The sequence below is a fragment of the Micromonospora sp. NBRC 110038 genome, assembly GCF_020884815.1.
GTDB classification, from domain to species: domain Bacteria; phylum Actinomycetota; class Actinomycetes; order Mycobacteriales; family Micromonosporaceae; genus Micromonospora; species Micromonospora haikouensis.
This window is the reverse complement of record NZ_BBOL01000001.1, coordinates 170,771-228,441: the sequence shown is the minus strand read 5'-3', so window position 1 is coordinate 228,441 and position 57,671 is coordinate 170,771. Positions and strand designations below refer to the sequence as shown.

47 protein-coding genes and 1 tRNA gene (2 of these 48 running past the window's edge) are annotated in these 57,671 nt (G+C 74.1%); 26 read left to right on the top strand and 22 right to left on the bottom strand.

Features of this window, described 5'->3' with window-relative positions; genetic code table 11:
- Window positions 1–1,046, bottom strand: the 5' portion of a protein-coding gene (locus LPU61_RS01000) for an acyl-CoA dehydrogenase family protein (RefSeq protein ID WP_043961974.1). It extends 118 nt beyond the left edge of the window; 1,046 of the gene's 1,164 nt are visible here — the first part of the coding sequence; its start codon is at window positions 1,044–1,046; its stop codon lies beyond the left edge, outside the window.
- A gap of 269 nt (window positions 1,047–1,315) precedes the next feature.
- On the opposite strand from LPU61_RS01000, the gene LPU61_RS00995 reads away from it, so the two are divergent.
- Together LPU61_RS00995 and LPU61_RS00990 are read left to right on the top strand one after the other, a co-directional pair.
- Window positions 1,316–2,743, top strand: coding sequence for a UDP-glucose/GDP-mannose dehydrogenase family protein (locus LPU61_RS00995; RefSeq protein WP_043961973.1), 1,428 nt, complete (start codon window positions 1,316–1,318; stop codon window positions 2,741–2,743).
- A 261-nt stretch (window positions 2,744–3,004) separates the two neighbouring features.
- A complete protein-coding gene (locus LPU61_RS00990; RefSeq protein ID WP_229403785.1) occupies window positions 3,005–8,017 on the top strand; it encodes an SCO7613 C-terminal domain-containing membrane protein in 5,013 nt (1,670 codons plus the stop codon).
- An 8-nt stretch (window positions 8,018–8,025) separates the two neighbouring features.
- Here LPU61_RS00990 and purE read toward each other — a convergent pair whose 3' ends face one another.
- From purE to LPU61_RS00975, 3 genes are all read right to left on the bottom strand, one after another.
- The gene (gene purE / locus LPU61_RS00985) at window positions 8,026–8,517 is read right to left on the bottom strand and encodes a 5-(carboxyamino)imidazole ribonucleotide mutase (protein ID WP_043961971.1); all 492 of its coding nucleotides are present in this window, start codon (window positions 8,515–8,517) and stop codon (window positions 8,026–8,028) included.
- Window positions 8,514–9,677 (bottom strand): 5-(carboxyamino)imidazole ribonucleotide synthase, encoded by a 1,164-nt coding sequence (locus LPU61_RS00980; protein ID WP_229403784.1) that lies wholly within the window; start codon window positions 9,675–9,677, stop codon window positions 8,514–8,516. Before LPU61_RS00980 ends, purE begins: the two co-directional genes overlap by 4 nt.
- A gap of 104 nt (window positions 9,678–9,781) precedes the next feature.
- Window positions 9,782–11,830 (bottom strand): thioredoxin domain-containing protein, encoded by a 2,049-nt coding sequence (locus LPU61_RS00975; protein WP_229403783.1) that lies wholly within the window; start codon window positions 11,828–11,830, stop codon window positions 9,782–9,784.
- Between the two features lie 125 nt (window positions 11,831–11,955).
- On the opposite strand from LPU61_RS00975, the gene LPU61_RS00970 reads away from it, so the two are divergent.
- Together LPU61_RS00970 and LPU61_RS00965 are read left to right on the top strand one after the other, a co-directional pair.
- Window positions 11,956–12,987 carry a phosphatidylinositol-specific phospholipase C domain-containing protein gene (locus tag LPU61_RS00970; RefSeq protein ID WP_229403782.1) on the top strand — a complete coding sequence of 344 codons (1,032 nt, stop codon included), beginning with the start codon at window positions 11,956–11,958 and terminating at the stop codon, window positions 12,985–12,987.
- 118 nt (window positions 12,988–13,105) lie between these two features.
- Window positions 13,106–14,323: a helix-turn-helix domain-containing protein gene (locus LPU61_RS00965; protein ID WP_229403781.1), complete on the top strand. Its 1,218-nt coding sequence runs from the start codon at window positions 13,106–13,108 to the stop codon at window positions 14,321–14,323.
- On the opposite strand, the gene cutA is transcribed toward LPU61_RS00965, so the two are convergent.
- Entirely contained in the window at window positions 14,280–14,600 is a 321-nt protein-coding gene (gene cutA, locus LPU61_RS00960) for a divalent-cation tolerance protein CutA (protein ID WP_043963983.1), read from the bottom strand. The two genes, LPU61_RS00965 and cutA, sit on opposite strands and share 44 nt — an antisense overlap.
- Window positions 14,601–14,858: 258 nt before the next feature.
- On the opposite strand from cutA, the gene LPU61_RS00955 reads away from it, so the two are divergent.
- The gene (locus tag LPU61_RS00955; RefSeq protein ID WP_043961967.1) at window positions 14,859–15,377 is read left to right on the top strand and encodes a hypothetical protein; all 519 of its coding nucleotides are present in this window, start codon (window positions 14,859–14,861) and stop codon (window positions 15,375–15,377) included.
- Window positions 15,378–15,505: 128 nt separating this feature from the next.
- Here the strand turns inward: LPU61_RS00955 and LPU61_RS00950 are convergent, their stop codons facing one another.
- The 3 genes from LPU61_RS00950 to mca all read right to left on the bottom strand — a co-directional run bounded on the left by LPU61_RS00950 (window position 15,506) and on the right by mca (window position 19,766).
- Window positions 15,506–18,061, bottom strand: a complete 2,556-nt coding sequence (locus LPU61_RS00950; protein WP_374199611.1) for a putative bifunctional diguanylate cyclase/phosphodiesterase — start codon at window positions 18,059–18,061, stop codon at window positions 15,506–15,508.
- 346 nt (window positions 18,062–18,407) lie between these two features.
- Complete coding sequence (locus tag LPU61_RS00945; RefSeq protein WP_043961966.1) at window positions 18,408–18,749, bottom strand: hypothetical protein; 342 nt, start codon at window positions 18,747–18,749, stop codon at window positions 18,408–18,410.
- Window positions 18,750–18,884: 135 nt separating this feature from the next.
- Complete coding sequence (mca, locus tag LPU61_RS00940; RefSeq protein WP_043961965.1) at window positions 18,885–19,766, bottom strand: mycothiol conjugate amidase Mca; 882 nt, start codon at window positions 19,764–19,766, stop codon at window positions 18,885–18,887.
- A 179-nt stretch (window positions 19,767–19,945) separates the two neighbouring features.
- Here mca and LPU61_RS00935 point away from each other — a divergent pair, with 179 nt between their 5' ends.
- Both LPU61_RS00935 and greA read left to right on the top strand, forming a co-directional pair.
- Window positions 19,946–20,380, top strand: a complete 435-nt coding sequence (locus LPU61_RS00935) for a DUF4307 domain-containing protein (protein ID WP_043961964.1) — start codon at window positions 19,946–19,948, stop codon at window positions 20,378–20,380.
- Window positions 20,381–20,521: 141 nt separating this feature from the next.
- Window positions 20,522–21,022, top strand: coding sequence for a transcription elongation factor GreA (gene greA, locus LPU61_RS00930; RefSeq protein WP_043961963.1), 501 nt, complete (start codon window positions 20,522–20,524; stop codon window positions 21,020–21,022).
- Window positions 21,023–21,114: 92 nt separating this feature from the next.
- On the opposite strand, the gene ilvA is transcribed toward greA, so the two are convergent.
- From ilvA to LPU61_RS00915, 3 genes are all read right to left on the bottom strand, one after another.
- Window positions 21,115–22,335 (bottom strand): threonine ammonia-lyase, encoded by a 1,221-nt coding sequence (gene ilvA, locus LPU61_RS00925; protein WP_043961962.1) that lies wholly within the window; start codon window positions 22,333–22,335, stop codon window positions 21,115–21,117.
- A gap of 89 nt (window positions 22,336–22,424) precedes the next feature.
- A complete protein-coding gene (locus tag LPU61_RS00920; protein ID WP_043961960.1) occupies window positions 22,425–23,834 on the bottom strand; it encodes an amidase in 1,410 nt (469 codons plus the stop codon).
- A gap of 16 nt (window positions 23,835–23,850) precedes the next feature.
- Window positions 23,851–24,993, bottom strand: coding sequence for a cystathionine gamma-synthase (locus tag LPU61_RS00915; RefSeq protein ID WP_229403780.1), 1,143 nt, complete (start codon window positions 24,991–24,993; stop codon window positions 23,851–23,853).
- Between the two features lie 133 nt (window positions 24,994–25,126).
- Here LPU61_RS00915 and LPU61_RS00910 point away from each other — a divergent pair, with 133 nt between their 5' ends.
- The 4 genes from LPU61_RS00910 to msrA all read left to right on the top strand — a co-directional run bounded on the left by LPU61_RS00910 (window position 25,127) and on the right by msrA (window position 27,259).
- Complete coding sequence (locus LPU61_RS00910) at window positions 25,127–25,456, top strand: hypothetical protein (RefSeq protein WP_043961958.1); 330 nt, start codon at window positions 25,127–25,129, stop codon at window positions 25,454–25,456.
- 192 nt (window positions 25,457–25,648) lie between these two features.
- A complete protein-coding gene (locus LPU61_RS00905; RefSeq protein WP_063838553.1) occupies window positions 25,649–26,005 on the top strand; it encodes a hypothetical protein in 357 nt (118 codons plus the stop codon).
- A 77-nt stretch (window positions 26,006–26,082) separates the two neighbouring features.
- Window positions 26,083–26,541 (top strand): HIT family protein, encoded by a 459-nt coding sequence (locus LPU61_RS00900; protein WP_229403779.1) that lies wholly within the window; start codon window positions 26,083–26,085, stop codon window positions 26,539–26,541.
- A gap of 55 nt (window positions 26,542–26,596) precedes the next feature.
- Window positions 26,597–27,259, top strand: coding sequence for a peptide-methionine (S)-S-oxide reductase MsrA (msrA, locus tag LPU61_RS00895; protein ID WP_229403778.1), 663 nt, complete (start codon window positions 26,597–26,599; stop codon window positions 27,257–27,259).
- 61 nt (window positions 27,260–27,320) lie between these two features.
- On the opposite strand, the gene LPU61_RS31560 is transcribed toward msrA, so the two are convergent.
- A complete protein-coding gene (locus tag LPU61_RS31560) occupies window positions 27,321–28,964 on the bottom strand; it encodes a PKD domain-containing protein (RefSeq protein ID WP_305071831.1) in 1,644 nt (547 codons plus the stop codon).
- 365 nt (window positions 28,965–29,329) lie between these two features.
- Between LPU61_RS31560 and LPU61_RS00880 the strand changes: the two genes are divergently transcribed.
- The 5 genes from LPU61_RS00880 (at window position 29,330) to LPU61_RS00860 (ending at window position 35,978) form a co-directional block, all read left to right on the top strand.
- The gene (locus LPU61_RS00880) at window positions 29,330–31,114 is read left to right on the top strand and encodes an N-acetylglutaminylglutamine amidotransferase (protein WP_043961954.1); all 1,785 of its coding nucleotides are present in this window, start codon (window positions 29,330–29,332) and stop codon (window positions 31,112–31,114) included.
- A 2-nt stretch (window positions 31,115–31,116) separates the two neighbouring features.
- Complete coding sequence (ngg, locus tag LPU61_RS00875; protein ID WP_229403777.1) at window positions 31,117–32,994, top strand: N-acetylglutaminylglutamine synthetase; 1,878 nt, start codon at window positions 31,117–31,119, stop codon at window positions 32,992–32,994.
- Window positions 32,991–34,178, top strand: a complete 1,188-nt coding sequence (locus LPU61_RS00870; protein WP_043961952.1) for an osmoprotectant NAGGN system M42 family peptidase — start codon at window positions 32,991–32,993, stop codon at window positions 34,176–34,178. The genes ngg and LPU61_RS00870 overlap by 4 nt, the downstream gene beginning before the upstream one ends.
- A gap of 361 nt (window positions 34,179–34,539) precedes the next feature.
- Window positions 34,540–35,472 (top strand): ribonuclease Z, encoded by a 933-nt coding sequence (locus tag LPU61_RS00865; RefSeq protein WP_043961950.1) that lies wholly within the window; start codon window positions 34,540–34,542, stop codon window positions 35,470–35,472.
- Window positions 35,469–35,978: a GNAT family N-acetyltransferase gene (locus tag LPU61_RS00860; protein WP_043961949.1), complete on the top strand. Its 510-nt coding sequence runs from the start codon at window positions 35,469–35,471 to the stop codon at window positions 35,976–35,978. Before LPU61_RS00865 ends, LPU61_RS00860 begins: the two co-directional genes overlap by 4 nt.
- Before the next feature lie 32 nt (window positions 35,979–36,010).
- On the opposite strand, the gene LPU61_RS00855 is transcribed toward LPU61_RS00860, so the two are convergent.
- The gene (locus LPU61_RS00855) at window positions 36,011–36,943 is read right to left on the bottom strand and encodes an intradiol ring-cleavage dioxygenase (protein WP_043961948.1); all 933 of its coding nucleotides are present in this window, start codon (window positions 36,941–36,943) and stop codon (window positions 36,011–36,013) included.
- A 239-nt stretch (window positions 36,944–37,182) separates the two neighbouring features.
- Between LPU61_RS00855 and LPU61_RS00850 the strand changes: the two genes are divergently transcribed.
- The 3 genes from LPU61_RS00850 (at window position 37,183) to LPU61_RS00840 (ending at window position 43,910) form a co-directional block, all read left to right on the top strand.
- Window positions 37,183–39,285 (top strand): hypothetical protein, encoded by a 2,103-nt coding sequence (locus LPU61_RS00850; protein ID WP_229403776.1) that lies wholly within the window; start codon window positions 37,183–37,185, stop codon window positions 39,283–39,285.
- Window positions 39,286–39,409: 124 nt separating this feature from the next.
- Window positions 39,410–42,391: a BTAD domain-containing putative transcriptional regulator gene (locus LPU61_RS00845; RefSeq protein WP_229403775.1), complete on the top strand. Its 2,982-nt coding sequence runs from the start codon at window positions 39,410–39,412 to the stop codon at window positions 42,389–42,391.
- Between the two features lie 106 nt (window positions 42,392–42,497).
- Window positions 42,498–43,910, top strand: coding sequence for a hypothetical protein (locus tag LPU61_RS00840; RefSeq protein ID WP_229403774.1), 1,413 nt, complete (start codon window positions 42,498–42,500; stop codon window positions 43,908–43,910).
- Window positions 43,911–44,161: 251 nt separating this feature from the next.
- Here the strand turns inward: LPU61_RS00840 and LPU61_RS00835 are convergent, their stop codons facing one another.
- Both LPU61_RS00835 and LPU61_RS00830 read right to left on the bottom strand, forming a co-directional pair.
- Window positions 44,162–44,896, bottom strand: coding sequence for a response regulator (locus LPU61_RS00835; RefSeq protein WP_374199552.1), 735 nt, complete (start codon window positions 44,894–44,896; stop codon window positions 44,162–44,164).
- The gene (locus LPU61_RS00830; protein WP_229403773.1) at window positions 44,812–45,969 is read right to left on the bottom strand and encodes a sensor histidine kinase; all 1,158 of its coding nucleotides are present in this window, start codon (window positions 45,967–45,969) and stop codon (window positions 44,812–44,814) included. Before LPU61_RS00830 ends, LPU61_RS00835 begins: the two co-directional genes overlap by 85 nt.
- A 261-nt stretch (window positions 45,970–46,230) precedes the next feature.
- Here LPU61_RS00830 and LPU61_RS00825 point away from each other — a divergent pair, with 261 nt between their 5' ends.
- Entirely contained in the window at window positions 46,231–48,093 is a 1,863-nt protein-coding gene (locus LPU61_RS00825; protein ID WP_229403772.1) for a serine hydrolase, read from the top strand.
- 82 nt (window positions 48,094–48,175) lie between these two features.
- Here LPU61_RS00825 and LPU61_RS00820 read toward each other — a convergent pair whose 3' ends face one another.
- Both LPU61_RS00820 and LPU61_RS00815 read right to left on the bottom strand, forming a co-directional pair.
- On the bottom strand, window positions 48,176–48,370 hold the full coding sequence (locus LPU61_RS00820; protein WP_043963970.1) for a DUF397 domain-containing protein: 195 nt from the start codon (window positions 48,368–48,370) through the stop codon (window positions 48,176–48,178).
- Window positions 48,367–49,167, bottom strand: coding sequence for a helix-turn-helix transcriptional regulator (locus LPU61_RS00815; protein ID WP_043961944.1), 801 nt, complete (start codon window positions 49,165–49,167; stop codon window positions 48,367–48,369). The genes LPU61_RS00820 and LPU61_RS00815 overlap by 4 nt, the downstream gene beginning before the upstream one ends.
- A gap of 231 nt (window positions 49,168–49,398) precedes the next feature.
- Between LPU61_RS00815 and LPU61_RS00810 the strand changes: the two genes are divergently transcribed.
- Together LPU61_RS00810 and LPU61_RS00805 are read left to right on the top strand one after the other, a co-directional pair.
- A complete protein-coding gene (locus LPU61_RS00810; RefSeq protein WP_144420173.1) occupies window positions 49,399–49,686 on the top strand; it encodes a hypothetical protein in 288 nt (95 codons plus the stop codon).
- Window positions 49,686–49,955: a hypothetical protein gene (locus tag LPU61_RS00805; RefSeq protein WP_144420172.1), complete on the top strand. Its 270-nt coding sequence runs from the start codon at window positions 49,686–49,688 to the stop codon at window positions 49,953–49,955. The genes LPU61_RS00810 and LPU61_RS00805 overlap by 1 nt, the downstream gene beginning before the upstream one ends.
- Before the next feature lie 264 nt (window positions 49,956–50,219).
- Here the strand turns inward: LPU61_RS00805 and LPU61_RS00800 are convergent, their stop codons facing one another.
- The gene (locus tag LPU61_RS00800; RefSeq protein WP_229403771.1) at window positions 50,220–51,590 is read right to left on the bottom strand and encodes a cystathionine beta-synthase; all 1,371 of its coding nucleotides are present in this window, start codon (window positions 51,588–51,590) and stop codon (window positions 50,220–50,222) included.
- 75 nt (window positions 51,591–51,665) lie between these two features.
- Window positions 51,666–52,022, bottom strand: coding sequence for a YkvA family protein (locus LPU61_RS00795; protein ID WP_229403770.1), 357 nt, complete (start codon window positions 52,020–52,022; stop codon window positions 51,666–51,668).
- 129 nt (window positions 52,023–52,151) lie between these two features.
- On the opposite strand from LPU61_RS00795, the gene LPU61_RS00790 reads away from it, so the two are divergent.
- From LPU61_RS00790 to LPU61_RS00780, 3 genes are all read left to right on the top strand, one after another.
- Window positions 52,152–53,249, top strand: a complete 1,098-nt coding sequence (locus tag LPU61_RS00790) for an SGNH/GDSL hydrolase family protein (RefSeq protein ID WP_229403769.1) — start codon at window positions 52,152–52,154, stop codon at window positions 53,247–53,249.
- Complete coding sequence (locus LPU61_RS00785; RefSeq protein WP_043961940.1) at window positions 53,246–54,076, top strand: SGNH/GDSL hydrolase family protein; 831 nt, start codon at window positions 53,246–53,248, stop codon at window positions 54,074–54,076. Before LPU61_RS00790 ends, LPU61_RS00785 begins: the two co-directional genes overlap by 4 nt.
- Window positions 54,077–54,168: 92 nt before the next feature.
- Entirely contained in the window at window positions 54,169–55,431 is a 1,263-nt protein-coding gene (locus tag LPU61_RS00780; protein WP_043961939.1) for an acetyl-CoA C-acetyltransferase, read from the top strand.
- A 72-nt stretch (window positions 55,432–55,503) separates the two neighbouring features.
- Here LPU61_RS00780 and LPU61_RS00775 read toward each other — a convergent pair whose 3' ends face one another.
- The 3 genes from LPU61_RS00775 to LPU61_RS00765 form a co-directional block, all read right to left on the bottom strand.
- Window positions 55,504–55,824, bottom strand: a complete 321-nt coding sequence (locus tag LPU61_RS00775) for a hypothetical protein (protein WP_043961938.1) — start codon at window positions 55,822–55,824, stop codon at window positions 55,504–55,506.
- A gap of 150 nt (window positions 55,825–55,974) precedes the next feature.
- Complete coding sequence (locus LPU61_RS00770) at window positions 55,975–56,790, bottom strand: Bax inhibitor-1/YccA family protein (RefSeq protein WP_043961937.1); 816 nt, start codon at window positions 56,788–56,790, stop codon at window positions 55,975–55,977.
- A gap of 165 nt (window positions 56,791–56,955) precedes the next feature.
- Window positions 56,956–57,036, bottom strand: a tRNA-Leu gene (locus LPU61_RS00765).
- Window positions 57,037–57,138: 102 nt separating this feature from the next.
- On the opposite strand from LPU61_RS00765, the gene LPU61_RS00760 reads away from it, so the two are divergent.
- Window positions 57,139–57,671: the beginning of a hypothetical protein gene (locus tag LPU61_RS00760; protein WP_043961936.1), read on the top strand. It continues 1,291 nt past the right edge of the window; 533 of the gene's 1,824 nt are visible here — the first part of the coding sequence; its start codon is at window positions 57,139–57,141; the stop codon falls past the right edge of the window.

Below are 57,671 nucleotides of genomic sequence, written 5' to 3'. Positions count from 1 at the left end.
CCGTACCCACCGAGAAGTTGCACGGCGTCGGTGGTGATCTCCATGGCGGCGTCGGAGGCGAAGCACTTGGCCGCCGCGCCGAAGTAGGTCAGGTCGGCGTCGCCCCGCTCGGACCTGCCGGCGGCGGCGTACGTCAACTGGCGGGCCGCCTCCAGCTTCATGCCCATGTCGGCGAGCATGAACTGGACGCCCTGGAACTCGGCGACCGCCCTGCCGAACTGCTTGCGCTCCTGCACGTACCCCTTGGCGTAGTCGAGCGCGCCCTGCGCGATGCCGACGGCCTGCGCGGCGATGGTGACCCGGGTGTGGTCCAGGGTCTTCATGGCGGTGGCGAAGCCGGTGCCCTCCGCGCCGATCATGCGGTCGGCGGGGATGCGGACGTTGTCGAGGTAGACCTCGCGGGTCGGCGAGCCCTTGATGCCGAGCTTCTTCTCGGGGGCGCCGAAGCTGACGCCCTGGTCGGACTTCTCGACCACGAACGCCGAAATGCCCTTCGATCGGGCTGTGGGATCCGTCACGGCGAAGACGGTGTAGAAATCCGACACTCCGGCGTTGGTGATCCACCGCTTCACGCCGTTGAGCACCCAGTGGTCGCCGTCGCGGACCGCCCTGGTGGTCATCGACGCGGCGTCGCTGCCGGCCTCCGGCTCGGACAGGCAGTAGGAGAACATCGCCTCCCCGGCCGCCACCGGGGTCAGGTAGGCGCGCTTGAGCTCGTCGGAGCCGGCCAGGATCAGCGGCATGGTGCCCAGCTTGTTGACCGCCGGGATCAGCGAGGACGAGGCGCAGGCCCGGGCGACCTCCTCGATCACGATGGCCGTGGCCAGGGCGTCCGCACCGGCGCCGCCGTACTCGACGGGGATGTGCGGGGCGTGGAAGTCGGCCGAGCGCAGCGCGTCGTAGGACGCCTTCGGGAACTCGCCCGTCTCGTCCGCCTCGGCGGCGTGCGGCGCCACCTTCGCCGCACAGACCTCACGCACCGCCTCGCGGACCGCCTCGTGTTCCTCGGGCAACCGGTAGACGTCGAACGACTGCTCTGCGGCCATGTCGGCCCCTCCCCTTCACGGCTATCATGCCCAGTCTGTAGCGTCTCGGAACCGCCGACCGCGCAGACTGAAGGATAGCGACCAGCGCTCGGTTGATCCTTACCGCCGCGTAGGCTCGGGCCTGACCGAGGCGTCGACGCGACACGGCGCGCGGAGGTCGACGCGGCACGGCGAGCAGAAAACGACACAATTCCCCTTCGGTGCCGGCCAGGCGCCGCAGCCGAATGCGACGCGAGGAAGCGCCGCCAGCGCGAGCGGAGAAGACAGGCGTGACGATCCCGTACCCGAACACCCAACCGATGCCGGCCATCGCCGCGGTCACGCCGCCGTCGGGCGCGGCCCGGCCCCGGGTCACCTTCCTCGGCACCGGGTACCTCGGTGCGACGTACGCCATCTGTTACGCCGAGCTGGGCTACGAGGTGCTCGGCTTCGACGTCGACGCCGACAAGATCGCCAAGCTGAACGCGGGCGAGGTGCCGATCCACGAGCCCGGCCTCGACGAGCTGCTGCGGCGCAACCTGGCCGCCGGCCGGCTGCGGTTCAGCACCGACATCGCCGAGACGGCCGACTTCGGCGACGTGCACTTCATCTGCGTGGGCACCCCGCAGCGGGCCGACGGGATGGGCGCCGACCTGTCGTACGTCGAGGCGTCCGTCACCGGCCTCGCCCAGCACCTGACGCGCAAGGCGCTGATCGTCGGCAAGTCCACCGTGCCGGTGGGCACCGCCGAGTGGGTGGAGCAGCTCGTCGGCAAGCACACCCCGGCCGACCTCGGCGTCGAGGTGGCGTGGAGCCCCGAGTTCCTCCAGGAGGGCTTCGCCGTCGACGACGTGCTGCGCCCCAACCGGATCGTGGTCGGCGTCAAGAGCGACTGGGCCAACGGCATGCTCTACGCCGCCCACAAGGGTGTCTTCGACCTGGCCGCCACCGAGGACCGGGAGGTCCCGCTGGTGGTCACCGACTTCGCCACCGCCGAGCTGGTCAAGGTCGCCGCGAACGCCTTCCTGGCCACCAAGATCTCCTTCATCAACGCGATGGCCGAGGTGTGCGAGGTCGCCGGCGGCGACGTCACCCAGCTCGCCAAGGCCATCGGGTACGACCCCCGCATCGGCAACCGCTTCCTCCAGGCCGGCCTCGGGTTCGGCGGCGCCTGCCTGCCCAAGGACATCCGCGCGTTCCAGGCCCGCGCCCAGGAGCTGGGGGCCGGCGAGGCGCTGCGCTTCCTGCACGAGGTCGACCTGATCAACCTGCGCCGCCGGACCCGGGTGATCGCGCTGGCCGCCGAGCTGCTCGGCCGCCGCGCCGGGCCCGCCGGCCCGGACCTGTCCGGCACCCGGATCGCCGTGCTCGGCGCCACGTTCAAACCCAACACCGACGACGTACGCGACGCACCGGCGCTCGCCGTCGCCGGGCTGCTCGGCAAGGCCGGGGCGGACGTGCACGTGTTCGACCCGCAGGGCGCGGAGAACGCCCGCCGGGTGGCCCCCGAGCTGACGTACGAGTCCACGATGGCCGACGCGGTGACCGGGGCGGACCTGGTCTGCGTGCTCACCGAGTGGGCCGACTTCCGCAACGCCGACCCGGTGGCCCTCGGCGAGCTGGTCGCCGGCCGCCGCGTGGTCGACGGCCGCAACTGCCTCGACGCGACACTGTGGAGCCAGGCCGGCTGGGAGTACCGGGGCATGGGCCGCCCCTGACCCCCGACCGACACCGGTGACGGCCGGCCCCGGACCTCGTCCGGGGCCGGCCGTCGCACGTCGGGGCCCCGGGCCCGTCGCTCCGATCCCCCGGTCGGCCGCTCCGGTCAACCCGGCGGCGGCCCCGGTCGACCCCGGCGGGCTCCCCGGTCACCCATTCGTCACCGCCGAACCGCCGACAGGTGTCGAAATCCGCGCCGGCTCAGGGCATGCTGCGACAGTGGTAGTCCACAGTGCGGGCCGGCCGGGTGGAGGGGTGTCGTGCAGACCTTTCAGTGCTCCTCGTGCAGTCGGGAGATCAAGCCGGCCGCGCAGTGCCCGCACTGCGGCGCGCACCAGCCCCAGTGGGCCGGGCACCTCGCGGAGGTCGAGCGCTCGATCGCGGAGATGAAGGCCCGCGAGGCCGCCATCGCCGCCGAGCAGCGGCAGATCGCCGCGAAGATGCAGGCCGCCCTCTTCCAGCGGGACATCCTGACGCACGCCGGCGAGGAACGCCTCAAGCAGGCCGCCCGCCCCCGGCGGGTGCTGCGCCGCCGCCCCGGCCGCCGCCCGCCGACCGCGACGACGGGAGCCCCGCCCCGGGTGCCCCGCCAGGGCGCCGCCGCGCCCCCGCCGAAGGACCCGCCGCCCCCGCCGCCGTCGACCGCCCGCTGGCTGGACGCCGACGACCCCGAGAATCCGCCGGAGGCGTCGTCCCGCGAGGTGCAGAACATCCCCCTCGGGCTGGGCGCGCTGCTGCTCGCCGTGGCCGCGGTGGTCTTCGCCGTGGTGGCCACCAGCTCGATGGACGCCCTGTCCCGGCTGGGCGTCCTGCTCGTCGCCACGGTGCTGCTGCTGCTCGCCCCGCCGGTGCTGGCCCGGCGGGGGCTCACCTCGACCGCCGAGACGATCTCCGCCGTCGGCCTGCTGCTGGTGCCCCTCGCCGGGTACGCGCTGTGGGCGGTGGACCTCATCGGCGGCGGGGGCGCGTCCGGTGCCGTCTTCGCCGGGGTGATCTTCCTGGTCACCGCTGCCGTCGGGTTCGGCTACGCCCTCTTCACGGGGCTGCGCGCGCCCCGCTTCGCCACGGTGCTGGCCGCGCAGCCGGTGCTGCCGCTGCTGGCGTACGACCGGGTGTCCGGGCCGGCCGGCTGGGCCCTGGTGCTGACCGTGGTCGCCGTGGTCGACCTCTGGCTGGCCCGGTCCCCGGTGACGGTGGAGCGGCCGGTGCGTCAGGACCTGCCGGGCGGCCGGATGGCCCCGCCCGCCCCGCCGCCCCGGCGGCCCAGCGAGGACGACCGGCCCGCCGGAGCCGACCCGTCCGCCGAGGACGCCGTGCAGGACCGGCCCACCCGGGGCGGCCGGCCCGGCGGGGAGCGGCGGCCGGAGGGCGACCCGGAGGAGGCCGGCGAGGTGCTCGACGCCTCCGGCGGGGTGCCGGCCGGCGAGCCGCCCACCCGCCCGGTGCCGGCCCTGCGCGAGCTGACCTGGCTGCTGCACGGCGTCGCGGTGGTGCTGGCCCTGGCGTACGCGGTGACCGCGCTGCTGCGCGCCGCCTCGGTGCCGACGGCGGCCGGGGCGGGCGCGGTGCTGCTGCTGGCCGCCCTGGTGGGGTTGGGCGGCGCGCTGGTGCTGCGCCGGCCGCCCCTGCCGGACGTGGCCGCCGGCGTGCTCACCCTCGCGGTGGTCGGCGCGCTGGGCCGGGTCGCGGCGGTGGCCTTCCCCGGGCGGGCCCTGCTGCTCGTCGCCGCCGTCATCACGGTCACCGGCCTGGCGGTGCGGGCCCTGCCGGAGGCCGCCCGGCGCGGCCCGCAGCTCGCCTCGGCGGCGGCGCTCACGGTCAGCGGCCTGGTGGTGGCCGTCGGCGCGCTGCGCGCCGGGCTGGCCCCGGCCCTCGCGGCCGCCCCGGCCTGGGCGGCCGACCTCGACCGCTACTCCGCCGAGCTGGCCGCCTCCGTCGGCCCGGCGGCCTGGCAGCTCGCCGCCAGCGCCTTCCTGCTCACCGTCGCCGCCGTGCTGGCGCTGCCCCCGCAGATCCGCCGCGAGTTCGCGGTGGCCGGGGCGGCGCTGACCGCGCTGGCCGTCCCCGCGTCGTTCGGCCTGGGCTGGGCGGCGGCGCCGTGGCCGATGGTGGTCGCCGCGGTCGGCATCGGCGCGGTCGGGCTCACCGCCACGACGACCCGGTCCGCCACCGTGCACGCGGTCGCCGCCACCGTCGTCGGCCTGCTCGGCGCGGGCGCCGGGCTGGCCCGGCCGGCGCTGACCGCCGCCGTGCTGCTCGCCCTCTTCGTGGGCGGCGCGCTGGTCGCGGTGGTGCCCCGGGTCCGGATGACCGCCGCAGCCGCCGCGGACACCGTCGCCAACTGGGCCGCGGGCGGGGCGGCGTTCGCGCTGCCGGGGGCGGTGGCGGCGTTCGTCGCCGCGACCGTGCCGACCGACCCGACGCCGACCCCGGCGAGCCTGCGCGTGGTCACCGTGCCGGTGCTGGCGGCGAGCTTCCTCGCGGTCTGCGTCACCCTCGGCTACGCGGCCCTCGTGCAGGTCTCCGAGCGGCGCATCCCCATGCCGCTGGCGTTGGGCACCGGGCTCGGGGCGCTGGTGGTGACGGCCGCCGCGTTCACCGCGCCGGGGGCCACCGCCGCCGACGCCTGGGTGGGCGCGCTGCTGTTCGTGGCCGGACTGCTGGTCTTCCTCGCCCCGTCGATCGACGCGGGGCGGCGTGCCGACCTGACGCTCGACGGCTCCGACCTGGCCACGGCGGCGGTCACCGCGGCGCTGGTCGCGACGCTGGTCCGGGTCGCGGCGGTGCTCACCCCGGGCGGGCAGCTCGTGGTGGCCGCCGCGCTGGTGGCGGCGGTCGCGGCGGTGGCACGGGCGATGCCGGAGGAGTGGCGGCGCGGGCCGATCCTCGGCCTGGCCGTCGGCGGCGCCCTGATCGGGCTGCTCGCGGGCTGGAGCGCGCTGCGCGGCGGCTGGGGCGTGCTGGCCACCCCCGGCCCGATCTGGGCGGGCGACCTGTCCGGCTGGCCGGCCGCGCCGACCGGCGGGTCCACCTGGCAGGCGCCGGTCGCCCTGGCCCTGCTCGGCGTCGCCGCCGGGGTGCTGCTGCCGCATCCGTGGAGGCACGACGTCTCGGGTGCCGCCGCCGTCCTCGCCGCCGTCCTCGCCACCATCAGCCTCCCGGCCGCCTTCGACCTGCCCTGGTGGTCCCCGGTGGTGGTCGGACTGGCGGTCGCCACCGCCTTCGGGACGGCCGCCGCCGCGTCGCTCGATCCGCGCGCCGGGCTGTCCCGGGCGACCGTGGCCGGGGCGGTCGCCCTACACGCGGCCGGCGCCGGGCTGGTCCGGCCGTGGACGACCGCGCTGGCGCTGGGCGGGATCGTGCTCGTCGGCGTGGTCGTGGCGGCCCTGTCCCGGGTGTTCGCCGCCCCGCTGGTGGACGACGTGGAAGCGGACGGGATGCCGCCGCACCTGGTGCAGATCGGCGGGATCGCGGCCGGGGCCGCGCTGCTCGCGCTCCCCGGCGCGGTGGCCGCCCTGGCCGCCGACTTCGGCCGGTCGCCCGAGGTGGTGCTGACGGCCGCGTTGGCCGCGTCGAGCCTGGGCCTGGCCGCGGTCGCCGCGGTCCGCCGGCAGGTTCCGCAGTATCTTCCGTACGCCAGCGCGGCCGTCGTCGGCGGCGCGACCGTCAGTGCCGCCGCCGCCATCGTGGCCGGGCTGCCCTCCGGCGTGTACGCGGCGGCCGCCGCGCTGCTCGGGGTGCTCGCCGAGCTGGTCCGCGCGTCGACCGTGCCGCCGGCCGGCTCGGCGCAACGGGTCCGGCGCTGGACGGTGCTGCTCGACGGTGCGCTGCGCCGGGCCCCCGACGACGAACCGATGGCGGTGCGCTGGCGGGTCAGCCCGGCGGCGGGGGCGCTGGCCGCCGCGGCGCTGCCCGTCGCGCTGGCCGTGTTCTCGCTCGCGCCCGCGCTGGAGGTGGCGCTGGTCGAGCCGTACCGGGCGCTGAAGCGGGTGTGGCAGGGGCCGCCGCCGGAACTGCTCGCCCCGCCCGCCGACGCGGTCGACCCGACGCACGTGCTGACCGCGCTGCTGCTCACGCTGACCGCGGCGCTGGCCGCCGTCGGGCTCAGCGGCGGGCGACGGTCCCGGGCGGTGCCGGTGGTGCTGCCCGGGGCGGCGGTGACCCTGCTGATCACGCCGACCGCCCTGGGTCACGGCTGGCCGGTGAGCGTGCTGGCCGCCCTGTCGGTGTTCACGATCTCGATGCTGGGGCTGGCGCTCAGCCCGCCCCCGCCGATCGCGGAGCGGGCGCGGTCGCTGCGTACCGCCCGGGTGCTGGTCTTCGTGATCGGCCTGGCCGGGGGCGGGGCCGGGCTGCTGGGCAGCCTGGCCACCCGGGAGTTGACCCTGTTCACGCTGGGCGGGGCGGTCGGCGTGGGCGTCGTCGCCGCCCTGTACGGCACCACGCAGCGGGCCCGCATCCTCGGCTGGCTGTTCGCCTCGCTGACGGCGCAGTTGTTCGTGCTGGTCGTCGGCCTGGTGGCGGGCCTGGCCGCGGTCTGGTCCGCGTTCGGGGTGCTGGCCGTCGGGGCGGCCCTGCAGGTGTTCGCCGCGACCCTGCCCCGGCTGCGCCGGCCGGAGGCCCGGCGCGAGGCGGCCACGGTGGAGTGGAGCGGGTTCGCCGCCGCGCTGATCGCCCTGGCGCTGGCCTTCGACTCGCCCCGGCACATCGCCGCGCTGCTGGCCGCCTGGGGCGCCGTGCTCGGAGTGGCGGCGGCCCGGCCAGGGCGGCAGCCGGTGGAGCGACGGATCCTGTTCTGGGCGGTGGTCTTCTGCGAGATCGTCGCCTGGTGGATCCTGATGCGGGTCGCCGACGTGGCCCTGCCGGAGGCCTACACCCTGCCGTTCGCGGCGCTGGCCCTGCTGGTGGGGGTGCTGGAGCTGCGGCAGCGGCCGGACCTGTCGAGCTGGGTGGCGTACGGCCCGGCGCTGGTGGCCGCGTTCGTGCCGACCCTGGCGATCGTGCTGGCCACCGACTCCAGCATGCTGCGGCAGGTGCTGCTGCTGCTCGGCGCGGTGGCGGTGCTGATCTTCGGCACCACCAGCCAGCAGCAGGCCCCGGTGATCGTCGGCGCGACGGTCACCGCGATCGCGGCGGTGCACGCGCTGTTCAGCCTGGGCCCCTGGCTGGTGCTGATCCCGGTGGGGCTGGTGCTGCTGGTGCTCGGGGCGAGCAACGAGCGCCGCCGCCGCGCGCAGGACCGCCTCCAGACGGCCCTGCGCGGCATGAAATGACGATCAGGTCAGGTCAGGGTGGCGTGGAGGGCGGCTTCCTTGTCGGCGACGAGCTGCTCCAGGCTCGCCTGGTAGGCCACCATGCGCGCCCGCAGCTCCTCGTCGGCGGCGGCGAGGATGCGGACGGCGAGCAGCCCGGCGTTGCGGGCGTTGCCGATCGACACGGTGGCCACCGGCACGCCGGCCGGCATCTGCACGATGGACAGCAGCGAGTCCATCCCGTCGAGGTGCTTGAGCGGCACCGGCACGCCGATCACCGGCAGCGGGGTGACCGAGGCGACCATGCCGGGCAGGTGGGCGGCCCCGCCCGCCCCGGCGATGATCACCTTGAGGCCCCGGTCGGCGGCGGTGCGACCGTACTCGATCATCTTGCCCGGGGTGCGGTGGGCGGAGACGACGCCCACCTCGTAGCCGACCCCGAACTCGGCGAGGGCCTCCCCGGCGGCCCTCATGGTCGGCCAGTCCGAGTCGCTGCCCATGATCAAACCGACGGTGGTCATGCCGGCGTCCCTTCCGTCAGCCAGTGGGCGGCCCGGGCGGCCCGCGCCCGCACGTCCGCCAGGTCGTCGCCGAGCACCGTGACGTGCCCGATCTTGCGGCCGGGTCGCACCTGCTTGCCGTACAGGTGGACCTTCGCGCCCGGCTCGGCGGCGAAGAGGTGGTGCAGCCGCTCGTCGATGGAGATGCCGCCCGGCTGCCCGCCGAGCACGTTCGCCATCACCACGACGGGGGCGGCGAGCGAGGTGTCGCCCATCGGGTAGTCGAGCACGGCCCGCAGGTGCTGCTCGAACTGCGACGTGCGGGCCCCCTCGATCGTCCAGTGGCCCGAGTTGTGTGGACGCATGGCCAGCTCGTTGACCACCAGCCCGGCCGGGGTCTCGAACAACTCCACGGCGAGCAGGCCGACCACGCCGAGCGCGGTGGCCAGGTCGATGGCGAGCTGCTGGGCGGCCACGGCCAGCTCCTCGGGCAGGCCCGGCGCGGGGGCGAGCACCTCGACGCAGATGCCGCCCACCTGCACGGTCTCCACCACCGGGTACGCGGCGACCTGCCCGAACGGCGAGCGGGCCACCTGCACGGCCAACTCCCGGCGCAGCGCGACCCGCTCCTCGACGATCAGCCAGGTGCCGCCGGCGAGCAGGGTGGTCGCCAGCTCGGCGGCCTGCGCGGCGTCGTCGACCAGCCAGACGCCCCGGCCGTCGTAGCCACCCCGGGCCGCCTTCAGCACCACCGGCCAGCCCTGCGCGTCGCCGAAGGCGACCAGGTCGGCCGGCTCGGCGACGGGCCGCCACGCCGGGTTGGGCGCGCCCAGCTCGCCGAGCCGCTCCCGCATGACCTGCTTGTCCTGGGCGTGCAGCAGGGCGTCGGCGGGCGGAAAGAGCTTCACGCCCTCGGCGGCGAGGGCACGGATGTGCTCCGTCGGCACGTGCTCGTGGTCGAAGGTGACCACGTCGCAGCCCTTCGCGAAGGTGCGCAGGGCGGCGAGGTCGGTGTGGTCGCCGTACTGGACGTCGGCGGCGACGAGGGCCGCCCCGTCGTCCGGGGCCTGCGCGAGCACGCGCAGCGACTGACCGAGGGCGATCGCGGCCTGGTGGGTCATCCGGGCCAGCTGGCCGCCCCCCACCATGCCGACAACTGGCAGACCGGTTCGGGTATCCATCTCGCGGGCCAGCCTAGCGGCGGCTCCGCCACCGGCGAGGATCGGGGCGAGGGGTGTGAGCGGGGTACCCCGCTATACCGAATGCGTTAACAGGGGGCCCTTCCTTACAGCTGGGCGAGGAGGTCGTCGACGGTCGTGACCGGGCGTTGGCAGACGAACCCCCGGCAGACGTACGCGGTGGGCCGCCCGTCGCGCATCGGCCGGTCGGCGAGCAGCGGCACGCCCGGCTGGTCGGGGCGGCCCGCGACCAGCACCGCGCCCGGCGGGGCGTGCCGGTACGCGGCGGCGACGAGCGGGTCGCCCGCCGGGTCGTCGGTCACCACGGCGATCTCGAACGGGCCGGACAGCAGCGCCTCGCCGGCCGCCGCCGCGTACCCGGTGAACCGGGCGTGCCGGGCGACGATCGGCGCGACGGTGGCGAGGGCCGCCTCGGCGGCCTCCCGGTAGCGGGCCTCCCCGCTCAGGGCCGCGTACGTGACCAGGGCGGCGGCGAGCGCGGACCGGCCGGACGGGGTGGCGTTGTCGGTCGGGTCGGCCGGCCGGGCCACGAGTTGCTCGGCGTCGTCGGCGGTGTCGTAGAACCCGCCGCCGGGGGCGGCGAACCGGGCCAGGGCGGTGTCCAGCAGGTTGCCGGCCAGCTCCAGCCAGCGCCCCTCGCCGGTGAGCTGGTGCATGGCGCAGAACGCCTCGGCCACGCAGCCGTAGTCCTCCAGCACCCCGGCCGGCTCGCCGACCACGCCGTCGCGGGAGACCCGGCGCAGCCGGCCGTCGACGAGGTGCACGCGGGCCAGGTGTTCGGCGGCGTCCCGCAGCGCGCCGTCGGCGACGATCGTGACGCCCTCCAGCAGGTTGGCGTCGGCCTCGTCGCCGCCCGCGCCGGTGCCGGTGCCGAGGGTCTCGACGAGGCGGACGAACTCGGCGAGCGCGGTGATCGCCAGCCCGTTCCAGGCGGCCACCACCTTGTCGTCGCGGGCCGGCTGGGGGCGGGTGTCGCGGGCCGCGAGGAGCCGCCCGACGACGTCGCGCCAGCGGCCCCGGATCGCCGGGTCGGCGTCGTCGACGTCCCGGGCCAGCCGCAACACGCTCGTGCCGTGTTCGAAGGTGCCGGATTCGGTGACCGCGAAGAGGTCTGCGGCCCAGTGGCCGTCATCCTCGCCGAGGACCTCGACGAGCTGGGCCGGGGTCCAGGCGTACGTGAGCCCCTCGACGCCCTCGGTGTCGGCGTCCAGCGCGGACGCGAAGCCCTCGCCGGGCCGGTGCAGCTCGTCGGCGAGGAACCGGGCGGTGTCGCGGGCGACGCGCCGGGCGAGCGGGTCGCCCGTGAGCCGCCACAGGTGGGTGTAGACGCGCAGCAGCAGCGCGTTGTCGTAGAGCATCTTCTCGAAGTGCGGCACCGTCCAGTGCCCGTCCACGGAGTAGCGGGCGAAGCCGCCGGCCAGCTGGTCGTGGATGCCGCCCCGGGCCATGGCCTCGGCGGTGTGCCGGGCGATCTCCAGGCTCTCGGCGGAGCCGGTGCGCTGGTGGTGACGCAGCAGGAAGAGCAGGTTCAGGTGCGGCGGGAACTTCGGGGCCCCGCCGAAGCCGCCGTTCTCCCGGTCGTACTCCCGGGCGAGCTGGGCGACGGCGGCGTCGAGCAGGTCGGCGGTGAGCGGGGCGGTCGGGCCGCCGACGGCCTGCGCCCCGCCGATCGCCTCGACCACGGCGGAGCCCTGTTGCAGCACGGCCTCGCGCTGCTCCCGCCAGGCGGTGCCGACCGACTCCAGCAGCCGGACGAAGTTGGGCTTCGGGAAGTAGGTGCCGCAGAAGAAGGGGGTGCCGTCCGGGGTGGCGAAGACCGTCATCGGCCAGCCGCCCTGCCCGGTCATCGCCTGGGTGGCGGTCATGTAGACGGCGTCGACGTCGGGGCGCTCCTCGCGGTCCACCTTGATCGCCACGAAGCCGTCGTTGAGCAGCTTGCCGACGGCCTCGTCCTCGAACGACTCGTGCGCCATCACGTGGCACCAGTGGCAGGCCGCGTAGCCGACGGAGACGAGCACCGGCACGTCGCGCCGCTTCGCCTCGGCGAACGCCTCGTCGCACCACGGCCACCAGTCCACCGGGTTGTCGGCGTGCTGGAGGAGGTACGGGCTGGTGGCGCTCGCGAGTCGGTTCACCCGTCGACCATATCCACCGGGCGGCGGTACCGCGCCGGCCGCCCGCAGGTCTTCCCCCATTCACGTTCATGTATTTATATCGGTGCATGCCCGGCGACGGTCGCCGGCCCGCCGAGGAGGCACGCATGCGCCGATCCCGTTCCCTGCCCGCGCTCACGTCGATCGCGGTGCTCGCGGCGCTCGTCGCCGCCGGCCCCGCCGAGGCCGCCGTCGACCCCGGTGCCCGGGTCTCGGCGACCACCGCCGTCGGCACGCACAACGCGTACGACAAGGGGACGTACGACTACCTGGCCCAGGCCCTCGACGCCCGGCCCGGGATGATCGAGCTGGACGTCTGGCCCGACATCGTCGCCAACCAGTGGCGGGTCAGCCACTCCAACCCGCTCGGCAACAACAACAACTGCGTCGCCGCCACCAGCGCCACCCAGCTCTACACCGGCACCCGCAACAAGAACCTCGAACACTGCCTCGACGACATCCGGCTCTGGCTCGCCGCCCACCCCGACGCCGGCCCGCTGCACCTCAAGCTGGAGCTGAAGACCGGCTTCAGCGCCCGCACCGGGCAGGGGCCGGCGCAGCTCGACGCGCTGCTCGCCGCCCGGCTCGGGTCAGCCGTGTTCCGCCCCGCCGACCTCCTGGGCGGGCACGCGAGCCTGGACGCCGCCGCCCGCGCCGACAACTGGCCCACCCGGCAGCAGCTCGCCGGCCGGGTCGTCGTGCACCTCATCCCCGGCACCGTCGAGGAGAGCAACCCCACCGACAAGCTGTGGACCGACATCGAGTACGCCCAGCACCTCGCCGCGCTCGCCGCCGCCGGCACCCTCGGCTCGGCGCAGGCGTTCCCGGCCGTGCACCGCGCCCAGGCCGGCGACCCCCGCACCCGGTACGCCGACACCGCCCTGCGCCCCTGGTTCGTGGTCTTCGACGGCGACGCGTCGGCGTACGTCACCGGCGGCATCGACACCGCCTGGTACGACACCAACCACTACCTGCTGGTGATGACCGACGCGCAGAACGTCCCCCCGGCGGTGGGGAACACCGATCCCGGGGCGGCGGCGGCCCGGGTGGCGCAACTGGCGCGGGCCCACGCGAGCATCGCCTCGGCCGACTGGGCGGCCCTGCCCAGCGTGGTCGACGACGTCCTCCCCCGCGGCTGACCCATCCGCGCCACAACGCTACCGAGGGCAGCCATTCGATCGCTCTGCGCGTAACGTGCGACGTGGTGCCTGTCGACAGTGGCGACGGGCACCACCCAGCCCTCTACCTGGAGCGGTCATGACCGAACAGTCGTTCGCCGCCCGCCTGCGGCAGCTCCGACACGAGCGTGGACTGTCGCTGCGCGGCCTGGCAAAGCTCACGTACCACGGGAAGTCCTACCTGCACGAGCTGGAAACCGGTGCGAAGGCACCCAGCCCGCAGGTGGCTCGCCGGCTCGACGACGCCCTGCGCGCCATGGGAGAACTCGTCGCGCTGGCCGGCACCCGCCCAGGCCTGCGCCGCCGCGAACTCGTCGCCGCCGGCCTGGCCGCAGCGCTGCCCCACTCGTTACTCACCCACGGTCGACGCATCGGCGCGGCCACCCCCGCTCGGCTCCTCGAACGCACCGCACGCCTGCGCCGCCTGGACAACCATCTCGGCGGTGCCGACACCTACCACCTGTACGCGGCCGAGGTCGATGCGACCGCGCGCCTTGTCCGCGAAGGGTCCTACCGCGACGACACCGGCCGCCAACTCCTTGCCGTCCTTGCCGAGCAGGCCCAACTCGCTGGCTGGTCCGCCTTCGACGCCGGCCGCCACGATGACGCCGAGCGGCTCTACCGGCTGAGCCTCTCCGCCGCGCATGACGCGGACGACGCGGCACTTGCGGGCAATGGGCTGGCGTTCCTGGCTTATCAGCAGCTCGCCCTCACCGGCCAGGCCACCGACACCGCCACCGCAGCCTGTGAAAGGGCGGGCACGACCGCCACGCCACGGGTACGGGCGCTGCTGCACCTACGTGCCGCCTGGGCCCATGCTCTCACTGGTGACGATGGGGCCACCCACCGCCATCTCGATCTCGGAACCGCCTGTCTCGCCGAGCACGATGGTCGCGCCGAACCCGACTGGGTGTACTGGGTCGACGCCACAGAGGGCGAGATCATGACTGGCCGCTGCTGGGCGGTGTTGCACCGGCCAGTCCGAGCAGTCCCCGTCCTTGAGCGGGCGATACTGCGCTTCGATGACACGTACGCCAGAGACAAGGCCCTCTACCTGTCCTGGTTGGCGGACGCCTACCTCGACGCCAACGAGGTCGAGCAGGCCTGCGCAACCGCCGCCCTGGCGGCCCGGCTCTCGGCCGACGTCGGCTCGCCCCGGCCTGGGCAGCGGCTGGAAGCCGTCCTCAACCGGTTGTCGCCGCACGCAGCACTGCCCTGCGTCATCGAACTCCGCGCTCTCGTCGCCGAGGCCGCTAAACGGCCACCGAGCGTGCCACCCACGCCAGGTAATCGGTAGAGCCACGCACGATCGGCACAGCGGTCACCTGAGGGTTGCTCCACGAATGCTCGTCGAGCAGATACCGCTCCAACTCCGGGTAGCGGGCGGCGGTGGTGAAGAACAGGATTTGCCACTCCTCGCCGATGCCCCGCTCGCCGTGGTGCCAGAACACGCTGGTCACCGGCCCCACGACCTGAGCGCCGGCGGCGAGCCGGCCGGCCACCGCGCCCTCGGCGAGAAGCACGCCACTATCGCGGCTGTCCGTCGCCGTGGCCACCTGGAGATAGTCAGTCATCAAGCTCACCATATCGGGCTCATTCGTCTGCGGACGGGGCGGACAAGCTGCGGACGCAAACCTCCTGGGCGTGTCCGGGCACCGATCCCAGGCTGAACAGGAAGGCGAGGCACGGCCGACCGAAGGAGCCCAGGTCACATGATCGACAACGCGCCGTCCGGTACGCCGGCCACGTGCCGGAGCCGGGCTCCACCGCCCGTCGGTAGACTTACCCGGCCCGTGAGCTGCCCGATTCCCGATCACCAGGAGAGCGCAACCATGCAGGTATCCCAGGCCCTGGACATCATGGAAGCCCTCTTTCGTGCCGCCGAGCACCCGGACATCACCGCCGTCGAGCGGTACGGCCGGGACGACCAGCCGGGCGGCCAGTCCCCGCCGGGCGTGAAGGTCGTCCACCGGTCCGGATCGACCGGGATGCTCTGGGCCGCCGTGCCGCCGCGGGACGCCGCGGCGGTGCCGCCGCCCGACGAGATGCCGCCGCCGAGGCTGCGCGCGGCACGGGTGCTCGTGTTCGCCCACCGGCTTCTCGACGCCGCACGGCCAGAGCAGTTCGCCGGCTGGGAGCTGTGCCGTCAGCCCGGCGTCGAAGTGCCGGTTGCCGCAGCTCTCCGGATCACCGCCCACGACAAATCGGTGATCTACCTTCGTGGCACGTCCGCCAGCGGAGCGGGTGCCGAGCCGGCACAGGACCCTCACCCGGACTATCTGATCCCCGAAAGAGTCCAGTCATGGCACCTCAGAGTCAGTGCTCCGTCTGCGGAGCCCGCGTCGGCGTAGCCGTCGGCAAGTCCTGCCCGTCCCACCAGGCGCAGGGCAGCCGAGGCACCTGCCCCGGCAGCGGCCGCTCCACGGTGTGAACATGGCGGCCTCGTGCTCGACGAGCACATGGCCGCTTCATAACCGGGTCAGGAGGCGCCGTCGGCGCGCAGCGGCACGACGTTCGCCTGGGACGTGTCCACCAGTGACCCGAGCACCGCGCTGATCTTGTCGGCCGGCATCGGCTTGAAGAAGTGGTAGCCCTGGGCGGCCGTGCAGCCCAGCTCGGCCAGGGCGAGCCGCTGCTCGGCGGTCTCCACGCCCTCGGCGACCACCCGCAGGCCCAGCTCGTGGGCGAGGCCGACGGTCGCCCGGACGATGGCCGCCGCCTCCGGCGAGTCCGCCATCCGGATCACGAACGACCGGTCGACCTTCAGCTCGTCCACGGCGATGCGGGTCACGAACGCCAGCGACGAGAAGCCGGTGCCGAAGTCGTCCACGGCGAGCTGCACGCCCATCGACCGCAGGGTGGCCAGCACCTCGTCGATGACCTCCAGCTCGCTCATCACCACCGTCTCGGTGATCTCCAGCACCAGCCGGTGCGGCGGCACCTGGTGGCGGCGCAGCGCCTCGCCGATCTCGGCGGGCAGCCGGGGGTCGAGCAGGCTGCGGGCCGACAGGTTCACCGAGATCGGCACGTCGAGGCCGGCGCGGGCCCACTCGGCGGCCACGGTGAGCGCCTTGTCCAGCACGTACCGGGTGAACGTGCCGAGCTGCTCGCTGTTCTCCACCGGGCGGATGAAGTCGCCGGGGCCGAGCCAGCCCCGGCGCGGGTGCCGCCAGCGGATCAGCGCCTCCACCCCGGTCGGCGCGCCGGTGGCGAGGTCCACCGCCGGCTGGAGCGCCAGCACCAGCTGGTCGTCGGCGGCGAGGGCCTCCCGCAGCTCCGCGAGCAGCGCAAGCTGGTCGGTGCTCGCGGCGTCCTTCGAGCTGTCGTACGCGGCGACGCTGCCGCCGCCCTCCTTCGCCTGGTACATCGCGATGTCGGCCCGGCGCAGCAGCTCCGTCAGGTCGGCGGTGCCGGCGTCGGCCACCACCACCCCCACGGACACCTCGACGGACATCCGCACCCCGGCCACCTCGGTCGGGGCGGCGAGCCGCTCGGCGATCTCCCGGGCCTGGCGCAGCGCGTACGCCATGGGTGCGGTCCGGGCACCGACCACCGGGACCGACGTCAGCAGCAGGGCGAACTCGTCGCCGCCGAGGCGGCCGAGCAGGTCCCCGGAGCGGGTCAGCGCGCCGAGCCGGTTGGCGGTCAGCCGCAGCAGCTGGTCGCCGGCGGCGTGCCCGAGGGTGTCGTTGACCTCTTTGAACTGGTCGATGTCGAGCAGCAGCAGGGCCACGGGGTGGTCGTGCGCGCGCTGCCGCAGCGCCTGGTCGCCCTTGCCGAGCATGGCGGCCCGGTTGAGCAGGCCGGTCAGCGGGTCGTGCACCGCCTCGTACGACGAACGGGCGGTGACGAGGCGCAGCTCGCGGTGGGTGGCGGCGTCGTGCAGGGCGGCGGCGAGGGCGTCGGAGTATGCGGCGGCGGCGTCCTGCTCGCGGGCGTCGGGCGGCGCCGAGCCGGGGAACCGGACGCGCAGCTCGCCGACCCGGCTGCTGCCGACGGTCAGCGGGCGGACCAGCTCGTGCGGGCCGGCGGCGGAGCCGGTGGGCGGGTCGATCTCCCGGTCGGTCACCCGACCGCCGCTGTCGCCCCGGTAGCGTCGCCACCGGCCGTCGCCCCGCGCCACGTCCACGTCGACCAGCTCGGCGCCGAAGAGGGTCAGCGCGCCGGTGACGGCCGCGGTGGCGACGCCCCGCTCGTCGAGCTGGTTGAGCGCGGCGGTGGCCTCGGCGAAGGCCCGCCAGGTGCGCCGCTCCTGGTCGGCCCGCAGCCGGTGCCGGTAGGTCTGCTGGAGCAGCCAGAACACGGGCGGGAACGCGAGCAGCCAGCGGGCGTCGAGCTCCAGCAGCGCCACGGCGGCCAGGCCGACGGCCACGTTCCCGACGAACATGAGCAGCTTGCCGCGCAGCGCGGCGAGCAGCGGCGGGCCCATCGGCACGCCGTGCCGCAGGGCGACGGCGACCCCGCCGAGCCAGGCGGTCGCGAGCAGGTACGTCACCGCGCCGGCCGCCAGCGCCAGCGCCAGCTCCGGGGTGGGGGTGGCCAGCAGGGGCGCGCCGAGGGCGCTGGTTACCGCGACGGCGAGGGCGGTGGCGGCGCTCAGCGAGGCGGCGATGCGGACGGTTTCCAGCGGCGGCTGGCGGTCGGCGGCCAGGGAGAGCAGCGCCCAGGCCAGCCCGGCGCCGACGAGCGTGGTGGCCGGGAGCCAGCCGGCGGGGACCAGGTGGAACCCGACGACGAGGGCCGCCTCGCCCCAGGTGGTGCTGACCATTCCGGAGGCGGTGCGGAAGCGCAGCCGGGCGAGCTGGGCGACCACGACGACGGCGACGCCGATGCCGAACCGGGCGGGTGCCGGGATCGGGTCGTCGGGCGGCAGGTGGGTGGGGAGGGTGAGGCCGATCGCGGCGGCCACGAGGGCGGTGAGCGCCACGGCGACGGTCAGGACGAGGACCCGGTGCGGGGTGCTCCGTTCCGTCGACCGGTCGGGATCGCCGACGGCGCGCCCCGGCGGGCCGGATTCGGTGTTGGCCCGCGCCAGCGGGCCGGGATCGGCGCTGGCCGGCTCCGGCAGGCCGAGCGGATCGTCGGCCCTGGCGGAGGTCACCGACCTCCCCCGTCCGCCGGTCGCCGCACCGCGCCGCGGGCAGCCGGTCGCACCGCACCGCGGCGGGCGGTCCCGCGCACCGCACCGCGGGCAGCCGGGCAGCGCACCGCAAGACGGGCGGCCCGTCGCACCGCACAGCGGGCAGCCGTCGCTGACCCGGTCATCGGTGCCCCCTCCCGCGCGCGGCCCGGGGACTTTTGGTCCCCCGGCGGAAGGCTAAGCCAAAGCCGGGAAGCGCAACAGGGGGCGACGGCCGGCTTCGGCGTGAATCACGCCCCGATCACCCGTTTCCGTGCTGCTGGGGGCCCTTCGGGGCGGTCGAGCGTGAGTCGTGCCCCAAGGTCCCGTCTGTCGGATCGACGACTGTAGCGTCGACCCGCCCCGCGTCGGTGGCCGCTGGCCCGCCCCCGACGGCGGCGTCCACCCGGCCCGCGTCGGCGGGCTCGCCGGGCGCGGGGAAGTGGTCGGGCAGGCGGCGCAGCCGGGAGTTCATGTTGCGGATGAGCAGCACGGTGGCGGTGCCCAGCAGCACGATGAGGAACAGGCCCATCGGGCCGGCCAGGCCACCCGTACGCGTGTCACCGAAGTTGTTCTGCGCGAGCACCTGGGCGGCGGTCAGCATGGTGTTCCTCCGGGTCGTGGCAGGACCCCAGGGTAGCCCGGCCCCGGATCGGCGGTCACGGCCGGCTCAGTGAGCCGCACGGGCCGCACGGCCAGCGCGGCTCCGGCCAGCGCGGCTCCGGCCGGCACGCCCAGCTCAGCAGGCATGGGCCGTCTCGCGGACCCCGGCGAAGAGGTCGGACTCGGGCAGCGGGCTGTCCACCACCGAGCGGGCGAGCTGGAAGTCCTCCGTGGGCCAGGCCTGCCGCTGGAGCTCCATCGGCACGTGGAACCAGAAGCCGTCCGGATCGATCTGGGTGGCGTGGGCGCGCAGCGCGTCGTCGCGGACCGGGAAGTAGTCGGCGCACTCGACGCGGGTGGTGATCCGGGGGCCCTTGTCGGGCCGGTCCTCCCAGCGCTTGAGCCACTCCTCGTAGGGCGACGCGAGGCCGGCGGCGAGCATGCCCTCGTGCAGCGCCAGGATCTTGCCCTTGGAGAAGCCCACGTCGTAGTAGAGCTTCAGCGGCTGCCAGGGGTCGCCGAGGTCGGGGTGACGCTCCGGGTCACCGGCGGCGTCGAACGCGGCCATGGTGATCTTGTGGGTCATGATGTGGTCGGGGTGCGGGTAGCCGCCCTCCTCGTCGTACGTGGTGATCACGTGCGGACGGAACTGCCGGATCAGCCGCACCAGCGGGCCCGCGGCCACCTCGACGTCCTGGAGGGCGAAGCAGCCCTCGGGCAGGGGCGGCAACGGGTCGCCCTCGGGCAGCCCCGAGTCGACGAAACCCAGCCAGGCCTGCTCGACGCCGAGGATGGCGCGGGCGGCGTCCATCTCGGCGCGGCGGATCTCGGCGATGTTGGCCCACACGTCCGGCCGGTCCATCTTGGGGTTGAGCACGCTGCCGCGCTCGCCACCGGTGCACGTCACGACCAGCACGTCGACTCCCTCGGCGACGTACTTCGCCATGGTCGCGGCACCCTTGCTCGACTCGTCGTCGGGATGCGCGTGGACGGCCATGAGACGCAGCTGCTCTGCCACTTGCGGCGCTCCTCGTCTGTGCCCACCGGCGCTGCCTGCCGGCGTCGCCCGCCGACCTGTCATCCTTACCTCAGCGAAGGTGACTGAGGACTCGTCCACGAGCCGGCGCCGGGCTGGAAAGATTGGACTCTGCCATTCTTGCCGATGGGGCCGACAACAACGCCAGGAGACCGCCGCCGGTGACCGAGACGCACGCCACAATCACGCCGGGTGCGCCCGTGTTCCCGCCGGGCCGCTACGGCCGGCGCAGAGAGCCGGGCCGACGCCGGCCGGCGCTGGTCGCGCTGCTCGCGACAGCCCTGGTGGCGACACTCGGGCTGGCGGCGTTCAGCATGTACGGCAAGTACGGCGACCCGACCTACGACGCCCAGGTGATCACGTACACGGACATCACCGACTCCCAGGTGGTGGTCGACTTCCGGGTGACGGTCCCGGCGGGCGGCTCGGCGACCTGCGTGCTGCGGGCCCGCTCGCACGACGGGGCGGAGGTGGCCCGCGAGGAGGTCACCGTGGCCGCCCCGCCGGGCGAGTCCCAGGCCGCCGCCCGGCACCGGCTGGCCACCACGGCCCGCCCTTTCATCGGTGAGGTGGTGCGCTGCCGACCGGCCGACTGAGCTGCTGAGACGCCACCGCGCCACGCGCACCGCGGGCCCCGCCGCCGGCACCCGCGGTGATCGTCCGCACCCGGACGGGCACGGCACTGGTAACTTGGTAGTTCACCCGTCAGCCAGTCCGCACAACCGAGGAGATCGCCTGTGTCCAACAACGGGAACGAGGCGCCCGCCACCTGGCTGTCCCAGGACGCGCACGACCGCCTCCAGGCTGAGCTCGACGAGCTGATCGCCAACCGGCCCGTGATCGCGGCCGAGATCAACGCGCGGCGCGAGGAGGGCGACCTCCGGGAGAACGGCGGCTACCACGCCGCCCGCGAGGAGCAGGGCAAGCAGGAGGGGCGGATCCTCTACTTGAAGGAGCTGCTCCGCACCGCCAAGGTCGGCGAGGCGCCGAGCGCCGACACGGTCTCCCCCGGGATGGTCGTCACGATCTACTTCGACGACGACACCGACGACACCGAGACCTTCCTGCTCGGCTCGCGGGAGATCTCCTCCACCACGGAGCTGACCGTCTACAGCCCCGAGTCGGCGCTGGGCAAGTCGATCCTGGGCAGCCGGCCCGGCCAGACGGTGACCTACACCGCGCCGAGCGGCGCGGACATCAAGGTGACGGTGGTCAGCTTCGAGCCGTTCACCGGCTGACCCGGCGGTCGCGCCGGACAACCGTCAACAAGGGCCCCTTGTGCACCAGAATGCGTCAACAAGGGGCCCTTCCTTGCACCAGCGGCAGCAGCTCAGCGGTCGGCGGCGAAGACCACCTGGTAGCCGCTGGCCCGCAGGGCGCTGATCAGCGTGTCGGAGTGCTCGACGCCCCGGGTCTCCACCGACAGCGCCACCTCGACCTCGCCGAGCCGCAGGTGCGGGTTGGCCCGCTGGTGCTCCACGTCGACCACGTTCGCCCGGTGCTCGGCGATCTCGTGCAGCAGCGAGGCGAGCTGCCCGGGACGGTCCGAGCAGCGCACGGTCACCCGCAGGTAGCGTCCGGCCGCCGCGAGCCCGTGCTCGATGACGCGCAGCATCAGCAGCGGGTCGATGTTGCCGCCGGAGAGCACCGCCACCACCGGTGTCTCGACCTCCAGCACGCCGGCCAGCAGCGCCGCCACCCCGACCGCGCCGGCCGGCTCGACGACCTGCTTGCCCCGTTCCAGCAGCATCAGCAGCGCCCGGGAGATGTCCTCCTCGGAGACCGTGACGATCTCGTCGACGAGCTTGCGGACGTGGTTGAAGGTGATCTCCCCCGGGCGGCCCACCGCGATGCCGTCGGCGATGGTGCTGAACGCCGGGAGGCGTACCGGCTCGCCGGCCGCCAGCGAGGGCGGGTAGGCCGCCGCGCCCGCCGCCTGCACCCCGACCAGCCGCACGTCGGGCCGCAGCGCCTTCGCCGCCACCGCCATGCCGGAGATCAGGCCGCCGCCGCCGACCCCGGTGACGATCGTCCGCACGTCGGGGCACTGCTCCAGGATCTCCAGCGCCACGGTGCCCTGCCCGGCGATCACGTCCGGGTGGTCGAACGGGTGGATGAGGATCGCCCCGGTCCGCTCGGCGAAGGTCTGCGCCGCCACCAGCGACTCGTCGACGGTGTTGCCCATCAGCTCGACCTGCGCGCCGTACCCCTTGGTGGCGGCGACCTTCGGCAGCGGCGCGTTCACCGGCATGAAGACCGTGGCGTGCGTGCCGACCAGCCCGGCCGCCAGCGCCACCCCCTGGGCGTGGTTGCCGGCGCTCGCGGCCACCACCCCCCGGTCGCGCTCCGCCGCCGACAGCCGGGAGATCCGCACGTACGCCCCGCGCACCTTGTACGAGCCGGCGCGCTGCACGTTCTCGCACTTGAGCCACACCGGCCCGCCGAGCGCGGCGCTCAGCGGGCGGGAGGGCTCCAGCGGGGTGGTGCGGGTGACGCCGGCGAGCAGCTCCCGCGCGGCGCGTACCTCGGCGAGGCCGACCAGTTCCGTCATGCCCCGATCGTGCCACCACCGGCACCGCCCGACGGCGGCGACACCGGCCGCTACCTGCGGCTACGAGCCGGTCACGGCGGGCCGGGCGGTCACGCGACGGCTGGTGACCCCGTGCCGACGCGGGGGTAGCCGGGGGCGTGCCGGGCCCACGGGGCCTGCATCTCGAACTGGCCGGCGACGCCGAGCAGCAGCAGTTCCGAGCCGGGCGGGCCGACGAGCTGCACCGCCACCGGCAGCCCGTCGGGACGGCGGCCCACCGGCACCACGATCGCGGGCAGGCCGGCGATGTTCCACGGGGCGGCGAACGGGGCGTACCGGATGCTGGCCTTCATGTTCGCCGCCCAGGACCGGCCCGACCAGCCGGCGGCCTCCGGCGGCGGCCCCGCCAGCGCCGGGGTGAGCAGCAGGTCGACCGAGTGGTCGGCGAAGAAGCCGACGGACCGCTCGCGCCAGGCGACCCGGTCGGACTCGCGGACGTACCCCCGGCGTTGCGCCCACTCCCCCAGCGCGACGTGCCGGCGGCTGCGCCGCTGGAGGGCGCGCGGGTCGAGCCCGGCGGCCCGCACGTCGGCGGCGGCAGCGGCGAACCAGGTGGCGATGCCGGCCAGGCCGAGGCGGGTCGGGTAGACCGGGTCGGCGGGTACGGTGTCGTGGCCGGCGGCGGCGAGCAGCCGGCCGGCGGCGGCGACCGCGTCGCGGTTCGGCGCGTCCGGGGCGACGCCGCGCACCGGGGACCGCAGCGAGACACCCACCCGCAGCCGCTGCGGCGGGACCAGCTTCTCCTGCGGGCGGCCGGCGAGCACCTGGAAGCCGACCGCGGCGTCGGCGACCGTGGACGTCAGCATGCCGTGCTCGGTGAGGCCGAACCAGTCGTCGGCGCCGAGCTGGCAGGGCACCACGCCCCGGCCCGGCTTGAGCCCGACGAGGCCGCAGCAGGCCGCCGGGATGCGGATCGAGCCGAGGCCGTCGTTGCCGTGCGCCATCGGCACCAGCCCGGCGGCCACCGCCGCCGCCGCGCCGCCGGACGACCCGCCGGGGGTGCGCCGCGGGTCCCACGGGTTGCGGGTGACCGCGCTCGCGTCGTCGGTGAGCGCCCACAGGCCCAGCTCGGGCATCCGGGTCACCCCGAGGATCACCGCGCCCGCGCCGCGCAGCCGCCGGACCACCTCGTGGTCGGCCTCGGCGACGGCGCTGCGCACCGCCGCCGAGCCGTGCCAGGTGGGCAGGCCCGCGACGGCGGTGTTCTCCTTGACCGCGACCGGCACGCCGGCCAGGGGGAGGTTGGCCAGCTCCTCCTGCTCGTCGACCTTCTCCGCCTCGGTGATCGCCTCGCCGCCGCGCACCGTGCGGAACGCGGCGAGGTCGGCGTCGGCCCGGGCGATGTGGTCGAGGTGGTCGGCCACGACCTGCGTGGCGGAGACGTCACCCCGGCGTACGCCGCGGGCGATCTGCTTCGCGGTCGCGCCCACCCAGGTCGGCATGAGGTCCTGCACGGCCACCCTCCCTCACCAGCGGTCAGCCCAGTGCCTGCTCCAGATCGGCGAGCAGGTCGTCGACCGTCTCGATGCCGACAGACAGTCGCACGAGATCACCGGGAACTTCAAGCGGCGAGCCGGCGGCACTTGCGTGTGTCATCCGACCCGGGTGCTCGATCAGGGACTCCACCCCGCCGAGGGACTCGGCGAGCACGAACAGCTTGGCCCGGTTGCAGATCTCGACGGCGTGCTCCTCGCCGCCGGCCGCCCGGAACGAGATCATGCCGCCGAACCGGCGCATCTGCTTGGTGGCCACCTCGTGACCGGGGTGCGACGGCAGGCCCGGGTAGATCACCTGGGCGACCTTCGCGTGCCCGTCGAGGTACGCGGCGATCCGCTCGGCGTTGTCGCAGTGCCGGTCCATCCGTACGCCGAGGGTCTTGATGCCGCGTAGCGTCAGCCACGCGTCGAACGGGCCGTTGACCGCGCCCATCGCGTTCTGGTGGTAGCGCAGCTCCTCGCCGAGCGTCCGGTCGGCGGCGACCAGCGCGCCGCCGACGACGTCGGAGTGCCCGCCGACGTACTTGGTGGTGGAGTGCACCACGACGTCCGCGCCGAACGCGATCGGCTGCTGCAGGTACGGCGAGGCGAACGTGTTGTCGACCACCAGCAGCGCGCCCGCGTCGTGCGCGACGGCGGCCAGGGCGGCGATGTCGGCGATGCCGAGCAGCGGGTTGGTGGGCGTCTCCAGCCACACGATCCGGGTCGCGCCGGGCCGGATCGCGGCCCGCACGGCGTCGACGTCGGAGACCTTCGCCGGGGTGTACGCCAGCCCCCACCGCTCGGCCACCTTCGCGAACAGCCGGTACGTGCCGCCGTACGCGTCGTCGGGGATGACCACGTGGTCGCCCGGCTTGCAGACGGTACGCAGCAGGGCGTCCTCGGCGGCCAGGCCGCTGGCGAAGGCCAGCCCGATCGCGCCGCCCTCCAGCGCGGCGAGGCACTCCTGGAGGGCGTCGCGGGTCGGGTTGCCGGAGCGGCTGTACTCGTAACCCTGCCGGGGGGCGCCGACGGCGTCCTGGGCGTACGTGCTGGTCTGGTAGATCGGTGGGATCACCGCGCCGGTGCGGGCCTCCGGGTCCTGTCCGGCGTGGATCGCGAGCGTCTCGAAGCCGTGGTTCATGCCGCAGACGTTAGCCGGTGGGAAGGAGGGGCCCCTTGTCAACGCCTACGGTAGAGAAGGGTTCCCCGCTCACCGCATCCCGAGCCGGCCGCGCCTTCGTGAGGTTGTCCGACCGGTGTTCCATACTTGGCGGGTGACCTCGACCGTGCCGCTGCCCTCGCGCCTGGTCGGCGCAGCAGACCGGATCCCGCCCTCCCTGGGGCTGCTGGCCGGCCCGGAGCACGGGCGGGTCAGCCTTCCGGTGCGGCTGGCCTGGTCCGGTCCGGCCGACTTCGACGTCAGCGACCCTCGTGAGCGCCTGACGCTCTACTGCCTGTTGCTCGACTGCGGCCAGCGGGACGACCTGATCCGGTACGTCAACGCCACTCTGCTCCGACACGACTGGCCCCGCATCCGCCGGTTGACCTCTCGACGCCTGATCGCTCTCTGGGAACACCGGCTGCCCGGTCTCGCCGCCCTCTGATGGAGAAGCTGCACCGCCAGTTGCTGAGAATAGGTTTCGACGCTGGCGACGATCTCGGTCTGGTGTTGGCGGGTGGCTACGCCATGTGCGCGCATGAGCTGGTGAGCCGGCCGTCACAGGACATCGACTTCGCCACCGCCTCGGCGCTGCCGCTTTCGACCGTGGTGAGCCGGCTGGCCGATGCCTATCGGCATGCTGGCTTCTCTGCCCAGGCCATCGAGGTCAGCCCTGCACGATCGAGCCGCGCACCGGGACTTCATCGACATCCACGCCGCGAACGCACAACTCAGCTGGACCGAGCTCGAGGCTCTCGGCGCGCGTCACACCGCAGGATTCTCGCTGGATGAGTTGGCAGACCGGCTCGGTGCTGTCGACGAGCGTGACCCTCGCACATTCCTGACCTACGGCCTGACCGAGCCGGACCTTGATGAGCTGCGACGCTGGGCATTGCGGTGGGAGGCCGACATCAGGGCCCGCCTGGCGAACGGTGAGACCGGCCCGCCAGGCGTTGCCGACGACGAGTGGGACACCTATCTCGATCGGTGGTGACGTGTCTGGGGCAACGTACGGCGCGAAGCCGCAGTTCCGGTGCGGCGGGGGGCCGGGGGCGCGGCTAGCCTGGCCGGATGGGCGGGTGTGTGTTCTGCGGGATCGTGGCCGGTGACGTCCCGGCGTTCCGGGTCGCCGACACCCCGGAGGGGGTGGCGTTCCTCGACACCCGGCCCGTGTTCAAGGGCCACCTGCTGGTGGTGCCGCGCGCCCACCTGGTGACCCTGGCCGACCTGCCGGCGGGCGAGCTGCCCGGCTACTTCGGGCTGGTGCAGCGGCTCGCCGTGGCCGTCGAGGCGGGGCTCGGGGCCGGCGGCACGTTCGTGGCGATGAACAACAAGGTGTCCCAGTCGGTGCCGCACCTGCACACCCACGTCGTGCCGAGGACGAAGGGCGACGGCCTGCGCGGGTTCTTCTGGCCCCGCACGCGCTACGCCGACGACGCCGAGGCCGGGGCGTACGCCGAACGGGTCGCCGCCGCCCTGGCCCGAGGCCCCGCCCGACGGGCGTCGGTTACCCACCGCCGGGGCGGGTAAGGAACCGGGGCCCGGCGGTGTTGCACGCGGGGAGAGGTACGAGAGGAGTTCCACCGTGTTCCTTCGTCGCATGCCCGCCGAGCTGCCCACCCCCGACCGGGCCCTGCCCGGCCGCCCGATCGCGATGCCGATCGGCGACCGCCACGAGGTGCTCGGCTCCTCGCTGAAGGGGCCGTTCCCGGCGGGCGCGCAGGTCGCCGTGTTCGGAATGGGCTGTTTCTGGGGCGCCGAGCGGCTGTTCTGGACCCTGCCCGGCGTGCTCACCACCTCCGTCGGCTACGCGGGCGGGATCACCCCGAACCCGACGTACGAGGAGGTCTGCTCGGGCATGACCGGGCACACCGAGGTCGTCCAGGTCGTCTACGACCCCACCGTGATCAGCTACGAGGACCTGCTGAAGGTGTTCTGGGAGAACCACGACCCGACCCAGGGCATGCGCCAGGGCAACGACGTGGGCACCCAGTACCGGTCGGCGATCTACGCCAGCACCGACGAGCAGCTCGCCACCGCCACCGCGTCCCGCGACGCGTTCGCGCCGATCGTGGCGCGGGCCGGCAAGGGCGAGATCACCACGGAGATCGACCGGCTCGGCGACTACTTCTTCGCCGAGGACTATCACCAGCAGTACCTCGCGCCCACCAAGAACCCGAACGGGTACTGCAACCATGGGCCGAACGGGCTGAGCTGCCCGGTGGGCGTGGCCCGCACCGCCGGCTGACCCCACCGACCGAGCGCGCGACGGCCCGGACGCGTGTCGCGTCCGGGCCGTCGTCGCCCCGTCACGCGGGGCGGAGCACGACGGTCCAGGTGGTCGTGGTGGTGCTGGCCGCCGCGGCGGTCGCGCTGAGGCCGCCGTACGCGCCGGTCGGCACCGACGCGCCCGAGTCGGCGAGCAGCCCGGTGACCCGTCCCCCGCCGGTCTGGGAGCTGTTGCTGCGCACCTGCACCCCGGGCGGCGGGGTCAGCGCGGTCGACGTGGCGTCGCCGTGCAGCCAGTACGACACGCCCCACCCGCGCTCGGCGGCGACCGGGGCGGTCGGGGTGACCCGGGTGGCGGAGCTGGCCGGGTCGGCGGCGCTGGCGAACGCGGCCACCGGGGCGACCGGGTCGGCGCCCCGGTACGCGGCGAGCACCAGGTTGCCCTTCGACTGCTTGCCGAGGGTGACCCGCAGGGTCGTCCCGGCGTCACCGGCGGCGGCGACCTTCCACCAGGCGGTGGTGGTGGCGTAGCCCCCGTCGAGGCGGTCCAGTCGCGTCCAGCCGGTCACCCCGGTGGGCTCCCCGGTGTCGGCGTGGGTGTTCTGGCTGAGGAACAGCAGCAGGGTGTCCCCGGGCCGGACTCCGGCGGGCACGACGACGGAGTGGTTGGTGACGTTCGCGTTGGCGGTGGCCTGCCCGACGTACGAGATCAGCTCGGGCAGCGGCGCGACGGTGACGTCCCGGGTGGCGGTGCCGGTGGCCCCCCGGTCGTCGGTGACGGTGACGGCGACGCGGTAGGTGCCGGCCTGCGCGTACGTGTGGGTGGTGGTGGGGACGCTGGCGGTGCCGGCGGTCGCGCCGTCGCCGAAGTCCCACGCGTGGTCCTGGACCGCGCCGTCGGGGTCGGTGGAACCGGCGGCGGAGAAGGCGCACACCAGCCCGGAGCAGGACGCGGCGAGGTCGGCGCTGGGCGGGGTGTTGGCCGCGCCGCCGGGGCCCTTGACGAGCCGGATCCAGTCGATGTCCCCGGCGAAGTAGTCGCAGGTGACGTTCACCCCGTCGCAGGAGCTCTTGCCGCCGATCGAGAACTGCCAGTTGTTGGCGATCGTCCCGGTGGGGCCGGTGAGCCGGCTGGTGCGCACGCCGTCGACGTACATCTCGACGTAGCTGGCGGTGCGGTTGCAGGTGACGGTGTGCCACTGCCCGTCGGCGATGGACGTGCCCGTGTAGCCGGTGCGGGTCGACCCGTCGCCGCCCCGGAACATGCACCGGGGCTTGCCCTCGGGGGCCTCGAACTTCCAGTAGCCGCCGGCCGTGCCGCCCTGCCCCTTCTGCATGATGTTGCCGAAGGACTTCGTGGTGCGGTAGCGGATCGAGAACGAGAAGTCGCCGGCCTCGGGGTTGAAGTCGTTGCTCGCCGGCACCAGGTTGACGTGCCCCGGCACGTACTCCTTGTCGGCGGGGTTGTGGTAGGCGAAGCGGTGGGCGGTGGCGCCGTCGTAGCGCGTCCCGGCCACCACCTCGTCGCCGATGCGGCCGTGTCGGCCGTTGCCGCTGCTGTCGGTGAGCACCGTGGCGCCCGCCGGCTCGTCCATGCTCCAGAAGGCCACGGTGCGGGTGGCGACGGCCTGCGCGGGGGCGACCCCGGCCAGCACGCCGGCCGCCGCGACCACCGTCGCCAGCGCCAGCCGGCCGGCGGTACGCACGCCGCGTCCGGTCCGCACGCCTGTCCGTCGCGTCGCGCGCATGGTCATCGCCTCCTCGTGGGCCCGATCTCACCCTGGCACGGCGACGTTCGGCGCTGAATGCCCCGTCCGGGGGACAACGGGTCACCGGCGGCGGGCGGGGCGCGGCCGTCCGGCCGGGTGCGGTCGGCCGTGGGCCCGGCGGCGTCGCACCGATGCGGGGTTTCTCACAACCGGCCGGGCAGGCTGGGCAGGCAGCCACGCGGGGCGGCGGTGGACCGGGCGGCAGCGCCGGCGGGCGGCGGCACGTCGGGGCGCGAGGGCGCGCATCTTAGCAAGCACGTAACGCCGACGACATCATCTCAACAGGCGAGCGGGGCTCACCTCTGGCAGCATTGTCTGGCATGTGCGGACTGGCTGGGGAGTTCCGCCGTGACGGCTCACGGGCCGACGTCGCGGCGGTGGAACGCATGGCGGCCACGATGAGCGACCGGGGCCCCGACGACAGCGGCGTGTGGTCCCAGGGGGCGGTCGCCCTCGGCCACCGCCGCCTCAAGATCATCGACCTGTCGGCGGCGAGCGGGCAGCCGCTGGTCGACCCGGCGTCGGGGCTGACCGGCGTCTTCAACGGCTGCGTCTACAACTACCGCGAGCTGCGCGAGGAGTTGCAGGCCAGGGGGCACCGCTTCTTCTCCTCCGGCGACAGCGAGGTGGTCGTCAAGGCGTACGCCGAGTGGGGGCTCGACTTCGTCGACCACCTGGTCGGGATGTTCGCCGTGGCGATCAGCGAGCGGGACACCGGCCGCCTCGTGCTGGCCCGCGACCGGCTCGGCATCAAGCCGCTGTACGTGGCCGAGTCCCCGGGCGTGGTGCGCTTCGCCAGCACCCTGCCCGCGCTGCTGGCCGGCGGCGGCGTCGACACCGCCATCGACCCGGTGGCGTTGGCCCACTACCTGAGCTTCCACAGCATCGTGCCGCCGCCGCGCACCATCCTGCGCGGGGTCGCCAAGCTGCCCCCGGCCACCGTCCGGGTCTACGAGGCCGACGGCACCACTCACGAGCGGGTCTACTGGGACCCGGCGTTCACCCGGCGCGGGGAGCGGGCCGGCTGGTCCGCCCGCGACTGGGAGGACGCCCTGCTGGAGTCGCTGACCACGGCGGTGCGCCGCCGGATGGTCGCCGACGTGCCGGTCGGCGTGCTGCTCTCCGGCGGGCTGGACTCCAGCCTGGTCGTCGCCCTGCTCGCCGAGCAGGGGCAGCGCGGCCTGGCCACCTTCTCCATCGGCTTCGACGCCGTCGGCGGCCGCTCCGGCGACGAGTTCGTCTACTCCGACATCGTGGCGAAGACGTTCGACACCGACCACCACCAGATCCGGGTGGCCGCCCGGGACCTGCTGCCCCCGCTGGAGGCGGCCGTGGCGGCGATGAGCGAGCCGATGGTCAGCCACGACTGCGTGGCGTTCTGGCTGCTCAGCCAGGAGGTGTCGCGGCACGTCAAGGTGGTCCAGTCGGGCCAGGGCGCGGACGAGATCCTGGGCGGCTACCACTGGTACCCGCCGCTGGCCGGCGTCGACCGGGAGCGGGCCGTCGAGACGTACGCGAAGGCGTTCCTCGACCGGGACGCGGCCGGGCTGGCCCGGGTGCTGGACCCGGCGTGGCTGGCCGACGGCGACCCGGCGCGGGAGTTCGTGGCCGCCCACCTGGCCCGGCCCGGCGCGCAGACCGCCGTCGACGCGGGCCTGCGGATCGACACCCAGATCATGCTGACCGACGACCCGGTGAAGCGGGTCGACAACATGACCATGGCGCACGGGCTGGAGGCCCGGGTGCCGTTCCTCGACCACGAGTTCGTGGAGCTGGCCGCGACCTGCCCGCCCGAGCTGAAGCTGGCCCAGGGCGGCAAGGGCGTGCTGAAGGAGATCGGCCGCCGGGTCCTGCCGCACGAGGTCATCGACCGGCCGAAGGGCTACTTCCCCGTGCCGGGCCTCACCCACCTGGAGGGCAAGCTCCTCGACCGGGTACGCGACGCGCTGCACGCGCCCGCCGCCCGCCACCGCAACCTGTTCCGCACCGAGTACGTCGACGCGCTGCTGGCCGACCCGAACGCCGAACTCACCCCGTTGAACGGAAACAAGCTGTGGCAGCTGGGACTCCTGGAAATGTGGCTCCAGAGCCACGGAATCGACTGACCGTGAGCGACACCCTGGCGACCGGGACGGCGCGCACCGACCGGGAACGGGTGCTGGGCCGCCGCCGCGAGCGGGTGGGGCCGGGCGGTGACCCGGTGGCACCCGCCCCGACCCCGCCGGACCCGGACGCGGCGGACTCCCCGGACGGCTCCGGCGCGCAGCCCGAACGGGACGGCCCGCCGCCGGGCGGCGGCGTGGTGCTCGACTGCGGCTGGGGGCGGCTGGTGTTCGGCCAGACGTTCACCGAGCAGGCCGCCGTGGCGGCGGTGCTGCGCTCGGAGGCGGCCGGGGCGCGGGACATCTGCATCTACCTGCGCGACCCGCACGTGCTGGTGTCCCGGCTGCCCGACGAGTTGTTCATCGACCCGTCGCTGACGTACCGGCTGCGGCTGCCCGCGGCCCCGGCCGCCGCCGACGAACGCGACGGGCTGCCCGGCCTGCGGATCCGGACGCTGCGCGACGCCGACGACGCGGACGCGGTGAACCGGATCTACGCCCGCAACGGCATGGTCACCGCCCCGGTCGACGTGCTTGTCGACAACGCCCGCACCGACCGGTTCCTGCACCTGGTCGCCGAGGACGCCACCGGGGACGTGGTCGGCACGATCACCGGAGTCGACCACGTCGCGGTCTTCGCCGACCCGGACAACGGGGCGAGCCTGTGGTGCCTCACCGTGGACTTCAACACCGCGCCGCCCGGCACCGGCCAGGCGCTGCTGACCGAGCTGGCGGCCCGGCTCACCGCGCGCGGCCGGGCGTTCGTCGACCTGTCGGTGCTGGCCGAGAACACCGGGGCGATCCGGCTGTACGAGCGGCTCGGCTTCTACCGCACCGCGACGCTCTGCGTGAAGCGGAAGAACCCCATCAACGAGCGGCTGTTCCTGCCGGCCGCCCCGAAGGGGTACGACCGGCTCAACCCGTACGCGAAGATCGTCGCGGACGAGGCGATGCGCCGGGGCATCCGGGTGGAGGTCACCGACCCGGAGTGGGGCGAGCTGCGGCTGAGCAACGGCGGCCGGACGATCGTCACCCGCGAGTCGCTGTCCGAGCTGACCTCGGCGGTGGCGATGAGCCGCTGCGACGACAAGCGGGTCACCCGGCGCATCCTCACCGAGGCGGGCCTGTCGGTGCCGGCCGGGCGCACCGCGACCGGCGACGACGCCGACGTCGCGTTCCTCGCGGAGGTGGGCCGGGTGGTGGTGAAGCCGGCGCGCGGCGAGCAGGGCAACGGCATCACCGTCGGCGTACGCACGCCGGAGGCGCTGACCGCCGCCGTGGCGCTGGCCCGCAGCTTCTGCCCGGACGTGCTGATCGAGCAGATGCGCGACGGCGAGGACCTGCGGGTGATCGTCATCGACCACGAGGTGGTGGCCGCCGCCGTCCGGCGGCCCGCCCAGGTCACCGGCGACGGGGTGCACGACGTCGCCGAGCTGATCGAGCGGCAGAGCCGCCGCCGGGCCGCCGCCACCGGGGGCGAGTCGCGCATCCCCGTCGACGACATGACCCGGGAGGTCGTCGCCGAGGCCGGCTACGAGCTGAGCGACGTGCTGCCCGAGGGCACGGTGCTGGCCGTACGCCGCACCGCGAACCTGCACACCGGCGGGACGATCCACGACGTGACGGGCGAGCTGCACCCGGCGATCGCCGAGGCGTGCGTGGCGGCCAGCCGGGCGCTGGACATCCCGGTCACCGGGCTGGACCTGCTGGTCAGCGCCCCGGACGACCCGGAGCACGTGTTCATCGAGGCGAACGAACGGCCGGGCCTGGCCAACCACGAGCCGCAGCCGACCGCCGAGCGCTTCGTCGACCTCCTCTTCCCCGGCACGCGGGCACCGCAACGCCTCTGGACACCGGCGGGTGCGGCAAGCTCTCAGGCATGACCGCACGCAAACCCGTCCCCCTGAAGATCGACCTGGACTACCTCCGCCAGGTGCTGGTGGAGCTGCTGGAGATCCCGAGCCCGTCGGGGCGCACCGACCACGTGCAGCAGTACGTGGGCGAGCGCCTCTCCGCGCTCGGGATCTCCTCCACGCTGACCCGGCGCGGCGCGCTCAGCGCCTGCCTGCCGGGGCCCCGGGAGACCGGGGCGGACCGGGCGATCGTGGTGCACACCGACACCATCGGCGGCATGGTGAAGCGGCTCAAGGAGAACGGCCGGCTGGAGCTGATGCAGGTCGGCACGCACAGCGCCCGGTTCGCCGAGGGCGCGCACGTGCGGATCTTCACCGACGACCTGGACCGGGTGATCAGCGGCCAGGTGCTGCCGCTGAAGGCCAGCGGGCACCGCTACAACGAGGCCGTCGACCTCCAGGGGGTCGGCTGGGAGCAGGTCGAGGTGCGGGTCGACGAGCCCGTGGCCGACGAGGCCGGGCTGCGGGCGCTCGGCATCGACGTCGGGGACTTCGTGGCGTTCCTGCCGAATCCGACGATCACCCCGAGCGGGTACGTCAAGTCCCGGCACCTGGACGACAAGGCCGGGGTGGCGGCGGTGCTGACCGCGTTCAAGGCGCTGGTCGACGCGGGCGTCACCCCGGCGGTGACCGCGCACCTGCTGGTGACGGTCACCGAGGAGATCGGCCACGGGGCGAGCCACGGCCTCGACCCGGACGTCGCCGAGATCGTCTCCGTGGACGCCGCGGTGGTCGCCCCCGGGCAGCAGTCCCGGGAGAACGCGGCCACCCTGGCCATGGGCGACGGGGTGGGGCCGTTCGACTACCACCTGACCCGCAACCTCGCCGCGATCGCCCGCGAGCACGGGGTGGACCTGGTCCGCGACGTCTTCGAGTTCTACCGCTCGGACGTGGCGGCGGCGGTGGAGGCGGGCGCGCACGCCCGGGTGGCGCTGCTCGGCTTCGGGGTGGACGCCACCCACGGCCACGAGCGCACCCACCTCGACGGGCTGGGCCACCTCACCCAGCTGCTCTGCCTCTACCTCCAGAGCGACCTGGTGTTCCCCGAGTGGGACGCCGAGCCGGAGGGCGACCTGGCCGACTTCCCGTCGCTGTCGGTGCAGCCGGCCAGCGAGGAGGGGCCGCGCGAGGGTCCGATCGGCATCGCCGACTGACCGCTCCGGCAGCGCCCGTCGGGGCCGCCCCGGCCGTGCCGGCCGACCGCGCCTGAGCCGCTGGTCGAAATCCGTTGCCGACGCCCCCGGGAAGTGGATAGCGTGGCGGTACACGGGAAAGGAGGTGGTCCAGACTTGTATAGCAATCGGACTCGTGAGGTGGCTGTCCGCTAGCCGCTGTCCTCGACAGTGAGAACCTGCCCGCCGCGAGGCGGGTGCACGATCGTCGAGACCGTGTGGCAGCGGTGCGGCGAAACCACGACAGCCACCCGACCCCCGGGGTGCCGGCCAAGTCCAGCCGGCCCGTGCGCGAGCACGGAAGCCCCGGGGGTCGCTTCATGTATCCGCCGGGGAGAGCGCCGTGTCCATGCGTGAACTGGTGGTGCTCGGGACGGCCAGCCAGACCCCGACCCGGGCGCGCAACCACAACGGGTACGTGCTGCGCTGGGACGACGAGGTGATCCTCCTCGACCCGGGTGAGGGCAGCCAGCGGCAGCTCCTGCACACCGGCGTCACCGCCACCGACCTGACCCGGATCTGCGTCACCCACTTCCACGGCGACCACTGCCTCGGCCTGCCCGGCACCATCCAGCGGCTCTCCCTGGACCGGGTCCCGCGCCCGGTGGCGGTGCACTTCCCGGCCGGCGGGGCCGACTACTTCGCCCGGCTGCGGCACGCCAGCTCCTTTCACGAGACCGCCGAGCTGGCCGTCGAGCCGATCAGCGCCGACGGGCAGCGGGTCGCCCTGCGCGGCGGCGGCATCCTGGAGGCCCGCCGGCTGCGGCACCCCATCGAGACGTACGGCTACCGGCTCGTCGAGCCGGACGGCTGCCGGATGCTGCCGCAGCGGCTGGCCGCGTACGGGATCGCCGGGCCGGCCGTCGGCGAGCTGCGGCGCGTCGGCCACCTCGACGTCGGCGGGCGGCGCGTCACCCGCGACGAGGTGAGCGTGACCCGCCCCGGGCAGCGGTTCGCGTTCGTCATGGACACCGGGCTCTGCGACAACGTGTACGCCCTCGCCGAGCACGCCGACCTGCTGGTCATCGAGTCGACGTTCCTGGCGAGCGAGGCCGCGCTCGCCGCCGAGGTCGGGCACCTCACGGCGGGCCAGGCCGCGCGGGTGGCAACCGAGTCGGGGGTACGCACGCTGGTGCTCACCCACTTCTCCCAGCGCTACGGCGACGTCCGGCGCTTCGCCGACGAGGCCCGGGAGCACTTCGCCGGTGAGCTGGTCGTCGCCGAGGACCTGGCGACCGTGCCGGTGCCGCCCCGGCGGGTACCCTCGGCCGGGTGACGATCACCCTCCGCCACGCCACCGTCGACGACCTGCGCGCCGTGGGGGCGCTGCACCAGCGGTCCCGGGTGGCGGCGTACTCGTCGTTCCTGCCGGCGGAGGCCCTCGCCGACCCGACGGAGGAGGCCATGGGGTGGTACTGGGTCGAGCGGTGGACCTGGGAGCGCGACGACCACCTGATGACCGTCGCCGAGCGCGAGGGCCGGCTGGTCGGCTTCAGCTACGTGGGCCCGGACGACGCGGGCGACCCGGCGACGGGGCTGCTCAACGCCATCCACCTCGATCCCGGCGAGCGGGGCCGGGGCACGGGCCGGGCGCTGATGGACGACGCGCTGGCCACCATGCGCGACCGGGGCTGGGCGCGGGCGGTGCTGTGGGTGCTGGAGGGCAACGTGCCGGCCCGGCGCTTCTACGAGCGGGGCGGCTGGCAGCCCACCGGCGAGAGCCGGGAGGACCGGATCGGCGCGGCCCTCACCCGCCAACTCTGCTACGCGCGTGAAGTGTGAGGAAGGGCCCCTGTTAACGCATACGGGCGGCCTCATGAGCCGTCCTGGTCGGAGTCGACCGAGAAGTTGAGTACGCCGAGGTAGCCGTCGCCGTCCGCGACGACCTTCATCAGCATGCTGTCGGCGTAGATCGTGTCGTTGTCGTTGAAGGTGTCCCGCCCGGTGTGCGCCGAGTACGGCGCGGCGGCGTACACCTTGGTGTTGAGGGCCTCGTCGAACATCATCTGGGTGGTCAGCACCCGGTTGTTGTCGACGTGCACCATGGCGTGGATGTGCGTGGTGCGGCCCCGGTACCAGCCCGGCCAGATGGTGGTGAACTCGACGATCCCGTCGGAGTTGGTGACCTGGGCCCCGCGCAGGTAGCGCTTGTCGTCGGTGGGGGTGAGGTCGGCCGCCGACCCCTCGGAACCACCGCCCGGTGCCGCGCCGCCGCCGGGCGCACCGCTCGGCGGGGTCCCTCCGGCCGGGCCGCCGCTGGGCGGGGTGCCGCCGGGCGCGCCGCTGGGCGGGGTGCCGCCGCCCGGGGCCCCGCCCGCGCCGGAGGACTGCGCCTCCGCACCCGAGTACAGCCCCTCGGCGTCGCAGTGCCAGATCTCCACGACGGCGTTGGCCAGGGGCCCGCACTGCTCGCTGTCCTGCACCCGGATCGCCACCCGCAGCCGGGTGCCCTCCCGGTCCTCCCGGATGTCGCTGCGGATCTTGTCGGCGTCGAAGTAGTACGGGCCCTGGGTGGTGCTCGCCGTCAGCGTGCACGTGCCGGCCTCGGCGAACAGCGCGGTCAGGTCGGCAGACGTGCTGGCGGTGGCCTGCGGAGAGACGGTCTCGCCGGTGGACGTGGTGACCGTGCCGCCGCTGTCCCGGCCGCAGGCCGCCAGCAGGCCGGCCAGCCCGACCGAGCCGATCCCGGCGATCAGCCGGCGGCGGCTGACCCGCTGCCCTTCGTGGTGGTCGAGGTCGTGGCGCATGGGTTCCTCCCGGGGGCGGTGCTCGTCGGCTGGTCCCGACGCTAGACACGCCCGGCCGGCGCCCTCTGTGCCCCGCTTGTGGCCGGGCTGTGAATGGTCGACCGGCGGTCGGCCCCGTCGGTCGGCCCGCCGATCCGCCCGAGGGTCGGCCCGACCGGCCGTTATACCGGACGCATACCGGCGGCTCGCATGCTCGCGGCAGTCCGGCCGGCACGGGCCGGGGCAAGGGAGAAGGTTGCATGCGACACCGAGCAACGAGCCGGCTGCTGGCCGGCCTGACCGTCGTCGCCGTGACGGCGGTCGGCACCGGGCGGCCCGCCGCCGCCGACCCGGCCGCCGGGGCGCCGCCGGCCGCCGCCGCGCAGATCACGACCGCACAGCTCTCGGCGACCACCGCGGGCCGGGTGACGACCGCCGTCGCACCGGCCGTCGTCGCCTCCCAGTCGAAGACCGGGTTGGCCGTCATGAGCCCGTGGAGCCTGCGGCCCGCCGTCGAACCGAACCTCACCGACGCGCAGCGCGTCGCGTTCGAGGACCAGATGATCAACGACCTGGTCGAGGCCAAGGTCAAGACGGTACGGCTGGAGATCGCCGCCCCCGGCGAGACGGCCGTCGACTTCACGCTCTACCGCCGGCTGATCGACAAGCTGCCCAGCGATGTCAAGGTCATCGCGGTGCTGAACTTCGCCCTGGTCGAGGGCGGGGTCAGCAACAGCGGGGTGCCCGCGAGCGAGCCCTACCTGTACCAGTTGCAGGATTCCGTGGCGGTCAGCCAGTACCCGGAGTACGGCACCACGACGAAGTTCATGAAGGTGTGGATCGACAAGGCGCTGTCGGTGGTCACCACGTTCGGCAGCCGCCTGGCCGCCGTCGAGGTGCTCAACGAGGCCAACAAGCTGTACCACCCCGGCACCGCCGCCCACCCCGGCCCGTACGTGGTGCCGGGCGACGCGTACGGCCGGCTGATCGGGAAGTTCTACCGGTACTGCCGGCTCGCCGGCAGCAAGCCCTGCGGCAGCACGGTCAAGGTGATCACGCACGGGATGCACCCGGGGATGGACGGTGGCGACTCCGGCACCACCAACGACGACACCAATCACCTGAGCGGGGTGCTGAGCTCCGCCTCGGTCGCCGCGTTCCGCTCGGCCAACGGCGGGGCGTGGCCGTTCGACGGGATCGGCTACCACCCGTACCCCTTCGCGATGGGGCTGAGCCTGCCCGGCGGCTACGCCAACACCGCCACCTCGACGCTGCTGGCCGGCATCAACGGCCGGCTCGACGCCGTCCGGGCGGTGCTCACCGCCGCGGGCGTGCCGCAGTCCACCTCGCTGTTCTGGCTGACCGAGGTCGGCTTCAACTCCAACGACGTGTCCGCGTCGACGCTGGAGGAGAAGGAGGCCAAGCAGGGCCAGTACGTCAAGGACGTCTTCACCGCCCTGGCCAACCGCGCCGACACCGCCCAGGCGATCTGGTACCGCTACCACCAGGGCAACGCCGGCGCACCGGCGGAGAACTGGGGGCTGGTGGCGCACACCGACCGCGTCTACTCGAACCTGCCGCCCCGCTACAAGCGGGCGTACTGCGACTTCGTCTGGGAGCGGGGGGTCGGCGCCACCGAGCACTGCCCGCGCCCGAAGGAGGTCGTCTGGCGCACCCGCTTCAACAACGTGCTCTACCCGGTCAGCTACTGGGAGATGCCGCAGTACGTGGTGGACGCCGGGGCGTCGTACCCGTCGTGGCAGCTCCAGCAGGACATCGGGGGGCAGGTCAAGCAGCTCAGCGGCTACTGCTCGCCGATCGACCCGTACGGTTGCTCGACGTCGGACTACAGCCGGTTCCCGGTGCCGTCCGCCCGGGACGCCTCGGCGCGGTTCCGGGTGCGCTTCACCGGGCTCGGGGGCACCGGCCCCTGGTCGGACTGGCTGTCGTACGCCCCGCTGATCGGCTCGGGGGCCGGGGTCTACGGGCCGGCCTCGGGGGCGACGCTCAACTTCAAGACCCAGTACGTCTCGTTCCCGGTGGCGGTGCCGACCCAGTGGCTGCGTGACAACCCCGGGGGCCAGCCGTTCATGCGCTTCCACCAGAACACCGCGAACGGCGGGTGGGTCCGGCTGTGGAGCCGGCCGAGCATGCCGAGCACGCCGGCCAACTTCCAGGAGACCGCCGACCACGTCCTGTACGTGTTCAACCTCAGCGTGACCGCCGACTCCAGCCGGTCGTTCACCGCCGGCCCGGTGCAGTTCCTGTTCGGTATCGCCCCGGCGGCCTGCGCGACCGACGTCGCACAGTGCCTGCCGACCAACACGGCCGAGACCATCACGTACTCGTTCAACCACTCCTAGCGCCACGGTGGGCGGCGGCATCGCGCCGCCGCCCACCCGTCGGGACACCGTCGGCATGTCGGCGGGCGGGCCTACAATCATCGACTGGGTTGATCGTCAGGTTGGGCTCGCTCCGCCGGCTGTCGTGGGGGTTCGGATACTCGTTCGCATTCTCGGCCCGGTCGAGGCGGAGCTGGCCGGCGAGCCGGTCCCGCTGGGGCCGCCCAAGCAGCGCGCGGTGCTCGCCGTCCTGGCGCTCCGGCCGGGTCGGCCGACCGCCGTCGCCGACCTGGTGGACGCCCTGTGGCCCGCCGCCCCACCCCGCTCCGCGCTGAAGAACCTGCAGCTCTACGTGCACCAGCTCCGCAAGCTGCTCCCCGGCGGGCTCAGCTTCGGCACCGGCGCGTACCGGCTCGACGCGGGCGCCTACCGCCTCGACGCCGACGAGTTCGACGCCCGGGTCACCGTGGCCCGGCGGCTGGCCGCGGGCGGCGACCTGGCCGCCGCGCGCGACGCGTACCACGATGCCCTGCTCTGGTGGCGCGGCCCGGCGCTGGCCGACCTCGTCGGCCGGGGCCTGCTGTGCGGTGAGGCCGCCGCGCTGGACCAGGGCCGGCTGCGGGCGATCGGCGAGTCGGTGGAGACGGTGTTGCGCCTGGGCGGGCACGAGGACCTGCTCCCCCGGCTCGCCCGCCTGGTGGCGGACCATCCGCTGCACGAACGCTTCCGGGAGCAGCAGGTGCGCGCGCTCCAGGCGGCCGGCCGACACGCGGAGGCGGTCGCCGCGTACCGGGACGCCGAGCGGGTCCTCGCCGACGACCTCGGCGTGCCCCCCGGCCCGGCCCTGCGGGCGCTGGCCCCCGGGCTGCGCCGCCCGGCCGCGGCCACCCCGGCACGGGTCAGCCGGCCCGTGCCGGCGGAGCTGCCCGCCGACGTTCCCGACTTCACCGGGCGGCACGAGCAGGTCGCCGACGCCGTCGCCTTCCTCGGCCGGCCGCCGGCCGCCGCGATGCGGATCTGGGCGCTCTCCGGCACCGCCGGGGTCGGCAAGAGCTGCCTCGCCGTGCACGTCGCGCACCGGCTCCGGCCGCACTTCCCCGACGGCCAGCTGCACGTGGGCCTGCACGGCCAGGGCGCGCACCGGGTCGATCCGGCGGACGTGCTGGCCCGCTTCCTGCGGGCGCTGGGCATGACCGACCAGCAGCTCCCGGTCGAGCTCGACGAGCGGATCCGCTGCTACCGCAGCCGGCTGGCCGACCGCCGGGTCCTCGTGGTGCTCGACGACGCGGCCGACGAACAGCAGGTACGACCGCTGCTGCCCGGCGGCCCGGGCTGCGCCGCCGTCGTCACCAGCCGGATGCCGCTGGCCGGGCTGGCCGGGGCGCGGACCCTGCACCTCGACGTGCTCGACCGGGAGCAGGCCGTCGAGCTGCTCGCCGCGGCGGCCGGACCCGCCCGGGTCGCGGCCGAGCCCGCGGCGGCCGGCGCGATCGTCGAGCTGTGCGGCCGGCTGCCGCTGGCCGTCCGGGTCGCCTCCGCCCGGCTGGCGACCCGGGGCCACTGGAGCCTGAACCGGTTCGCCGACCGGCTCGCCGACGGCCGGCGCCGGCTCGACGAGCTGCGCGTCGGCGACCTCGACGTCCGGGCCAGCTTCCAGCTCAGCTACGACAGCCTCGAACCGGCCGCCCGCCGGGCGTTCCACCTGCTCGCCCTGCTCGACCAGCCCACCGTCCCCGGCTGGCTGGCCGCCGCGCTGCTCGACGCCGACCCGACCGACGCCGAGGACACGCTGGACCAGCTCGTGGACGCCCAACTGCTGCAACTGACCGGCGCCGACCAGGACCGCTACCACACCCACGACCTGCTGCGGGTGTACGCGGCCGAGCAGGCGGCCGTCGCCGAGCAGGCGGGCGACCGGGCGGCGGCCCTGGACCGCGTCTTCGCCGCCTGGGTGGCCGCCGCCGAGCGGTCCGCCGCCGCGCTGACCGGCGCCGCCGGGGCGGGCCGGTTCGGGGCGGAGGCGCGCCGCTGGTTCGCCCGGGAACAGACCGACGTCGTGGCGGCCCTGGGCCAGGCGCACCGGACCGGGCGGTGGGAGGTGACCTGGCGGCTGGCGCGGGCGTTGACCATGTTCCTGGCCGAACGGTCGCAGTGGAGCGCCTGGCAGGTCACCCACGAGCTGGCCCAGGACGCCGCCTACCGGGCCGGCAACGCCGACGTGGCCGCCGACCTGGCCGAGCGGCTCGGCGACCTGTACCGGGACCGGGGCCGGTTCGACCGGGCCGAGACGTACTTCCGGCGGTCGCTGGAGCTGGCCGAGACGATCGGCAGCCCCGTGCGCAGGGCGTACGCGCTGCGCGGCCTCGGCGACGCCCGGTGGGGGCACGGCGACGCCGAGGGGGCCGTCGGCCGGTACGTCGAGGCGCTCCCGCTGTTCGAGGCGGCCGGGGAGCACCAGGGCAGCTCGCACGCGCTGCGCGGGCTGTCGGTGGCGTACCGGGGGCTCGGCCGGCTCGACGAGGCGCTGGACGTCGCCCGCCGCAGCGTCGGCGCGTTCCGGGCCCTCGGCGACCGGTCCGGCGAGACGTACGCGCGACGCACGCTGGGCGGCATCCACCTGGACCTCGGGCACCTCGACGAGGCCGAGGAGTGCTTCCTGCACTGCCACGCCGACTTCGCGCGGCTCGGCGACCGGCTGGGCATGGCGGCGGCCCTGCTCGGGCTCGGCATGACCCAGGTGGACCAGGGCAGGCACGACGAGGCGCGGGAGACGTACCACCGCTGCCGGGAGACCTTCGCCGAGGTCGCCGACCCGCTCGGCGAGGCGTACGCCCGGCGCGGGCTGGGCGACGCGCTCACCGGGTCCGGCCGGCTGGACGAGGCGCAGGCGGAGCTGGCAGCCGCCCTGGCGGTCTTCGTCGCGCACGCCGACCTGCGCTGGGAGGCGTACGCCCGGACCAGCCTCGGCGCCCTGTTCCTGGCCCGGGGCGAGCCCGCGACGGCCCGGGAGCACCTCGACCGGGCGCTGGCGATCTTCGGTCGGATGGGTGCCCGGCTGTGGTCGGCCCGCGCCCGGGAGCTGCTCGCCCGGGCCGGCGGGGACGGGGCCGGGCCGCCGCCCGGCTGACGGCGCGGTCGGCCGCCACCCCGATATACCGGCGCTATACCGGGGGCCGACATCCTCGCCCGGAAGGCGCCCGGCGCACGTGCCGGGGCCGAGTTGCGGAGGCAGGATGAACAGCTTCGGATTCCGGCGTCGCCGCCGGGTCGCCCTGGCGCTCGTGCCGGCGCTGGCCGGCACGCTGCTGGCGGCCGTGGGCCCGGCGGCCCCCGCGCGGGCCGCAGAGGGGGGCGACCTGGTGATCGCCAACGTGCTGTGGCGGGTCGCCGTCGGTTCCCGACCCGACCTGATGACCACCAACAACCCCGCCGAGCGGGACCAGTTCCCCGTCGACGGGCAGACCCACTACGTGCCGAAGTACTCGGGCTCCGGGCGGTCGGCGCTCTACCGGCTGCACAATCCGAACTGGAACGGCGGCTCCGACCACATGGACTCCCGCACCGCCGGCGAGGCCGGCTTCGGCACCGAGTACGCCCTCGGGTACCCGTACACCTCGCAGGCCGCCGGCACGCAGCCGTACCTGCGCACCTTCAACGGGTGCACCGGCGACCACGGCACCCGCTCGCAGAACGAGGGGCCGAAGTCCTGCTACGGGGACGAGTTGGCCAGCTACGGGTACGCCTGGCCCCGGTACCTCAACACCGCGACGTCGCTGGCGTCGCTGAGCGCGGGCGGGGTGACCATCTCGTCCAACCGGGTCACCGGCGGGGCGCTGTGGAACTGGACGCACAACGGCACCCAGTACATCAACAACCTCGACTACGGCCGGCAGCTGCAGTCGTCGCTGTTCTTCTCCCGTGACGGGGTGACGGCCAACCCGACAGAGGCCGGCGACACCTGGTCGAACCCGGCCTGGCCGGCGTACCGCCGGCACGGGTCTCCGCTGCTGGCGCTGAACACGGACACCGCGGCGAAGACCCAGTCCACCCGGTCCGTGCCGATCGACTTCGTCCCGCAGAACTTCGGCGGCGGCGAGCAGAACCCGGCGATCTACCGGGACTTCCAGCTCGGCAAGGACATCACCCTGGACTGGGGTGGGCTCGGCCCGGTCGCCCGGTACCAGACCGTGCTGAACTCGCCCGCCCTGACCTACCCGGGCATCGAGGTCCCGACGGCGTACCTGCGGGCCGAGTTCAACCGCTACTTCACCTACGACGCGGTCAGCCAGACGCTGACCGAGCGCACCAACTTCGGCCAGTGCTCCGACGCGAGCTACTTCTCCTGGACCCCGCCGAACCGGGGCGGGGTGATCATCGCCAACGCCGATCTGACCAAGGCGATGGCGGTGTACGGCGCGAACACCAGCCAGGGCGGCTCGGTGTCGGAGATGCGGATGTACAAGTTCATCGGCGGCGGGTGCGGCACGGGCACCGGCGAGTTCGACATCGCCTCGTCGAAGTTCACCGTGCTGCGGCACGGGAACGTCGGGGCCGGCGAGAAGCGCTTCAACAGCTGGGTGATGACCGGGTCGGTCGGCCAGATCCAGGGGTGGATGAACACGCTGCGGTCCTGGGGGGCGGCGTGACCGCCGCCTGATTGGTAAGGAAGGGCCCCCTGTTAACGCATACGGTAGAGAAGGGTTCCCCTCTCACCCTCACCCCCGGTGCGCCGATCCAGCCGGCCGACGGTCAAGGCGGTGATCCGGTACCCGTTCGGGCTGAAGTTGGCGTGGGTGACGTCGTGGCCGTCCTGCACCCGGTCGGAGGCCGCCGGTGGCGGGCTGGCCGCGGCCGGGCTACTTCACGGAGCTGTTCTTCACCGTGTCGGCAAGGGCCTTCAGTCGACCAGCCCCGCGCGGAACGCGGTGATCGCCAGTTGGACCCGGTTGCCGGCCGCGAGCTTCTCGAAGAGGTGCGTGACGTGGCTCTTCACGGTCGCCTCGCTCATCCGCAGGCACCCCGCGATCTGCGCGTTGGTCGCGCCCCGCCCGATCTCGACCAGGACCTCGCGTTCTCGTCCGGTGAGGCCGCCCAGCCGGGCCAGGGCCTCGCGCCGGCGGCGGGTGCGGTCGTCCGCGGTGATCCGTGCGATGACTTGCCGGGTGACGCTGGGTGACAACATCCCGTCTCCCGTCGCGGCCAGGCGTACCGCGCGCAGCAGTTCGGTCGGCGGTGTGTCCTTCAGCAGGAAACCGCTGGCACCGGCCTCCAGGGCCCGGAACACGTCGTCGTCGGTGTCGAACGTGGTCAGCATGATCACCGGCGGTGGGTTCGTCCGGGTCTGGAGCGCCGCCGTCGCGGCGACACCGTCCATCCCGGGCATGCGGACGTCCATCAGGACGACATCCGGACGGTGCCGGGTCACCGCGTCCAGCGCGGCGCGTCCGTCTTGCGCGTCGCCGACGACGGTTAGATCGTCCGCGGTCTCCAGAATCAGCCGCAGACCCGCACGCACCAGCGCCTCGTCGTCAACGAGCAGGACCGAGATCATCGGGCTTCCACGTCCCGCGGCTCTCCCGCCGGAAGCACCACGAAATCCCTGGCGGACATCACGACCGGCAGCTGCGCCCACAGCCGCCACCCGGGCCCGGCCGGGCCGGCCGTCAGCGTTCCACCGGCCAGGCGCACGCGTTCCGCCAGCCCCACCAACCCCGCCCCGGAACCCGGCAGGTCCAGCGCCGCCTCGCTCACCGGGTTGGCCACGGTCACCGTCACCGCGTCGACCGACCGTACGACGGTCACGGTCACCTCCGCACCGGACGCGTGCTTCCGCGCGTTCGTCAACCCCTCCTGCACGACCCGCTGCACCACCCGCGCCGCCGGCGCCGGCAACGGCCCCGCACTGTCGCGCACCACCACGCGCTGCCCGGCCGACCGGGCGTCGGCGACCACGGAGTTCAGGTCCGCGTACGGCTGCGCGTCGGCCCGCAGAACACCGAGCACGCTACGCAGCTCGACGAGCGCCTCGCGGGCGGTCACCCGGATCAGCCCGGCGCCTTCCCGGACGCGTTCGACGCCACCGTCCACGGTCAGTTCCAGCGCCCCGGCGTGCAGGGCGATCAGCGAAACCTTGTGCGCCAGCACGTCGTGCATCTCCCTGGCGATGCGGTTGCGCTCCACGATACGGGCACGTTCCTCGCGTACCGCCAAGTCGGCGTCGGCCCGCTCGGCCCGCTCGCGCCACGCTTCCCGCAGTGCCCGGCGGGTGCCCAGGTGGACGCCGAGCCCGACGGTCGCGGCGGCCACGACGGCGGCGAACTCGGCGTCCCACCAGTCCAGACGCCCGGCCTTCACCGAGTTCAGGCCGCTCGCCCCGGCCCAGCCGACCACCACCAGCCACCAGACGTGGCGGCGGGATGCGTAGAGCCCGGCGGCGAACAGTCCGACCAGCAGCGGCCCCTCGTTGCCCGACAGCGCGTAACCCAGCGCTGCGATCACCACGACGGCGTACGGGTGGCTCCGGCGCCACCACGTGGCGAGTGCGGCCAGCGTGCCCGCGGCCCCGACGACCGGCAAGGGAAGCGGCGACCACGGCGTCGTGACCGCCAGCGTGGTGAGGACCAGGCAGGCGGCCACGATCAGCGCGTCACCCACCCGCTGGCGGCCGAACCAAGATCGTGTCGTTCGCCAGGACGTCAGCCGCATGGGTCGCAGCATAGGCATGCCGCGCCCCGCGTCACCTGCCCCTCAGGTCTAGGCCGTACTCCGACTTTGATCGCGGTCCGGCCTCGACCGCGCGGCGATGCGCCCGGCTCGGGCCGACCGCGACACTGGCTGCGCCCTGCCCCCGGAGAAGGAGGACCTGTGCGTCTTCGAAGCGACTCGACCCCACCGTCCGCGCCTGGCGGAACACTCCCCCGGCGGCAACAGCCGGCCCGGCGAAGACCGCAGGGCGGTGCCGGCACGGTGCAGGCGCTGGCGGCGGGCGTGGTGGGGCTGGGGTTGGTGGCGGGCGTGTTGGGGACATTGGTTGCGGGCGTGGCGGGCGTGGTGTGGGCCGCCCCCGCGTACGCAGCCCCGCCCCGTTGTGCCGCACCGACCACGAGCGCGGCCTCCGCGTACTTCGAGTCCGTGATGCCGGAACAGTTGCGTAGGACGGGGACGCCGGGAGCGGTCGTGTCGGTGGTCTCCGGTACAGACGTCGCATACGCCCACGGCTTCGGTCACGCCGACGTGGCTGCCGGCACCGGGATGGATCCGGAGCGGACCCTCGTACGTATCGCGTCGATCACGAAGTTGTTTACGGCGACGGCGGTGATGCAGCAGGTCGAAGCCGGTCGACTGGACCTGGACGCGGACGTGAACTCGTACCTCACCACGTTCCAGATCCCGCAGACCTACCCGCAGCCGATCCGGCTGCGTGACCTGATCGACCACACCGCGGGTTTCGAGGATCGCCTCATCGGCACCGGCGCCCGCACCGCCGACGGCGTCGTGCCGCTAGGCGAGTACCTGGCGAAGAACGTCCCGGCGCGGATCCGGCCGCCCGCAGTGGTGCCGGCGTATTCGAACTACGGGGCGGCACTGGCCGGTTATCTCGTGACGCAGGTCAGCGGTGAGCCGTGGGACGCCTACGTGCAGCGGCATCTGCTGACGCCGCTGGGCATGACGCACAGCACCGCGTCCGAGCCGTTGCCCGCGGCGCTGGCCCCCGACCTCGCGAAGAGCTACGGCGAGGGTGGCGCGCCGGTGCCGTTCATGTTCGACCAGCTCACGCCGGACGGCTCGGTCAGCGCGACGGCATCGGACCTGGCGAAGTTCATGATCGCGCAGCTCGGCCGGGGCGAAGGCATCCTGAAGCCGCAGACGGCCGCGCTCATGCGGACCCGGTCGTTTCCCGCGGATCCCCGGGTCGGTGGGTACGCGCACGGCTTCATGGACCGGGTGCTCAACGGGCATCGGGTGCTCATGCACGGCGGCGACTGGGAGGGGTTTGAAAGCGTGCTAGTGCTGGTGCCGGACTGCCGGCTGGGGCTCTTCCTGTCGGTCAACTCGCTGGAGGGGGCCGGCGCGCTGAACGAGGTCGTTCACGGGTTCCTCGACCGGTTCGCGCCCGGATCGCCGCCGGCGGTGTCCGGGTCGCAGCGCGCCGTGGTGCCGCAGGCGGGCTTCTACGCCCCGGCCCGGCGTAACGTCACCGGCGTCGAGAAACTGCTCACATTGCTCGATCCGGCGCGTTTGACGGTGACCGACGCCGGAGCGCTCCGGTTCAGAGAAAAGACGTGGACGCCCCAGGGTGACGGTTCCTACCGGGCCGGCGACGACCGTCTGGTGGTCGTGGACGGGGGCCGGTACGTGATGACCGACGGGGCCGCGTTCGAGCAGATCAGTGGCGCGCAGACGTTGCCGGTCAACCTCGCGGTGCTGGCCGGATTCGTGGTCGTGGCGCTCAGTGCGCTGGTGGTGCCAGGTGCCTCGGTGGTACGCCGGGTACGTGGCCGTGCCGACGGCGCACGTTCGTGGCGGCTGTCGCGCGGGTTGGCGGCCCTGGCGATGGTGCTGGGGCTCGGGTTCCTGGCCGGGCTGGCAACCGCCCTGTCCGGCAGTACCAGCACGTTTCTGCCCGGCGCGCCGGCGGGCCTGCGCGCCCTGCTCGTCGTACCGATCGTGGTGTTCGCGCTGGGGCTCGGTGCCGCCGGCACCGCGATCACCGGCTGGCGTGAGGCATCCGTCGCGGCACGCGTCCACCAGGGGGTGCTGCTGGCCGGGGTCGGGGCCCTGGCCTGGTTCTGCTGGCAGTGGAACCTGATCGGCTGGCAGTTCGGCTGAGGGGTCGCCGCGGCGGCCGTCCTCCCCGAACGGAGAAGGTCCCCAGCTTCACGCTGGGGACCTTCGGCGGCGTTCGGGGGAATCAGCCCAGCGGGCTGCTCTTCTTCGCCAGGTCGACGAAGGACTGCCAGGTGCCGGGGGTGAAGCGGAGGGTGCCGCCGTCGCGGTCCTTGGTGTCGCGCACCAGCACGACGCCCGGCATGTTGTCCGCGACCTCGACGCAGGACCCGCCGTTGCCGCCGGACCTGGTCGACTTCCGCCACCGCGGGGTCGTCATCGACTCCATGACTTGGCCACCTCCTTGATCAGTTCGATGGACTGCCGGCGGGAAAGCGCCTCGTTCCGCACGATCTCCCACGTCTTCGCGAGCCTAGCAACGTCGGCGGGCGCATCGACGATCTGCGCGTTGAGCTGGTTGTCCGCGTGCGCCACCCGCGCGCCGTCGGGCAGCTCGGCGATGATGAACTGGCCGGCCAGCCCCAGGTACATGCCGGCATCGACGGGCACGACGTGCACCTGGACGTGTTCCCGCGTCGACTGTTCGGCAAGGTGGTCGAGCTGTTCCGCCATGAGCCCCGGCTGATCGAGCACGGGTCGGCGCAGCACGCTCTCGTCCACCACGGCGATGAACTGCGGCGGGCGCTCGCGCTCCAGAATCTCCTGCCGGTTGAGCCTGGACGCGACGATCCGCTCCACCTCGTCGGCGGTGAACCGCCCGCCCGCGAGCGTCGCCCGCGCGTACCGCTCGGTTTGGAGCAGGCCCGGGAGGTACGACAGCTCGAACCACCGCAGCGTGGTCGCCTCGCGCTCGAACTCGATCCATTCGCGCAGCCAGACCGGCTCGGCGTCCAGTTTGGCCAGTTCGCGGAGCATCCGGCCGAAGCGGTCACCGAGCTGGTAGTGGTCGTCGACCGCCTTCATGTACTCCTTCGTCGGCGGGCGTCCCCCCGTCTCGACGGAGCTGACATGCGAGCCGGAGTAACCGATGGCCCGGCCGAACTCTTCCTGGCTGGTCCCGAGCGACGCTCGGAACAGTCGCAGCTCCCCGAGCACGTAGTTCGTGGCAGTGCCCACCCATCCCCCAGTTTCGGCTCGTCCTCGTCGGCGTGTCCCGCACGCCCGCCCGGTCAGGCCGCTGACCTGCGCGGACCGGGCGAGCACGTATCGAGAGCAACGACACCATCACCAGACTGTCACCACGCGGATTCGCTTTCGGCCCGGAGGCGGAGGCGAGTTCTGCGCCGGGGGTCGCCCGGTCCTTCCGCGAGCTGGCGACCCCCGCCTACACCACGAGGAGGAGAGGGAATGAGCCCTGAACGGGGACAGGCGTCGAGAGTGAACCCGCTGGTCACCGCCGGCGACGTGCTCACCCTCCAACCGTGCGACTACTGCATCGGGCAGACGGTGCTGTCGTTGCAGGTCACCTACGTTCCTCGGTACGCGAACTTCCTGGCGTCGCGGTGGGTGCGGCTCGAAGGACTGGAGTTGCGCCCCGACGGAACGCCGTGGCGCGAGCGCGTCGTGATGGTCCGGGTACAGGCCATCATCGACGCCCCGACGGCCCGCCCGGGGCCCGAGGCGCGGGAGCGGTGATGGCCGCACACCCGCCGAGGTACGCGGGCGGCCCGTGCTTCGTCTGCGGCGAGCCGTGGCCGTGCTTCGAGCGGCAACTGTCGACCCTCGTGGAGTTCGCCGGCCGGGGCGAACTGCTCGTGGCGTACATGGGGGATTGGTACCGCCTGGGGGTCGAGGAGCGCCAGCGGCGCGGCCTGCCACCCGACCCGGGCATGGAGCTGCGGCACCTGGGGTGGCTCGACATGGTCCTGCCCGCGCAGGGCGAACAGCGCAGCGGTGATGTCTGAGGCCGCGCCGCCCAGAAGGCCGATGCCAGACGGCCTGAGGCCGATGCCGGGCGACCTTCTGCACGTCACCCGCGCCGCCAGCGTCCAGACTGCGGTGGCTGAACCACGCCGCGAGGGCACCGGCCCCGCCCAGCCCACCGGTCACGCGGACTTCGGCTCAGCCGAGGCGTCGCGCGTGACCGGCGGCTGCCGCTGCCAAGGCCGGCGTTAAGAAGGGGCCCTTCCTCTACCGAAAGCGTTAATGAGGTGCCCTTCCTTACAGCTTCAGCGGGCGCCGAGGTGGGCCAGCAGGTCCTGCCGGGTGAGCACACCCTTGGGCTTGCCGTCGACCAGCACCAGCGCCGCGTCGGACTTCTCCAGCAGGGCCACCGCCTCGCTCACCGGCTGGCCGCCGCCGATCATCGGCAGCGGGTCGGCGGTGTGCCGCTCGATGGTGTCGTGCAGGTGCGCCTGGCCGGTGAACAGGGCGTCGAGCAGGTCCTTCTCGGCGACCGAGCCGGCGACCTCGCCGGTGACGACGGGCGGCTCGGCCTTGAGCACCGGGAGCTGGGAGACGCCGTACTCGCGCATGTAGTCGATGGCGTCGCGGACCGTCTCGGTCGGGTGCACGTGCACCAGCTCGGGCAGCCCGCCGGGCTTGCCGGCGAGCGCGTCGGCGACGGTCGGCTCGGTGCCGGAGTTGTCGAGGAAGCCGTACCGGGCCATCCACGCGTCGTTGAAGATCTTCGACAGGTAGCCCTTGCCGCTGTCGGGCAGCAGCACCACGATCACGTCGTCCGGGCCGGCCTCGCGGGCCACCTCCAGGGCGGCGACCACGGCCATCCCGCAGGAGCCGCCGACCAGCAGCCCCTCCTCGCGGGCCAGCCGCCGGGTCATCTCGAACGACGCCTTGTCGGAGACCTCCACGATCTGGTCGGCGATGTCCCGGTCGTACGTGGTGGGCCAGAAGTCCTCGCCGACGCCCTCCACGAGGTAGGGCCGGCCGGTGCCGCCGGAGTAGACGGAGCCCTCCGGATCCGCCCCGACGATCTTCACCCGGCCGTCGGAGGCTTCCTTCAGGTAGCGGCCGATGCCGGAGATGGTGCCGCCCGTGCCGACCCCGGCGACGAAGTGGGTGAGCTGGCCGCCGGTCTGCTTCCACAGCTCGGGGCCGGTGGTCTCGTAGTGCGAGCGCGGGTTGGCCGGGTTGCTGTACTGGTCGGGCTTCCACGCGCCGGGGATCTCGCGGGCCAGCCGGTCGGAGACGTTGTAGTAGGAGCGCGGGTCCTCCGGCGCGACGGCGGTCGGGCAGACCACCACCTCCGCCCCGTAGGCCCGCAGCACGTCCTGCTTGTCCTGGCTGACCTTGTCGGGGCAGACGAACACGCACCGGTAGCCCTTGAGCTGCGCCACCAGGGCCAGGCCGACGCCGGTGTTGCCGCTGGTCGGCTCGACGATCGTGCCGCCGGGCCTGAGGATGCCGGCGGCCTCGGCGTCCTCGACCATGCGCAGCGCGATGCGGTCCTTCACCGAGCCGCCCGGGTTGAGGTATTCGACCTTCGCCAACACGGTGGCCCGGATGCCCTCGGTCACGTTGCGCAGCCGCACCAGCGGGGTGTTGCCGATCATCTCGACGACGTTGTCGTAGTAGTGCACCTCGTTGTGCCCTTCGTTGCGGCGCCGGCGACGGCGGCCGGGCAGACGTTGATTCGACGCCCAGGGTACGTCCCGTCAGGGCACCACATGGCCCGGGATGACGGAGGCCCGGCGGACCTCCCACTCCAGGAACCGCTCGGTCTCCGCGAGCACCGCGCCGGCCAGCCAGGTCACCATCACCGCGTCGTCGGCCAGGCCGAAGACCGCCAGCGGGATCTCCGGGAGCAGGTCGATCGGCGAGACGATGTACGCCGTCGCCGCGGTCATCAGGGCCAGCCGGAGGCCGCCGTCGTACTCGCCGCGGGTGGTGGCCCGGATCATCCGGGGCAGCGCCGCCAGCCGGGCCCCCAGCGACGGGCCGCCCCGTGCCCCGGCGGTCAGTGCCCGGGCCAGCGCCACGAACGCCGCGCCGCGCTTCAGTGTCTTCCCCATCTCCACGCCCCTTCCGACTCCACAGCGTGCCGTGTCCCCGCAAGGGGTACCCGCAACAGTCGCCTCCCAGCCAGAAACCGGGCAGTACGACGACAGCGGCGTGTCGTACCGGCGCGATAATGTCGGTGCATGGGGGTCGCTGGGGTCGCTGGTTCCGTCGCACCGGCCGGTCCGCGCGAGCAGTCCGCTCCGCGCTGGCAGCTCGGCCCACGCTGGCAGCGTGCGCGGCGGGTGGCCCGCGTCGCGGCGATCGGCACGGGCGCCACCGCCGCGGCCGCCGCGGCGACGACGGGCGTCCTGCTCGGCCAGGCCCGGCAGGCCCGCCGCACCATCCCGATGGCCGAGGCGCCCCCGCCCCGCTGCGACGGCGTCTACGGCGCGAAGCTCCCCGGCCCGCCGCTGACCATGGTCGTCCTCGGCGACTCCTCCGCCGCCGGCTACGGCGTGCACCGCCGCCGGGAGACGCCCGGCTCGCTGCTGGCCACCGGGCTGTCCCGCCGGCTGCACCGGCCGGTCCGGCTGCACCGGTTCGCCGTGGTGGGCGCCATCTCCTCCGGCCTGAAGCCGCAGGTGGAGGCCGCGCTGGAGGTGTCGCCCGACGTGGCGGTGATCCTGATCGGCGGCAACGACGTCACCAACCGCACCCCGCCGGCCCTGGCGGTGCGCTACCTGGTCGACGCGGTCCGCGCGCTGCGCGGGGTCGGCTGCGAGGTGGTGGTCGGCACCTGCCCCGACCTCGGGGCGATCCAGCCGATCCAGCCGCCGCTGCGCTGGCTGGCCCGGCGGTGGAGCCGGCAGCTCGCCGCCGCCCAGACGGTGGCGGTGGTCGAGGCGGGCGGCTGGACGGTCTCCCTCGGCGACCTGCTCGGCCCCCGCTTCGTCGCCGAGCCGACCCGGATGTTCGCCTGGGACCGGTTCCATCCCTCCGCAGAGGGGTATGCGGTGGCCGCCGCCGCGCTGCTGCCGACGGTGCTCTCCGCGCTCGGCGGGGTGCAGGAGCGCCGCCCCGGGCTCGCCCGCGGCGAGGGCGTCCGGTCGCTGCCGGAGGCGGCCCAGGAGGCGGCCCGGCACGCCGGCACGGAGGTCAGCGCCACCCAGGTCCGGGGCCGCGACCGCGGGCCGGGCGGGCGGTGGGCGCAGCTGCGTCGGCGGGCCTTCTTCGGCGTCGGCGCGGTGCCGCAGGCCGGCCCGACCGCCGACTCACCCACACTGGAAGGACAGCCATGACCGAGCAGGGCGGCAGGCGCGGTGGTGGTGACCGGGGGCTCGGCGCGGAGCTCGCCGTCCGGCTGGGCCGGGCGGCGGCGGTGTCCCTGGTCGCCGGGACGATCGGCGGCGCGGCCGTCCTGGCCGGCGAGGCGTTCCTGGCCCGCAACCGCCCGTACGCGCAGCCCGAGCTGGGCCTGGCCCTGCGCGCCACGATCGGCCGGGCCGGCGCGCCGCCGCTGCGGCTGGTCCTGCTCGGCGACTCGTCCGCGTTGGGGGTCGGGGTGGCCCGGCTCGGCGACACCGTCGGCGGCCAACTGGCCAACCTGCTCGCCGAGGGGCCGACCGGCCGGCGGGTGCACCTGTCCAGCGTCGGGGTGTCCGGCTCCCGCTCCACCGACCTGGCCACCCAGGTGGCCCGGGCGCTGCTCGGCCCGCGCCCCGACGTGGCGGTGGTCCTGATCGGCGCCAACGACGCGACCGCGCTGCGCAGCCCGGCCGAGGCCGGGGCCTACCTCGGGTCGGCCGTGCGGCGGCTGCGCGAGGCGCAGGTCGAGGTGGTCGTCGGCACCTGCCCGGATCTCGGCGCGGCCCGCGCGATCGCGCCGCCGTTGCGGCAGCTGGTCGGCTGGTCCGGCCGGCGGATCGCCCGCGCGCAGACGGCCGCCGCGCTCGACGCGGGCGGCACGGTGGTCGACCTGGGCACGGAGACCGGCCCGGTGTTCCGGGCCGACGCCGGCACGTTCTGCCACGACGGCTTCCACCCGTCCGCCGACGGGTACCGGATCTGGGCGCACGCCCTGCTCCCGGCCGTCGCCGCCGCCGCGAACGTCGCCTCCCGCCAGTGATCGGGCCGACCCTGGTGCGCGGCGGTCAGGGGTGACATTTCCCGCTGGTCGCTCCGCTTCCCGGTAGGTTACCGCCAAGTTAACGTTGGTTCATGCCGACTGAGTCGTCCCGCGACGCCGTCATCGTCGCCACCGCCCGCTCCCCCATCGGTCGGGCGCACAAGGGTTCCCTGCGCGACGTCCGCCCCGACGACCTCGCCGCCACCATCGTCCGGGCCGCCCTGGACAAGGTCCCCCAGCTCGACCCCACCGAGATCGACGACCTCTACCTCGGGTGCGGCCTGCCCGGCGGCGAGCAGGGCTTCAACATGGCCCGCGTGGTCGCCACCCTGCTGGGCCTCGACGGCCTGCCCGGTGCCACGCTCACCCGCTACTGCGCCTCGTCGCTGCAGACCACCCGGATGGCGATGCACGCGATCCGGGCCGGCGAGGGCGACGTGTTCGTCTCCGCCGGGGTGGAGACCGTCTCCCGGTACGCGCGCGGCAACTCCGACGCGCTCCCGCCGGAGGCGCAGGCGCTGGTCGGCGGCGGCTGGGAGAACCCGCGCTTCGCCGCCGCCCGGGAGCGCTCGGCGCGGCGGGCCGAGGGCGGCGCGGAGGTCTGGGCCGACCCCCGCTCCACCGGGGAGCTGCCCGACATCTACCTGGCAATGGGGCAGACCGCCGAGAACCTCGCCCAGGCGTACGACGTGAGCCGCGCCGACATGGACGCGTTCGGCGTACGCAGCCAGAACCTGGCCGAGAAGGCGATCGCCGACGGCTTCTGGGCCCGGGAGATCACCCCGGTCACCACGCCCGACGGCACCGTGGTCGACACCGACGACGGCCCCCGTCCCGGGGTGACCCTGGAGGGCGTCGCCGGGCTCAAGCCGGTGTTCCGCCCCGACGGCCGGATCACCGCCGGCAACTGCTGCCCGCTCAACGACGGGGCCGCCGCCGTGGTGATCATGAGCGCCCAGCGGGCCCGGGACCTCGGCCTCACCCCGCTGGCGCGGATCGTCTCCACCGGCGTCACCGCCCTCTCCCCCGAGATCATGGGCCTCGGGCCGGTGGAGGCGTCGAAGCAGGCCCTGCGCCGCGCCGGGATGACCATCGGCGACGTCGACCTGGTCGAGATCAACGAGGCGTTCGCCGCCCAGGTCATCCCCTCCTACCGGCAGCTCGGCATCGACGAGGAGAAGCTGAACGTGATGGGCGGGGCGATCGCCGTCGGCCACCCGTTCGGCATGACCGGCGCCCGGATCACCGGCACGCTGCTCAACGCGCTGGAGTGGCACGACAAGAGCATCGGCCTGGAGACGATGTGCGTCGGCGGCGGCCAGGGCATGGCCATGGTCCTCGAACGCCTGAGCTAAGCCGCGCCATGCCTCCCGGCGCTCGCGCTGCCCGCGCGGGTGACCGGGAGCGCGCGGGTCAGAGCACGCGGGTCAGAGCACGGACCGGGTCGCCGTCACCTCGGCGGCGGCCCGGTGCAGCACCGCGTCCGGCGGGGCCGCCGCCAGCAGGTCGGCGGCGACCACCCGGAGCTGGTCGGGCAGGGCGAGGTCGTTGTCGAGCCGGGGCACCGCCCGGCGGGGCTGCCCCTCGGCGTCGGCGGCGAGGTTCGCGATCTCCTGCACCAGCCGGTGCACCAGATCGGCCCGGGGCACGTTGCCGCCGCCGGCCGAGGCCGCCCAGCGCGGCTGCTGCCAGTGCCCGACCTGACGGACCAGCAGATCCACCGCCCGGCCCAGTTCCGCTGCGCTCACCGCGCCGAGTCTACGGACGCCGGGCCGACGTACCCCCTGCGGTCGCCGCGCGCCCGGCGCAGCCGGCGGCGGCCGGCGGACGCCCGGGCCGGAACACGACGGCGCCCGCCGCCGCGAGATCGCGGGGCGGGCGCCGTCGAGCGACGAGGGTCAGTCGTCGCCCTGGAAGTAGCTCAGCAGGCGCAGGATCTCGATGTAGAGCCAGACCAGGCTGACCAGGATGCCGAACGCCGCCGTCCAGGAGTAGCGCTGGGGCAGCCCCATCCGGACGCCCTCCTCGACCTCCGCGAAGCTGAGCACGAAGCTCAGCGAGGCGACCACGATGCAGACCAGGCTGAAGCCGATGGCCAGCGGGCTGCCGTCGCGCAGGCCGGTGTTGACGCCGAACAGCGCCAGCACCAGGTTGATCAACATGACCGCGAACAGGCCGACCATCGCCGCGACCATGCCCCGGACGAACTTCGGGGTGGCCCGGATGACCCGCGCCTTGTAGAGCATGGCCATCAGGAAGAACACGCCGAAGCTGGCCACCACGGCCTGGAGCACGATGCCGTCGTAGAGCGAGTTGAACGCCTTGCTCACCATGCCGACGAAGACGCCCTCGACGACGGCGTACGCGATGACCAGCGCCGGGTTCGCCATCCGGGAGAAGGAGATGATCAGGCCGAGGACCAGGCCCACGACCGCCGCGCCGATCCAGGCCACGCCGAGCAGCGCGTCCGGGACGAGCACCCAGGCCGCCGCGGCGGATGCGCCGAGGATGCCCAGCAACACGACGGTCTTGACCACCACGTCGTCGATCGACATCGGCGTCACGGTGGGCGGCGCGGCCGGGTAGCCCGTCGCGCCCGGGTACTGCTGCGGATAGCCGGGCTGCCCGTAGGGCCCGGTCGGGGCGTACCCGGTGGCCCGTTCCCGCTCGGCCGCCTGGCCGAGTCGGGCGAGCACCGGGTTCGAAGTCTTCACTGTCAGGCCTCCCTCAGGGGGTCGTCGCACGTGAACGTGCCCTTCCAGGGTAGACGCCCCGCTCGACGCCGTGGAGATCACCGACCGGCGCAGGAGCTGTGAAGAAGCTGAGAGACCCGCCGGTGAGGCCCTCGCCGGCACCGGCGCGGATCACCGTGCTGCGCGTGCCCGGGGCGGGGGTCGAACCCGCACGCCTTGCGGCAGCCGCTTTTAAGGCGGCCGTGTCTGCCGTTCCACCACCCGGGCTGGGCGGCCCCGCGCGTCGCCCACGCGCCGGTGCAGTGTCACCGTAGCGGGTCCGCCACGACCCGGCGTACCCCGCCGGCACTCCCGCACTAGGGTCGACCCGTGAGCAGCGCAGCCCCCACGGCCCCCGACGCCGCCCCCGAGCAGGCAGTCCGTTCCGACGTACCGGCCCGGGCCGCAGGCCGGTGGGTCCGGCTGCGGGCCGCCGTCGCCCGGCACCGGGCCGACCTGCTCGTCGGGCTGCTGTTCACGGCCCTGGCGGGCTGGGTCACCCACGGGCTCTGGCCCGACCCGTCCGGCCGGGTGCTGGCGCTCAACCCCGAGGACCAGACGCTGTACGAGTGGTTCCTGGCCGTCGACTCGCGCGCCCTGCTCGGCGACTTCGGGCTGCTCACCGACCGGCTCAACGCCCCGGACGGGGTCAACCTGATGGCCAACACCACGGTCATCGCACTCGGGGTGGCCTTCGCCCCGGTCACCCTGCTGTTCGGCGCGCCGGTCACCTTCGCCCTGCTCGCCGGGCTCAACCTCGCCGGCACCGCCCTCGCCTGGTACCTGCTCTTCACCCGCGTCCTCGGGGCGCAACGGCTCGCCGCCGCGCTCGGGGCCGGGCTGTGCGGCTTCGGGCCGGGCAT

Coding starts and splice junctions, on each gene's coding strand:
- purE (WP_043961971.1), bottom strand. CDS start 8,517: ATGACCACCGTCGGTTTGATCATGGGCAGCGACTCGGACTGGCCGACC.
- LPU61_RS00980 (WP_229403784.1), bottom strand. CDS start 9,677: ATGGATACCCGAACCGGTCTGCCAGTTGTCGGCATGGTGGGGGGCGGC.
- LPU61_RS00970 (WP_229403782.1), top strand. CDS start 11,956: ATGCGCCGATCCCGTTCCCTGCCCGCGCTCACGTCGATCGCGGTGCTC.
- LPU61_RS00965 (WP_229403781.1), top strand. CDS start 13,106: ATGACCGAACAGTCGTTCGCCGCCCGCCTGCGGCAGCTCCGACACGAG.
- cutA (WP_043963983.1), bottom strand. CDS start 14,600: ATGACTGACTATCTCCAGGTGGCCACGGCGACGGACAGCCGCGATAGT.
- LPU61_RS00955 (WP_043961967.1), top strand. CDS start 14,859: ATGCAGGTATCCCAGGCCCTGGACATCATGGAAGCCCTCTTTCGTGCC.
- LPU61_RS00945 (WP_043961966.1), bottom strand. CDS start 18,749: ATGCTGACCGCCGCCCAGGTGCTCGCGCAGAACAACTTCGGTGACACG.
- ilvA (WP_043961962.1), bottom strand. CDS start 22,335: ATGACGGAACTGGTCGGCCTCGCCGAGGTACGCGCCGCGCGGGAGCTG.
- LPU61_RS00915 (WP_229403780.1), bottom strand. CDS start 24,993: ATGAACCACGGCTTCGAGACGCTCGCGATCCACGCCGGACAGGACCCG.
- LPU61_RS00905 (WP_063838553.1), top strand. CDS start 25,649: ATGCTGGCTTCTCTGCCCAGGCCATCGAGGTCAGCCCTGCACGATCGA.
- LPU61_RS00900 (WP_229403779.1), top strand. CDS start 26,083: ATGGGCGGGTGTGTGTTCTGCGGGATCGTGGCCGGTGACGTCCCGGCG.
- LPU61_RS00880 (WP_043961954.1), top strand. CDS start 29,330: ATGTGCGGACTGGCTGGGGAGTTCCGCCGTGACGGCTCACGGGCCGAC.
- LPU61_RS00870 (WP_043961952.1), top strand. CDS start 32,991: ATGACCGCACGCAAACCCGTCCCCCTGAAGATCGACCTGGACTACCTC.
- LPU61_RS00855 (WP_043961948.1), bottom strand. CDS start 36,943: ATGCGCCACGACCTCGACCACCACGAAGGGCAGCGGGTCAGCCGCCGC.
- LPU61_RS00850 (WP_229403776.1), top strand. CDS start 37,183: ATGCGACACCGAGCAACGAGCCGGCTGCTGGCCGGCCTGACCGTCGTC.
- LPU61_RS00840 (WP_229403774.1), top strand. CDS start 42,498: ATGAACAGCTTCGGATTCCGGCGTCGCCGCCGGGTCGCCCTGGCGCTC.
- LPU61_RS00830 (WP_229403773.1), bottom strand. CDS start 45,969: ATGCGGCTGACGTCCTGGCGAACGACACGATCTTGGTTCGGCCGCCAG.
- LPU61_RS00820 (WP_043963970.1), bottom strand. CDS start 48,370: ATGACGACCCCGCGGTGGCGGAAGTCGACCAGGTCCGGCGGCAACGGC.
- LPU61_RS00810 (WP_144420173.1), top strand. CDS start 49,399: ATGAGCCCTGAACGGGGACAGGCGTCGAGAGTGAACCCGCTGGTCACC.
- LPU61_RS00805 (WP_144420172.1), top strand. CDS start 49,686: ATGGCCGCACACCCGCCGAGGTACGCGGGCGGCCCGTGCTTCGTCTGC.
- LPU61_RS00795 (WP_229403770.1), bottom strand. CDS start 52,022: ATGGGGAAGACACTGAAGCGCGGCGCGGCGTTCGTGGCGCTGGCCCGG.
- LPU61_RS00790 (WP_229403769.1), top strand. CDS start 52,152: ATGGGGGTCGCTGGGGTCGCTGGTTCCGTCGCACCGGCCGGTCCGCGC.
- LPU61_RS00785 (WP_043961940.1), top strand. CDS start 53,246: ATGACCGAGCAGGGCGGCAGGCGCGGTGGTGGTGACCGGGGGCTCGGC.
- LPU61_RS00780 (WP_043961939.1), top strand. CDS start 54,169: ATGCCGACTGAGTCGTCCCGCGACGCCGTCATCGTCGCCACCGCCCGC.